This is a genomic window from Flavobacterium sp. HTF (genome assembly GCF_003105115.1).
In the GTDB taxonomy this organism is placed as follows: domain Bacteria; phylum Bacteroidota; class Bacteroidia; order Flavobacteriales; family Flavobacteriaceae; genus Flavobacterium.
Genome location: NZ_QETH01000006.1, coordinates 57,672 through 115,342, shown reverse-complemented (window position 1 = coordinate 115,342; position 57,671 = coordinate 57,672). Strand labels below are relative to the sequence as shown.

Annotated in this window: 57 protein-coding genes; 16 read left to right on the top strand and 41 right to left on the bottom strand. The window is 34.8% G+C overall.

The window, feature by feature from the left end:
* Positions 1-124: 124 nt before the first annotated feature.
* From DCO46_RS03315 to rsfS, 13 genes are all read right to left on the bottom strand, one after another.
* A complete protein-coding gene (locus DCO46_RS03315) occupies positions 125-1,846 on the bottom strand; it encodes a hypothetical protein (RefSeq protein WP_116751152.1) in 1,722 nt (573 codons plus the stop codon).
* A gap of 12 nt (positions 1,847-1,858) precedes the next feature.
* On the bottom strand, positions 1,859-3,145 hold the full coding sequence (locus DCO46_RS03310) for an MFS transporter (RefSeq protein WP_116751151.1): 1,287 nt from the start codon (positions 3,143-3,145) through the stop codon (positions 1,859-1,861).
* Positions 3,145-4,203, bottom strand: a complete 1,059-nt coding sequence (locus DCO46_RS03305) for a glycoside hydrolase family 130 protein (RefSeq protein ID WP_116751150.1) — start codon at positions 4,201-4,203, stop codon at positions 3,145-3,147. Before DCO46_RS03305 ends, DCO46_RS03310 begins: the two co-directional genes overlap by 1 nt.
* A gap of 107 nt (positions 4,204-4,310) precedes the next feature.
* On the bottom strand, positions 4,311-5,861 hold the full coding sequence (locus tag DCO46_RS03300; RefSeq protein ID WP_116751149.1) for a RagB/SusD family nutrient uptake outer membrane protein: 1,551 nt from the start codon (positions 5,859-5,861) through the stop codon (positions 4,311-4,313).
* Between the two features lie 10 nt (positions 5,862-5,871).
* Entirely contained in the window at positions 5,872-8,955 is a 3,084-nt protein-coding gene (locus DCO46_RS03295) for a SusC/RagA family TonB-linked outer membrane protein (RefSeq protein WP_116751148.1), read from the bottom strand.
* Positions 8,956-9,160: 205 nt separating this feature from the next.
* Complete coding sequence (locus DCO46_RS03290; protein WP_243416242.1) at positions 9,161-13,396, bottom strand: two-component regulator propeller domain-containing protein; 4,236 nt, start codon at positions 13,394-13,396, stop codon at positions 9,161-9,163.
* 217 nt (positions 13,397-13,613) lie between these two features.
* A complete protein-coding gene (locus tag DCO46_RS03285) occupies positions 13,614-14,420 on the bottom strand; it encodes a superoxide dismutase (RefSeq protein ID WP_116751147.1) in 807 nt (268 codons plus the stop codon).
* Positions 14,421-14,428: 8 nt separating this feature from the next.
* Complete coding sequence (locus DCO46_RS03280) at positions 14,429-14,698, bottom strand: acyl-CoA-binding protein (RefSeq protein WP_116751146.1); 270 nt, start codon at positions 14,696-14,698, stop codon at positions 14,429-14,431.
* Positions 14,699-15,352 (bottom strand): phosphatidylserine decarboxylase family protein, encoded by a 654-nt coding sequence (locus tag DCO46_RS03275; RefSeq protein ID WP_116751145.1) that lies wholly within the window; start codon positions 15,350-15,352, stop codon positions 14,699-14,701.
* Positions 15,342-16,232, bottom strand: a complete 891-nt coding sequence (locus tag DCO46_RS03270) for a phosphatidate cytidylyltransferase (RefSeq protein WP_116751144.1) — start codon at positions 16,230-16,232, stop codon at positions 15,342-15,344. Before DCO46_RS03270 ends, DCO46_RS03275 begins: the two co-directional genes overlap by 11 nt.
* A 1-nt stretch (position 16,233) precedes the next feature.
* Positions 16,234-16,842 (bottom strand): lactate utilization protein B/C, encoded by a 609-nt coding sequence (locus tag DCO46_RS03265; RefSeq protein ID WP_116751143.1) that lies wholly within the window; start codon positions 16,840-16,842, stop codon positions 16,234-16,236.
* A 115-nt stretch (positions 16,843-16,957) separates the two neighbouring features.
* On the bottom strand, positions 16,958-18,883 hold the full coding sequence (ftsH, locus tag DCO46_RS03260) for an ATP-dependent zinc metalloprotease FtsH (protein WP_116751142.1): 1,926 nt from the start codon (positions 18,881-18,883) through the stop codon (positions 16,958-16,960).
* 15 nt (positions 18,884-18,898) lie between these two features.
* On the bottom strand, positions 18,899-19,270 hold the full coding sequence (rsfS, locus tag DCO46_RS03255; protein WP_007809313.1) for a ribosome silencing factor: 372 nt from the start codon (positions 19,268-19,270) through the stop codon (positions 18,899-18,901).
* Positions 19,271-19,363: 93 nt separating this feature from the next.
* Here rsfS and DCO46_RS03250 point away from each other — a divergent pair, with 93 nt between their 5' ends.
* On the top strand, positions 19,364-20,104 hold the full coding sequence (locus tag DCO46_RS03250) for a biotin--[acetyl-CoA-carboxylase] ligase (RefSeq protein WP_116751141.1): 741 nt from the start codon (positions 19,364-19,366) through the stop codon (positions 20,102-20,104).
* 149 nt (positions 20,105-20,253) lie between these two features.
* Here the strand turns inward: DCO46_RS03250 and DCO46_RS03245 are convergent, their stop codons facing one another.
* A complete protein-coding gene (locus tag DCO46_RS03245; RefSeq protein WP_116751140.1) occupies positions 20,254-20,646 on the bottom strand; it encodes an SRPBCC family protein in 393 nt (130 codons plus the stop codon).
* A 115-nt stretch (positions 20,647-20,761) separates the two neighbouring features.
* Positions 20,762-21,409, bottom strand: coding sequence for an orotate phosphoribosyltransferase (gene pyrE / locus DCO46_RS03240; RefSeq protein WP_116751139.1), 648 nt, complete (start codon positions 21,407-21,409; stop codon positions 20,762-20,764).
* Positions 21,410-21,416: 7 nt separating this feature from the next.
* On the opposite strand from pyrE, the gene DCO46_RS03235 reads away from it, so the two are divergent.
* The gene (locus DCO46_RS03235; RefSeq protein WP_116751138.1) at positions 21,417-22,025 is read left to right on the top strand and encodes an NUDIX hydrolase; all 609 of its coding nucleotides are present in this window, start codon (positions 21,417-21,419) and stop codon (positions 22,023-22,025) included.
* A 296-nt stretch (positions 22,026-22,321) separates the two neighbouring features.
* Here the strand turns inward: DCO46_RS03235 and DCO46_RS03225 are convergent, their stop codons facing one another.
* Both DCO46_RS03225 and DCO46_RS03220 read right to left on the bottom strand, forming a co-directional pair.
* Positions 22,322-22,816, bottom strand: coding sequence for a hypothetical protein (locus DCO46_RS03225; RefSeq protein WP_116751137.1), 495 nt, complete (start codon positions 22,814-22,816; stop codon positions 22,322-22,324).
* Between the two features lie 215 nt (positions 22,817-23,031).
* Entirely contained in the window at positions 23,032-24,759 is a 1,728-nt protein-coding gene (locus DCO46_RS03220; protein WP_116751136.1) for a M14 family metallopeptidase, read from the bottom strand.
* 270 nt (positions 24,760-25,029) lie between these two features.
* Between DCO46_RS03220 and DCO46_RS03210 the strand changes: the two genes are divergently transcribed.
* Both DCO46_RS03210 and DCO46_RS03205 read left to right on the top strand, forming a co-directional pair.
* On the top strand, positions 25,030-26,379 hold the full coding sequence (locus DCO46_RS03210; protein ID WP_116751134.1) for a DEAD/DEAH box helicase: 1,350 nt from the start codon (positions 25,030-25,032) through the stop codon (positions 26,377-26,379).
* A 223-nt stretch (positions 26,380-26,602) separates the two neighbouring features.
* Positions 26,603-27,049 (top strand): hypothetical protein, encoded by a 447-nt coding sequence (locus tag DCO46_RS03205; RefSeq protein WP_116751133.1) that lies wholly within the window; start codon positions 26,603-26,605, stop codon positions 27,047-27,049.
* A gap of 156 nt (positions 27,050-27,205) precedes the next feature.
* Here the strand turns inward: DCO46_RS03205 and DCO46_RS03200 are convergent, their stop codons facing one another.
* The 5 genes from DCO46_RS03200 to DCO46_RS03180 form a co-directional block, all read right to left on the bottom strand.
* On the bottom strand, positions 27,206-27,784 hold the full coding sequence (locus DCO46_RS03200) for a PhnA domain-containing protein (RefSeq protein WP_116751132.1): 579 nt from the start codon (positions 27,782-27,784) through the stop codon (positions 27,206-27,208).
* A gap of 71 nt (positions 27,785-27,855) precedes the next feature.
* Positions 27,856-28,467, bottom strand: a complete 612-nt coding sequence (locus DCO46_RS03195) for a zinc-ribbon domain-containing protein (RefSeq protein WP_116751131.1) — start codon at positions 28,465-28,467, stop codon at positions 27,856-27,858.
* 87 nt (positions 28,468-28,554) lie between these two features.
* Complete coding sequence (coaD, locus tag DCO46_RS03190) at positions 28,555-29,013, bottom strand: pantetheine-phosphate adenylyltransferase (RefSeq protein ID WP_116751130.1); 459 nt, start codon at positions 29,011-29,013, stop codon at positions 28,555-28,557.
* Positions 29,014-29,121: 108 nt separating this feature from the next.
* Positions 29,122-29,814: a DUF421 domain-containing protein gene (locus DCO46_RS03185; RefSeq protein ID WP_116751129.1), complete on the bottom strand. Its 693-nt coding sequence runs from the start codon at positions 29,812-29,814 to the stop codon at positions 29,122-29,124.
* A gap of 180 nt (positions 29,815-29,994) precedes the next feature.
* Positions 29,995-30,966, bottom strand: coding sequence for a D-alanine--D-alanine ligase (locus DCO46_RS03180; protein WP_116751128.1), 972 nt, complete (start codon positions 30,964-30,966; stop codon positions 29,995-29,997).
* A gap of 338 nt (positions 30,967-31,304) precedes the next feature.
* Here DCO46_RS03180 and DCO46_RS03175 point away from each other — a divergent pair, with 338 nt between their 5' ends.
* Positions 31,305-31,928 carry a PASTA domain-containing protein gene (locus DCO46_RS03175; protein ID WP_116751127.1) on the top strand — a complete coding sequence of 208 codons (624 nt, stop codon included), beginning with the start codon at positions 31,305-31,307 and terminating at the stop codon, positions 31,926-31,928.
* Complete coding sequence (locus tag DCO46_RS03170) at positions 31,918-32,958, top strand: RluA family pseudouridine synthase (protein WP_116751126.1); 1,041 nt, start codon at positions 31,918-31,920, stop codon at positions 32,956-32,958. Before DCO46_RS03175 ends, DCO46_RS03170 begins: the two co-directional genes overlap by 11 nt.
* 105 nt (positions 32,959-33,063) lie before the next feature.
* On the opposite strand, the gene DCO46_RS03165 is transcribed toward DCO46_RS03170, so the two are convergent.
* The 13 genes from DCO46_RS03165 to DCO46_RS03105 all read right to left on the bottom strand — a co-directional run bounded on the left by DCO46_RS03165 (position 33,064) and on the right by DCO46_RS03105 (position 43,208).
* Positions 33,064-34,305 carry an ATP-binding cassette domain-containing protein gene (locus DCO46_RS03165; protein WP_116751125.1) on the bottom strand — a complete coding sequence of 414 codons (1,242 nt, stop codon included), beginning with the start codon at positions 34,303-34,305 and terminating at the stop codon, positions 33,064-33,066.
* 10 nt (positions 34,306-34,315) lie between these two features.
* Positions 34,316-35,173: a sulfurtransferase gene (locus DCO46_RS03160; RefSeq protein ID WP_116751157.1), complete on the bottom strand. Its 858-nt coding sequence runs from the start codon at positions 35,171-35,173 to the stop codon at positions 34,316-34,318.
* Positions 35,174-35,183: 10 nt separating this feature from the next.
* Complete coding sequence (locus DCO46_RS03155; RefSeq protein WP_243416241.1) at positions 35,184-36,032, bottom strand: ThuA domain-containing protein; 849 nt, start codon at positions 36,030-36,032, stop codon at positions 35,184-35,186.
* A 19-nt stretch (positions 36,033-36,051) separates the two neighbouring features.
* Positions 36,052-36,441 (bottom strand): DUF1398 domain-containing protein, encoded by a 390-nt coding sequence (locus DCO46_RS03150; RefSeq protein WP_116751123.1) that lies wholly within the window; start codon positions 36,439-36,441, stop codon positions 36,052-36,054.
* Between the two features lie 122 nt (positions 36,442-36,563).
* Positions 36,564-37,556: an alpha/beta fold hydrolase gene (locus DCO46_RS03145; RefSeq protein WP_116751122.1), complete on the bottom strand. Its 993-nt coding sequence runs from the start codon at positions 37,554-37,556 to the stop codon at positions 36,564-36,566.
* Between the two features lie 143 nt (positions 37,557-37,699).
* Positions 37,700-38,536 carry a mechanosensitive ion channel family protein gene (locus tag DCO46_RS03140; protein ID WP_116751121.1) on the bottom strand — a complete coding sequence of 279 codons (837 nt, stop codon included), beginning with the start codon at positions 38,534-38,536 and terminating at the stop codon, positions 37,700-37,702.
* A 15-nt stretch (positions 38,537-38,551) separates the two neighbouring features.
* Complete coding sequence (locus DCO46_RS03135) at positions 38,552-38,956, bottom strand: hypothetical protein (RefSeq protein ID WP_116751120.1); 405 nt, start codon at positions 38,954-38,956, stop codon at positions 38,552-38,554.
* A gap of 11 nt (positions 38,957-38,967) precedes the next feature.
* Positions 38,968-39,405, bottom strand: coding sequence for an acyl-CoA thioesterase (locus tag DCO46_RS03130; RefSeq protein ID WP_116751119.1), 438 nt, complete (start codon positions 39,403-39,405; stop codon positions 38,968-38,970).
* A gap of 70 nt (positions 39,406-39,475) precedes the next feature.
* Entirely contained in the window at positions 39,476-39,850 is a 375-nt protein-coding gene (locus DCO46_RS03125; protein ID WP_116751118.1) for a hypothetical protein, read from the bottom strand.
* Positions 39,851-39,859: 9 nt separating this feature from the next.
* Complete coding sequence (locus DCO46_RS03120; protein ID WP_116751117.1) at positions 39,860-40,321, bottom strand: SRPBCC family protein; 462 nt, start codon at positions 40,319-40,321, stop codon at positions 39,860-39,862.
* 94 nt (positions 40,322-40,415) lie between these two features.
* Positions 40,416-41,444 carry a saccharopine dehydrogenase NADP-binding domain-containing protein gene (locus DCO46_RS03115; protein ID WP_116751116.1) on the bottom strand — a complete coding sequence of 343 codons (1,029 nt, stop codon included), beginning with the start codon at positions 41,442-41,444 and terminating at the stop codon, positions 40,416-40,418.
* Between the two features lie 42 nt (positions 41,445-41,486).
* Positions 41,487-42,746 (bottom strand): Na+/H+ antiporter, encoded by a 1,260-nt coding sequence (locus DCO46_RS03110; RefSeq protein ID WP_116751115.1) that lies wholly within the window; start codon positions 42,744-42,746, stop codon positions 41,487-41,489.
* Between the two features lie 75 nt (positions 42,747-42,821).
* Complete coding sequence (locus DCO46_RS03105) at positions 42,822-43,208, bottom strand: RDD family protein (RefSeq protein ID WP_116751114.1); 387 nt, start codon at positions 43,206-43,208, stop codon at positions 42,822-42,824.
* A 263-nt stretch (positions 43,209-43,471) separates the two neighbouring features.
* Here DCO46_RS03105 and dnaK point away from each other — a divergent pair, with 263 nt between their 5' ends.
* From dnaK to DCO46_RS03080, 5 genes are all read left to right on the top strand, one after another.
* A complete protein-coding gene (dnaK, locus tag DCO46_RS03100; RefSeq protein ID WP_116751113.1) occupies positions 43,472-45,355 on the top strand; it encodes a molecular chaperone DnaK in 1,884 nt (627 codons plus the stop codon).
* A gap of 201 nt (positions 45,356-45,556) precedes the next feature.
* On the top strand, positions 45,557-46,114 hold the full coding sequence (locus tag DCO46_RS03095; RefSeq protein WP_243416240.1) for a helix-turn-helix domain-containing protein: 558 nt from the start codon (positions 45,557-45,559) through the stop codon (positions 46,112-46,114).
* Entirely contained in the window at positions 46,111-47,361 is a 1,251-nt protein-coding gene (locus tag DCO46_RS03090) for a site-specific integrase (RefSeq protein WP_116751111.1), read from the top strand. The genes DCO46_RS03095 and DCO46_RS03090 overlap by 4 nt, the downstream gene beginning before the upstream one ends.
* Positions 47,362-47,366: 5 nt before the next feature.
* Entirely contained in the window at positions 47,367-48,116 is a 750-nt protein-coding gene (locus DCO46_RS03085) for a hypothetical protein (protein WP_116751110.1), read from the top strand.
* Positions 48,117-48,223: 107 nt separating this feature from the next.
* The gene (locus DCO46_RS03080; RefSeq protein WP_035688596.1) at positions 48,224-48,565 is read left to right on the top strand and encodes a helix-turn-helix domain-containing protein; all 342 of its coding nucleotides are present in this window, start codon (positions 48,224-48,226) and stop codon (positions 48,563-48,565) included.
* A gap of 346 nt (positions 48,566-48,911) precedes the next feature.
* On the opposite strand, the gene hemA is transcribed toward DCO46_RS03080, so the two are convergent.
* The 5 genes from hemA to DCO46_RS03055 form a co-directional block, all read right to left on the bottom strand.
* Positions 48,912-50,216, bottom strand: coding sequence for a glutamyl-tRNA reductase (gene hemA, locus DCO46_RS03075; protein WP_116751109.1), 1,305 nt, complete (start codon positions 50,214-50,216; stop codon positions 48,912-48,914).
* Positions 50,217-50,384: 168 nt separating this feature from the next.
* Positions 50,385-50,981 (bottom strand): hypothetical protein, encoded by a 597-nt coding sequence (locus tag DCO46_RS03070; protein ID WP_035688600.1) that lies wholly within the window; start codon positions 50,979-50,981, stop codon positions 50,385-50,387.
* A gap of 17 nt (positions 50,982-50,998) precedes the next feature.
* On the bottom strand, positions 50,999-51,433 hold the full coding sequence (locus DCO46_RS03065; protein ID WP_035688602.1) for a hypothetical protein: 435 nt from the start codon (positions 51,431-51,433) through the stop codon (positions 50,999-51,001).
* A gap of 133 nt (positions 51,434-51,566) precedes the next feature.
* The gene (locus DCO46_RS03060) at positions 51,567-52,406 is read right to left on the bottom strand and encodes a DUF5777 family beta-barrel protein (RefSeq protein ID WP_056251073.1); all 840 of its coding nucleotides are present in this window, start codon (positions 52,404-52,406) and stop codon (positions 51,567-51,569) included.
* 17 nt (positions 52,407-52,423) lie between these two features.
* Positions 52,424-52,822: an OB-fold protein gene (locus DCO46_RS03055; protein ID WP_056251076.1), complete on the bottom strand. Its 399-nt coding sequence runs from the start codon at positions 52,820-52,822 to the stop codon at positions 52,424-52,426.
* A gap of 166 nt (positions 52,823-52,988) precedes the next feature.
* On the opposite strand from DCO46_RS03055, the gene DCO46_RS03050 reads away from it, so the two are divergent.
* The 5 genes from DCO46_RS03050 to hemH all read left to right on the top strand — a co-directional run bounded on the left by DCO46_RS03050 (position 52,989) and on the right by hemH (position 56,597).
* Complete coding sequence (locus DCO46_RS03050; RefSeq protein ID WP_035688608.1) at positions 52,989-53,357, top strand: hypothetical protein; 369 nt, start codon at positions 52,989-52,991, stop codon at positions 53,355-53,357.
* Positions 53,358-53,372: 15 nt separating this feature from the next.
* Positions 53,373-53,912, top strand: coding sequence for a YceI family protein (locus DCO46_RS03045; protein WP_056191597.1), 540 nt, complete (start codon positions 53,373-53,375; stop codon positions 53,910-53,912).
* Between the two features lie 45 nt (positions 53,913-53,957).
* Positions 53,958-54,497, top strand: a complete 540-nt coding sequence (locus DCO46_RS03040; RefSeq protein ID WP_035688612.1) for a YceI family protein — start codon at positions 53,958-53,960, stop codon at positions 54,495-54,497.
* 95 nt (positions 54,498-54,592) lie between these two features.
* Positions 54,593-55,459, top strand: a complete 867-nt coding sequence (locus DCO46_RS03035) for a helix-turn-helix transcriptional regulator (RefSeq protein ID WP_116751108.1) — start codon at positions 54,593-54,595, stop codon at positions 55,457-55,459.
* 124 nt (positions 55,460-55,583) lie between these two features.
* Complete coding sequence (gene hemH / locus DCO46_RS03030) at positions 55,584-56,597, top strand: ferrochelatase (protein WP_035688616.1); 1,014 nt, start codon at positions 55,584-55,586, stop codon at positions 56,595-56,597.
* 285 nt (positions 56,598-56,882) lie between these two features.
* Here the strand turns inward: hemH and DCO46_RS03025 are convergent, their stop codons facing one another.
* The gene (locus DCO46_RS03025) at positions 56,883-57,437 is read right to left on the bottom strand and encodes a fasciclin domain-containing protein (protein ID WP_116751107.1); all 555 of its coding nucleotides are present in this window, start codon (positions 57,435-57,437) and stop codon (positions 56,883-56,885) included.
* Positions 57,438-57,671: the final 234 nt, after the last annotated feature.

Below are 57,671 nucleotides of genomic sequence, written 5' to 3'. Positions count from 1 at the left end.
AATAAATATATAATTCAGGGTATTAGACTTCATAATATTATTATCGATTATGATTGCGAAGATGGATTAAAATCCATCCCTACAATATGCTTTGTTTCTGCGGAACTTCATAGGACCCAATCTCTTACTTTTTTTGTTGATACTCATAATCTACTACAATATCATTAATTAGCATTTTTGAGCCTTCATAGCTTATTTTTCCTCCAGAAGGAACCTGAATAATTACAGCCGAACTTAATGCTTCGATATTTATTTTAGAAGATGAAGTAACATTTCGGGCTACAAAACTTCCTGCAACGGTATTGTATAAATCTGTTTTTTTGCCTTTTTCGGTTTTAATAGTAACCGTTTTACTGGTAGAATATGGATTATAATACAGATATGACGGATAAGCTTTATCTCTAAAAAAATCTGTTGCTAATAAGTTTAGCTGTAATATTCCGATAACATTGGTTTCACGGATAATACTACCAAAAATTCCTGCGTGACCGCTTCCGTAAACGCTGAATTGAGATTCTTTCGGATTTTCTCCAGCTACCCAAAGCGGGCCGTCGCCTTGTGCTACCGGACCTTTTAGATTTTCGTATTCTTTATAGCCGGACTTACGAATCATTCCTTCGTAACCAATTACTCCTTTTGTAACTTCAGCAAGTTCCGGAATTGTTTCATGTTCATTGGGCATATATTGCGGGTAGAAAAAACGAGAAGCATTGGCAGCGTTCAGCATCCATTTTCCAATTGCATTTGCATACGATTGATCGTATCTTACCATTGGCACTAATGGCCATGCAGCGTCATAAGTATTCATTAAAAAACCATAACCACCATGATCAACGGTACTGCCAAAAATACCTGAAATATCAATACCATTCCAGTTACCCACCAATGAACCCCAGCCTTCACGACAAATAGGTGTTCCGTCAAAAGTCCAGTCCAGCATCTTTCCGGTATCGTATTTTGTGTTTTCCTCGGCATTAATTCTCGCCGCCAAATAAGCTCCAAATGGCATTAATACTTCGTATGTGGGGTTTTTCGATTGCGATTCTAATGCGGCTAATGCACTTTGCGCTCCTTTTAAATATTTGGCATCTCCAAACTTTTTATAAGCCATATACAATACCCATGCGTGTCCGGCAGCCGCATCGGGCTGTGTACAAATATGGTTTGTCATTGGGGTCATTTTATTATAATCAAAATAAGAATAATTATAATTTCCATTCAGAATTACATCGGCTTCATAAAACTTGTCCGCTATAGTTCTGGCAATTTCTGAAAAGCCCGGCTCATTAGGATATTTGTCATAAACAGCAAAGAACAAAAGATTCGGATATACATCATACCACCAGTCACGACCATAACCACCGCCCAGCAAAGCAACTTCAGGACAGGTATTATTCATCATAATATTCCAGTTGGTTTCTTTGTTGAAATAGTTTTTCAACATTGCGACATAGTTCAGGTTTTGCTGATTGTTTTTATCAATCCCGACCAAAGTTGCGCCTAGTGTTGCACCCATTGTTGCCAAAGCTTCGTGAAACATCCCTTTGTTATGATCAGGGCCTTGTCTTACATCAGCTACAGCGGTATATAAACCAACCACTTTTTGCGGAAAATTCTTTTGGGTGTCATCTACCCAGACCATTGGCCAAAATTTGCCTTTGGCATTAAAGTCATAGACTGTTTTATCAAAATCTAAAGCCAGTTTTTTATAATCGATAATTTTTAATGGCTGCGGTAGATTGGGCATTTGATCTACACGAGGTATTTTTTGCTGTTTTATTTGTGCGGATGCTGTCAGGCTTAACACGAGCAAACACGAAATTGAAATTTTTACAAATGTATTCATTATCATTATTTTTTAAAGCAGATTTACTGCTGTTGCTTCTAATACTTTAGAATCTGTTTCTTCTTCCGGAGAAAGTTCTAATCCTTTTTTGATGATTTTTTTACTGATAAAAATTGAGCATAATTGTAGTAAAGCGATGATTCCGATGGCATATCTCAAAGCAAAATCTTCAGAAACTGCATAATATAAAGTCAGGAATGTTCCGGCACCCAAAAGTCTTCCAGCATATAAACCGGCTTCATGATTTAGGATATAGGTGAATTCACCTCTTTTTTCAATTTTAGATACTATATCAATTACTTTTAACTGAATAGGAAAGTAAGCTAAATCCATTAGAGGTTTTGCGATAAGTAATAGTAGCAAAAAGATTACTACTCCGGTTTTATCGAATAAAATTCCATTGATACAAGCTCCCAAAGCAAATAAAATTAGCCCAACAGAAAAAGTTTTGATTCTGTCTGAAGGCTTTGAAAACCGGCCAATAAAATAGATTATAATAGCTGCTAAAATTGCTCCTATAGATTGGGCTTGTCCTAATGCCCCTTCTTCGCCTAATATTTTAAAAATTAACATTGCCGGAGCAGTAACCAAAAATCCCTGCGCCAGACCTTTGAAGGTTGCCAATGATAATAGTTTGTACCATAAAGGATGAAACTTGAAAAATATATACTGTTTTTGAACAGGATTTTCGAATTTACCTCTGTAACAAACTATTGAAGCAATAATGGTAATCAAAAAAACAATAGCAGTAATGATTACATAAGCCTGGTGTTTTTGGTCTTCTCCTGTTTTAGACTGTATAAACCAGCCAATTGTTGCAGGAATTGCAATGGCAATTATCGTATATATAAAAGTCTCTAAACCATAATAATAATTTCGGTTATTATCATTTGTGATAGACAAGGCCAGATAATCTCTATTTGACCAATATAAACCAAATGAAAGTCCCATAGTGATACCGGCGATACCAATTCCAAGTAGGTCCAATGTTCTTAATGACATCATGATAATCATTGAAACACCGCTAAGCATCATTCCAATTGAATATAATTTTCGGATATTGAAGTACTTCAGCAGGAAACCATTTAATAAAAAGGTAAGCGGAATCCCGGTATAAATTGCCAATTGATAAATAACAACTTTAGAAGTGTCATTTGAATTTCGCATAATATACGCAGCAACAAAAATATCAATTACAGGTAATACCAATGCATAAACTAAGTTGGTAAAAATTAGTATTCGAAAATTATGGGTCTGGCTTTTAAAATGATCAATTTCTGATATAAGTTTTTTAAACATTAGTTATTTTTTAAAAGTAAAAGAATCTCCTTAATCGAAAATTGAGCACCACAAACAAACTCATCCGAAGCTCCGTAATAAATAGTAAGAGTATCTCCGTCCGGTTCCAGGATATGACCATTGGTAAACACTACGTTACCAAAAAATCCGCTTAATTCATATTGAGTTGTAGGTACCATAATTGGCTCCTCTGTTCTTGCAATAACTTTTGAAGGATCATTTAAATCCATTAAAAAAGCACCTAAACAATATTGATGATTTTCATTGGCTCCATGATAAATTTCCAGCCATCCCTGATCTGTTTTTATTGGAGCAGCTCCGGCCCCGACTCTTTTACTGTCCCAATTTCCTTTTCTGGTTCTAATGATACAATGGTGATTTCCCCAGTGAATTCCATCCGGAGATGAAGCAATCCAGATATAATTTCCGCCAATATCTACACTGCTAGGACGGTGTAAGGCATAAAATAATCCATTTATCTTTTCTTCAAAAATGGCACAATCCTTATTGTGCGCCGGTAATATCATACCGTGTTTTTTAAAGTTTTTCCAATCGGTAGTGGTACGTAAACCAACCCCAACACCATTATCAGATACTGAAGTAAAGGTTAGATAATAGGTTCCTTCGATCAAGGCAACACGACAATCCTCAATCCCGAAAGTTTCCAGAATACCTTCACCAACTAAAGACGGATAATTTTCCGGCTCATAAAACTGACGGCCATCATCACTGCATAATAATCTCAGATGTGATAATGTCGTTAAATAATCTGTTCCTTTATAATTGATAACACGGGCATCGTCTGCAATTAATTCGGGATCGTCTTTTGAGATTTCGATGATCTGAATTTCGCCTGTTTCTGTCAATATCGGAAAAGAAATTATATTATCCTTTTGTTCAGGCCTTTCGGCAACTCTCACGGCAAGCCATGTTTTATTTTGAAACTGAAATACACCCGGATTCAATAGACAGGTAATTTCTAATCCTTCTCTACTTGCAGGAATATCTGTAGGTGATAATAATGGATTTTCTGCAAAACGTTTTGCTATGTCTTTCATATTGTTTAGTTCGATGTTATGGTAAATGGAGACCTAACAGTCCCGATCCCGTCCCGAAACTTCGGGATAGGGACGGATAAAACCTGTTAGGTCTGAAGTTCTAAATATTAATATCCGGGATTTTGTGTCAAAAGCCCTGCGGAGGCATCTACTTCTGATTGCGGAATTGGATACAGCATATGTTTATCCAGGAAATTTTTTCCGTGTGCCTTCATGACTTCTTTTGCAATTCCCCATCTTTTCAGATCAGGCATTCTTTGATTTTCAAAACCAAGTTCAGCTCTTCTTTCAGAAATAAGCCAGGCTTTTACAACCGCTTTATCGCCAGAATTTGGCCTGTCTGGTAATGTTCCTGCCGGCGGGGGAGGACCAACAGTAGTAACCGGAATGGTTTTGCCCGGATCTGTTGGCGAAGCCGGATCCTGAACTCTGACCGTAACCGTTGTTACTGTATTTCTGGCTCTGGCTCTAATTTGGTTTATAATGTCAATAGCGCCTGAATAATTACCGGTTTGATTAAGGGCTTCTGCTTTCCAAAGTAAAACATCGGCATAACGAATAAACACTTTATTGTTTGGAGCATCATCATCGCCTTTATTGCCGCCATTTGTGGTTCCTAAAAGTTTATTAACCCATTGCTCTGTAGTATTTACGGTATATAATTTTCTAGGATCATTAGGCTCAAATGAAGCTAAGAAATCGGCACTTGGTGCAAAAAATCCCCAGCCAAGAGGAGCGCAAATTCCATTTCCTTTTCTTGGATCAGCTTGCTTAACGTGGTTGTAAGAGAAAATAACTTCGTTATCTGCATATTCAGTATTTACACTGAAATTATCAAAATAATTGGCATTTAAACTGTAAAAACCAGTTGTTTCCAGTTCTGAAACTAATGTTGTTACACTAGCCCAGTCTTTGTTATATAACGCCGTTTTGGCAAGAAGCGCAATAACCGCTCCTTTAGAAACCCTCCATTTATCTGTAGCCGATGAATATTTTGAATTGGGCAAAAGTGTTTTTGCTTTTTCTAAGTCGGTTTTAATTTGGGTCCACACGGCTTCTTTTGGTGCTCTTACGGCTTTATCAAAAGCTTCCTGATATGTTTTTATAGGAGCCAGAATTAAAGGCACATCACCAAAATTAGTTACTAATGAGAAATAATAATAGGAGCGTAAAAAATAAGCTTCACCTGTTAACTGATTTTTTCTTTGTGTAGTAATTCCGGTAAGCGATTCAATATCCGGGTTTAATAGAAAATTCAATGCGATGTTAGTTCTTTTTATCCCTTCATAATCGTATTTCCATAATCCGTTTGGTCCTCCATTGGTAGAAGTGAAAGTAAAATTATTGATTTCATCCATCCATGGCTGATCCCCGTCAGGCGACCATTTTTTTTCCATATCATCAGATGCCACATCATCTATTATAATGTCATTTTGAAATACCAAACCGGCATTCCAATCCCATTCTGCCAATTGATTTAATCTGTTGGATAACATATCGTAAGAAGAGGTTACAGAACTTTCTACAGACGTTAATGTTGGTTTAGAATTTGCCTGTTCCAGAGTTTGTGATCCGATAGGATCTGTGGTAAGTTCATCCTGACAGCTTGTTAATGCTAATAGCGAAATCATGATCGCTGTTATATAGATATTTTTCATGGTTCGTTTATTAAATTTTAAATTTTAAACCCATTAGTATTGAACTAGATTGCGGGTAAGTTCCCTGATCTATAAAAGAAGTTGATTCAGGATCTAAACCTGTATATTTCGTAAATGTTAATAGGTTTTGCCCTGATATATACAATCTTAAATAGGTGTCACCAATTATTTTAGGATCAAACGTGTATCCGATTTCAAGATTTTTTAATCGTAAATACGAGGCATCTTCAACAAAAACACTTGAAACCTGACTTCCTCCGTTATCATTTAGCGTATTGCGAGGAGTTGTATTGCTTGTGCCTTCACCATTCCACGCGTTCAATACTGCAGTTGTAGAATTGAAAGGACGGCTGTCATAATCTAAAATTTGTTTCAGGTCATTATAACGATCTACTCCTGAAACTCCCTGGAAAAGGAATGACATATCAAATCTTTTATATTCAGCATTAAATGAAAAACCATAGGTTATTTTTGGAATTGAACTTCCGATGAATGTTCTGTCATCAGCATTAATCTGTCCATCTCCATTTATATCTTTAAACTTGATATCACCCGGCTTTGCACCGTTTGTATTTGAGTATAGTGTTGATGTTATTTCTGCCTGATTTTGATAAATGCCATCAAACTTTAGCCCGTAATATGAACTTATAGGTTGCCCAACTACGGTTTTTGTATGCGTTTTATCATCATTAATTTCCGAAACATATTGCTGCAGCTGCTCAACATTATTTTTTAGGGTAGCAATGTTTCCGCTGATTCCGTATTTAAATTCATGGTCATTGTTTTGAAAATTAGCCCCAAATTCAAATCCTTTATTAGTTACAACACCGGCATTAACATACGTTTTGTTGATTTGACCAACAGTTGCAGATGGTAAGCCAACTGCTAATAAAATATCATTTGTCGTTTTATCAAAATAATCGACAGAGAAAGTCAGTTTATTATCTAATATACCTAAATCAAGACCAAAGTTGGTTTGCGTAGTCGTTTCCCATTTTAGGTCAGGATTACCGTAACGAACTACGTTTATGATTCCGCCAGTTTCGGTAACAAGAGTTTCATAAGCATTATTAGGGATTTCCTGATTTCCTGATTGTCCCCAGCTGGCTCTCCATTTTAGGTTAGAAACCCATTTTGCATTTTCCATGAATTTTTCTCTGGACATTACCCAGCCTCCCGAAACAGAAGGAAAATAACCCCATTTATTATTAGGCCCAAAACGGGACGAACCATCGGCTCTTATAGTACCTGAAGCAAAATATTTATTGTCGTATCCATAATTGGCAGAAGCGAAGAAGGAAATAAGGTTCCAGCTTTGTGCTGATCCTGAGCTGTTTTTACTGATATCGCTTCCGTAATCCAGATAACGAAAAGGATCAGTTGTATTGTTATAATTTATTCTGCTTCCGCCTACAGCAGATTGGTCGTAACTAACTGTTTCTTCTCCCAACAATGCATTAATACTGTGTTTTTCTGCAAGGGTTTTGGTATAATTTAACGTATTTGTAAAAGTAAAAGTCGTTGCTTCTCCTCTGTTTTCATTCAGATTCGAAGGTCTGTTTTGCCTGCCTTGACCCGGATATAATTCATTTGGGTCGTTGTCATTATCATCGCCAAAATTTTCTCCGAAAGCTTTATTGTGATCAAAGATGATTTCTGCTCCAAAATTACTTCTGTATTTCAATGATTTATCAGCAAGGAAAGCATATTCTCCATATACATTTCCAAAAGCTTTAAATGCTGATCTTACATCATCTGTAAAATGAACTATGGCAAGAGGGTTAGAGGTAAGTTCATAATTTTTATTCCACCCGTCATTAGGATTGTTGCTCACATAGAAGGGAAGGTCAGTATAAGGATCATTTGCTTTATATTTAGGATCATTTACATTTTTATAAACTCCTAAAACAGACGGGCGTAATAATGCATGTCTGATTACACCCGGAGCATCTCCGCTTGATGACATTTTATCCTGTTTGCTGCTTGTAATCTGAAAGTTTGTTCCAACTTTAAAACGATCTGTAACCTCAGTATTAATATTGGCTCTGAAATTAATACGCTTATAAGTATCCTTGTCACCAACGACAATACCATTTTGGCCAAAATAACCGCCAGATATCAGATACTGCGTTTTCTCAGAACCTCCGCTAAACGAAAGCTGTAAATTATCTGTTTTGCCTGAAGCAAATAGTTCTTTTAACCAATTGGTATCAGACAATGCTATTCCGTTGACTTTTCTGTTGGTTCTGTCAATGCTATATGGACTTACTGCATTAGCAGGATTATTGTTAGAGTTGTGCCAGGCCTGATCCATTACCGTTAGATATTGGTCTGCATTTAGCATTTTAGGCAGGTTCGTAGCATAACTGGTTCCGGAATAATATTCAACCTCAATATTCGATTTTCCTTTTACACCGCTTTTTGTTGTAAGGATAACAACACCTCCGGAAGATCTTGATCCGTAAATAGCCGTAGCGGCAGCATCTTTTAATACGGTCATCGATTTTACATCAGACATATTCAGGAAAGATATATCGCGTGTTGCAACACCATCTACAACATAAAGGACTTCATTGTTCCCTAGTGTGCCTTCACCTCTAATACGTATTTTAAGTCCGTCTCCGGGAGCGCCTGTATTGGCAGAAACCGAAACACCGGCCACTTGCCCCTGCAAAGCCTGGCCAACGTCGGATACTTTTGTCTTAGATAACTCAGCCATATCTACAGTGGCTACTGCACCTGTTATGGAAGATTTCTTTTCACTGGTATATCCTACAATAACAACTTCATTCAAAGTGTTTAAATTTGCTGTTAATGTTACATTTAAATCTGTTTTACCTGCAACAGCTATTTCCTGAGTTTGGTACCCTATGTAACTAAAAACAAGGATAGCATTTGGATCTACGTTTTTAATGATATAATTACCATCAAAATCGGTTGTGGCATAGTTAGAAGTTCCTTTTACATTGACGTTAGCTTGTGGCATTGGACCATCAACATCTGAAACTACACCTTTAACGGTTTGGGCATGCATAATGCTTCCAAACATAATTGTTCCAAACAGAAACAATTTGTAAATATGTTTTGTTATCATGATAAGGAAGTATTAATTGAACTACTGATTTGATTGTTTTTTTTCATGGTTTTTGAAAGTTAGATATGTGTAATAATTTTACGATAACGTTTGAATTAATTATCGTTTATAAAATTAGTTTGGGTATACAAGAAATCGTGTACACTATTTCTTCAAAAGTGTACACTGAAATTTATTCGCTGTAGATCAATCAGTTGTAGTGTTTTTAGCTCTTTGATTTGTGTTTGAGCTGATAATTTTTGGGAGTTAAGTCGTATAGTTTTTTAAACTCACGGTAAAAATAAGAGCGATTATTAAAGCCCGACTGATAACATACTTCAGAAACGGTGAGCTTATTTTTTCGTAACAATTCTGCTGCATATTTTAATCGGATGGTACGAATTAAATCTCCCGGCGAAAAACCAAAAAGTTGTTTTGTTTTTCTATACAATTGGGAGTTGCTAATGCCTAATTCTTTTTCGATAAATAAACTCTGCAGATTTTCATTATCAATGTTGTTCCGAATTAGTTCGATTACTTTTTTTATAAAATCTTTTTCCTCGCCATTTATATTAAGGTCCGATAGATTTTCAACAAGAGTATCTTGTTGGAAATATCTTGAGATCAATTCTTTTTCTTCCAGTAGTTTTTGTATTCTTATTAATAAATGATCCGGATAAAATGGCTTTGGGATATAAGAGTTTGCGCCGCTTTCTATTCCTTCGATTCTATGCACAACCGAATCTTTTGCGGTAAGCATTATAAAAGGGATATGGCAGGTTTTAAGATTGGTTTTAATTTTTTTGCAAAGTTCAACACCATCCATAAATGGCATCATTACATCGCTGATAATGATATCAGGTAGTGTATCTTCAAGTATTTTCATAGCTTCAAGCCCATTATAAACTTTAATGAGTTTGTATTTTTCGCTTAACAATTCGTCAAGAAGTCTATGAATTTCTTTTTCATCTTCAGCTATTAAGATTACTTTTCGATTATCGGCAAGGTCATCTAACGATAAAATTTTATCCGGTGTTTCTTCAGATTTAACCGGGTTTTCTTCGAGGATATTTTTTAAGTGATGCGAAATTAAAATAGGACTTATTGCGGTATCCAGCTCCTTTTCACTAAAAGCTTCTTTGTTGCAGGGCAGCAGTATTGTAAAAGTTGTTATTTTATTTAAAGTACTTGAAACCTGAATTTCACCTTTTAATACACCAACTAATTTTTTTACATATGCCAAACCAATACCGGTTCTAAACATATTGTTGTCTGTTTCTTTACTGGAATCTGCCAGGAAAAACTGATTGAATAAGGAGTCTAATTCTTCCTTTGGAATTCCTTTTCCTGTATTGGTGATCGTGATATTTAATTTTTGAGAATCGTTGTCCTCAATACATAATTTAAGGTCTATTTTTCCATTTATTGGAGTATACTTAAAAGCATTCGACATTAAATTAAAAACTATTTTTTCAATCTTATCCTTATCGAACCAGCCGGGAAGGGCAGGAGGTATGTCGAGTTTATATTCTATATTTTTATCTAATGCCCATTCATCAAATAATTCGGCAATTTGTTCAACCAAATTTACCAGGTCAAACTCTTTTACGGTAACTTCCAGATAATCATATTCGGCTTTTCTAAATTCAAGTAGCTGTTGTGTTAGAAACAGTAAACGGGAAGAATTTCGCTGAATCATTTGTATAAACTTCTGATTTCTTTCGTTGAGGTTTGCTGCTTCAGAAAGTTTCTGGATAGGGCCCACAATTAGCGTTAACGGAGTTTGAAACTCATGAGCAATATCGGTAAAAAAAGTAAGCCTGTTTTCATGAAGCTCCTGTTCTCTTTTTCTAAAGAGGATATTTTGATTCAGCGACTGACGTTTTTTATAATAACTATGTACAAACAATACAAAAGCCAAAAACAGCAAAGAATAAATTATAAGGGCAAGATTTGATTGCCAAAACACAGGCTTAATACAAATATCAATTGCATGAACCGGTTTGCTCCAGACACCGTCACTATTAGACCATTTTATCCATAAAGCATAATTTCCTTTAGGAACGTTCGTAAACGAAATAATTCTTCGGTTATTAATGGTATTCCAGCCTTTGTCAAAATTCATCAACTGATAGGCATACTGGCATTTTTCGGTATTTATATAGGTCAGTGCCGTTAGCTCAATATCAAAAAAGTTTTGATTATGCTTTAAAACAATCGAAGGATAACTAACCGAATTTGGCACTATTACCAGACTCTGATAATAAGGAATGGACTGATTTTGCCCGCTGATTTTATCAATAAACACATCTGGAATAACAGCAGATTCTTTTATTTTTTGGGGTAAAAAATAATTAAACCCTTTTATTCCTCCCATAAAGATAAATTCAGATTTCAGATCTTTATAAAATGCCCCATCTGCAAATTCATTATTTTGAAGGCCGTCGTTTTTGGTATAATTAGTAAATCTTAATTTATTGGGATTAAAGTTAGACAAACCAAAATTGGTGCTTAACCACAGCTTGTTCTTTTTATCAGAAACAATTCCGTGAATCGTGTTATTGGGAAGTCCCTGTTTTACCGTAAAATTTCTGAATACTGCTTTACCATCGCTTTTTATATTTTCTAATAAATTCAAACCAAAGCTTGTACCTATCCAAAGCCTGTTTTTATTATCATTTGCCAGACAGAGAATATCATTGTTTGAAAGACTTTTTGGATCATTCACGACATTTTTATAAATGGTAAACAGCTGTGTTCTTTTGTTAAATAAGTTCAACCCGCCCAATCGCGTTCCAATCCAAAGCTCATTATCGTTTTTTGGAATTATAGAAAAAATAATATTGCTGCTCAAAGCATTTTTTGTGTTACTGTAAGCAAGGTATTTTTTAAAATCAGTAACCAGTAATTTCTCTCCGGATCGTATAATTTTGCAGCGAATCATTCCGTCGCCATTGGTTCCAAGCCAAATAAAACCCTCTTTATCCTGATAAATAGAATAAATGGATTTAAAATAATCGCAATTTTCAGTGCCTTTAATTTCTGCCCAGCTAATTAATTTAGATTTTTTTAAATCAAAAACGGTAATGCCATTTCCGTCAGTGCCAATAAAAATTAAATCATTTTGTCCTTTGCAGAGAGAAAAAACAGCATTATTAATGAGACTGTTGCTTTCGTTAAAATTTTTATAGTTTATTGTTTCAGGGTTGTCATAAAAATTAGAAGTAAACCTGAATAGTCCTTTTCCTTTTGTACCAATCCAGAAAGAATTATTTTCTACATTCAAAAATGTCCTCACAATTGCGCCATCCAATTCAGGAACCTGAAGTTTAGAGATGAGATTAAACGGATTTTTGAAAGGGCTTATTTTAAAAATTCCATCACCATCTGTTCCCGCCCAAAGGATACTTTCATTTCCTCTAATTAGTGTTGTTACTTTATGATTGTCTAAATATTTTAACCAGTCATAGTTTTTAACAGTACCATCCTGATCAATAATAAAATACCCTGATTTGTCTGAAACAATAAGTCCTGCAGAAGTAGTGCCTATAATTTTTTCAATATTTTTTGAAGAAAATGCCGTAGCTTCATTATTGATTAAAGAGTAGAAGTTGCTGTTTCCGTTGAGGGATATTGTAAAAATTTTTTGTTTTGAAATTTCTTCAAACGACCGGATGTTACTGGAAATCAGTTTTACTTTTGATACTGTTTTTTTTCCATCATTTTCAGATTGAATGACTAAACTGTAAAGTTCATTATTTTCAAATAAAACCAGCAATTCACCTGTTTTAGCGAATTCCATTTTCTTTACAGCCTTATTTGGGATATTTTTTGATTTTAATAATTGAAAAGCAGTTCCGTCAAAGTAACCAATTCCCCAGTCTTTTGCAGCACAAAATACCTTTTTCGAAGAATCAAGTGCCAGATTAAACTCAGATTCCGATAAGGGCGGTATATTTTTCCTTGAAAAAAAATAACGCTCAAAATGCCCTGTTTTCTTATCATACCGATTTATTCCATGAATGGTTAAAATCCAGATTTTGCCTTTGTCATCTTCATCAATTTTGAGTATAACCTGATTGGTCAGGCTATTTTTTTTTTCTAATTCAGGTCTGAAGATTTTGAAATTACTTCCATCATATCGATTTAAACCATCCCATGTTCCAATCCAGAGTAAATTTTCAGAATCCTGAAAAATAGTATTGATAGAACTATTAGACAGACCTTCTGTATTATCCAATTGTTCAGATGAATATTTAATATCGGATGTTCGGGATGAATCTGAAAAAGATTCAAATTTTTCATTTTGAATATTCTTTTGAACAGAATTGCCTACTATTTCCGGTGCAGTATTATCAATAGAAGTCTGTTTATCTCTACTGTCACAAGCAAAGAATACCAACAATATACACGAAATGAGAATAAATTTAATTTTCAAAATAACTGCTTTACTATTTTTCAAAACAACATTAGAATTTATTACTAATTAATGGCGCAAAATGTGATTGTAATGTAATATTTTTATTACAATATATTGTAAATGAAGTGAATTTATATTTGCGATATGGAGGAAACTGAAATACAAAGCAAAAATATTTAAAAAAGATAAATTTTTGAAATGCCTTATGAAGGTAGGGAGAATAATTGATTTTTTATACTTTAAACAAAAAAGCTGATACTTAATTTGTATCAGCTTTTTGTATGATTTGTACTTTTTTGACTTTCTTCAAAGCCTCTATGTAATTTTCGTTTACTTTTTCCCAGTTAATGTGCTTGTAGAAAGCATCAATATAACTTCCTTTTCGGTTTTGGTAATCCAGGTAATACGCATGTTCCCAAAGGTCAATTCCCACGATTGGTGTCCCGGGAATCAATGCATTTTTCATCAAAGGATTATCCTGGTCTTCTGTAGTCGTAATTTGCAGTTTTCCGTATCTGTCAACAACAAGCCAAACCCAGCCAGAACCAAATTGTTTTTCGGCCTGCCCTTTGAATTGGTTGGTAAGGTTATTAAAAGAACCGAATTCTTTATTAATTGAGCCCACAAGCGTATCTTTTGGAGTTTGCTCTTTTGGGGTAAGAATATTAAAATAAAGCGTATGATTGTAATAACCACCTGCATTCTGACGAAGCTTTGCATTGCTTAGATCCATTTTTTTAAGAATGTCTTCAATGGACATATTTTCAAATTCAGTAGAAACAATTTCCTTATTCAGATTATTGGTATAAGACAAATAATGTTTGGAATAATGTGTTTCTAAAGTAAGAGACCGAATGTCGGGTGAGAGACCATCATAAGAAAATCCAAGTTTTGTCAAAGCAAAAGAACCTTGATCTGCTTTTACATCATCAGGAGAACCGATTGTTATTTTTTCTTCTTTTGTTGGTAAAGGAACTTCTACTACTTCAGTTAGCTTATTGTCATTACAAGAAAATAATGCTAATAATGAAGTTAAAATACTGAAACGAACAATGTTTTTCTTCATAATAAAAATTATTTTGTTGTTAGTGAATTAATGATTTCGATATAGTTTTCCTTCGCTTCCTCTCGCGATATATGGCTAATTTGCATCCAGGCATTTGTTTTGAAGGCATCACGCAAATCAAAATTTTCAGATTGATTATACACGGCTGTTCCAAAAGTTGCCTGTTTGTAATAAGCATAAAGCCTTAGCTGCACATCCTGCGGCAAAGAAGCCTGAGTCATTTTCATTGCAATTTCTACAGCTTCCGAGAAACGGGTATCTAAATCTTTTATGGTCATTTAAGCTTTTGTCGCAATAATGGTTTTTCCTCCAATTGCTTTTTGGTTTAATTCCACATTAATAGGTGTACCTAAAGGTAAAAATAAATCTACTCTTGAACCAAATTTTATAAAACCGGCATCAGTACCCTGAACAACCTGCATTCCTTCTTGTGCATAATTTACAATTCGGCGTGCCAAAGCACCGGCAATTTGTCTGTATAAAACCTGTCCGAAAGTTTCATTTTCGATCACTACAGTAGTTCTTTCGTTTTCTTCACTCGCTTTCGGGTGCCATGCAACTAAAAACTTTCCAGGGTGATATTTACTGAATTTTATAATACCGTCCATTGCGTAACGCGTAACGTGCACATTAATAGGCGACATAAAAATAGAAACCTGTAAACGTTTGTCTTTAAAGTATTCCCCTTCGTAAACCTCTTCAATTACCACCACTTTTCCATCTACCGGAGCAAGAATGTGATTGCTTTCTCTGATAGCAATTCTTTTAGGGTTTCTGAAAAATTGCAAAATAATAATCAAAATTACAACCGCTGCAATTTGAACAAGCATTCTAAGCCAAGAGATATCAATAAATCTATCAGCAATTAAAAGTACGGCTACAGTAAAAACAGTACCTAATAAAATTGACGGGCCACCTTCTTTATGAAACATAATATAAAATTTGATAAAATAAAAATATAATTGGTGCTACAAATATAACACTATCTAATCGATCTAGGATACCTCCGTGTCCGGGCATTATAGAACCGCTGTCTTTTACGCCCGCAATTCTTTTAAATTTTGATTCGATCAAATCCCCGATCGTCCCAAAGACACTTACAATTAAGGCAATAATTGTCCATATTAAAATAGACTTATTGCTAAAAGCAGGATTTGGCTGAATGTAGAATTTTGAAATCAAAAAACCAGCTAATGCAGCAAAAACAACTCCGCCTAAAAAACCTTCTATGGTTTTCTTAGGAGACACACGTTCAAACAACTTATGTTTTCCAATTGATTTTCCTACCAGGTAAGCAAACGTATCATTTGTCCAGATAAGGACAAATAAGCCAATAATAATCTTCGGATTATAATCACTGGTCCCAAAGGAAATTTTTACAATAAAAATAAAAGGAAGTGTAATGTACCCCAGTAAGTATAGATACTTTGAAGAAATACTGATCTGTTGTACAGAATCGTAAAACAAGAACAAAATACATTTTATTGCTATTACAATGGTAACGGCAAGAAGTACCATATTTAATTCCTGGATATTGGTAATTAAATCAAAATCTGATTTAAATAAATTATTAAGATATGCGGTAGTTTGTTTGTTGTAATGGCCAACTAATACAATTGCAGAATATAGTAAAGTACCGAATGCAATCGAAAAGATTTTATTCAGTTTTACCAGATTAGAAAATTCATAAATTGTTATGATTAGGAAAATACCAAAAAGAACAATAAAGCTTTCGGTAGAAAACAAAATAGAAGCTAATAACAAAGCGATATAAACAGCACCAGAAATGGTTCTCTTCAGTGTTTCATTCATCTTAAAGATCTTCTAAAAGCAATAAATATAAATTTTTCGCAACACTGCCGTATTGTGTAAAATCTTCTTCTTTTGCTTTTTCGAAATATTTTATTGTGGTGATATTGGTTGGATAGTCTCTTTCGTATTTATGCTTAATAGCACTAAGTCCGTCACTTTTCATAGAAAGAATCTGACTTGTAGTTGCTATTATGACAATATTGGCAGGCAATTCATTTGGTTTGTCCTGTCTGATTTGTTTAGATGAAAACAATATTGATCCTTCGTCAGCGATAAGATTTTCGCAGGTTGCCAGTAAAAATTTAGGGTTTCTTGGTGAAAAATAAAGCAGTTTATTTTCGTCTAATAAACTAAATAAACCCGGTTCATAACATAAAACTTCATTTTCAAACCAATCGTTTTCTTCCAGAATATTTTCAAACTGCTCTGCAACTTCCTGTTTGTTTTCACAATACAAAAATTTACCACCATTTTTTTTGAAATTAAAAATGAACCTCTCGTCAATCGATAAATGACTGTCTGGAGTTGTGGTATGTCCTCCATATTCGCTTACATGTTCTTCATCTGAAGCGGAGTCGCCGGAACCAAATATTTTTTTGAAAAAATTCATTTTTATATGAAATACTTTACATGTTAATTGAAAACGTTCAAAGATAAAAAAATCTTAATTCAAAAGGCTATTTTGAATTAAGATTTTAAAAAATATTGCATATTTATTGAATAATTTACGAAACGTATTCTTCTAAATTTTTATCAAAAGTACGTTTTCCGAAAATTGTCTCTAAGTCATCTTTAAAAATAACTTCTTTTTCTATCAGGATATCAGCCAGCTGATTTAGCTTGTCTTTATTCTCTTCAAGAATCTGAATAGCTCTTTGGTATTGTCCTTCAATTAATTCTGAAATTTCTGCATCGATAATTTTGGCAGTTTCATCAGAATAAGGTTTAGAGAAATTATATTCGCTTTGTCCGGTTGAATCATAATAGGTAACATTACCAATTTTATCATTCAGACCATAAATGGTTACCATTGCACGTGCCTGACGTGTTACTTTTTCCAAATCGCTTAGTGCACCAGTCGAAATTCTGTCAAAAGTTACTTTTTCAGCAGCTCTTCCGCCCATAGTAGCACACATTTCGTCTAACATCTGATCTGTTCTTACGATTTGTCTTTCTTCCGGTAAATACCATGCAGCTCCTAAACTTTGTCCACGAGGAACAATCGTTACCTTAATAAGTGGTGCAGCATGCTCTAACATCCAGCTTACGGTTGCGTGACCTGCTTCGTGAATCGCAATTGCTCTTTTTTCTTCCGGAGTGATGATTTTATTTTTCTTTTCAAGACCACCAATAATTCTGTCTACAGCATCAAGGAAATCCTGTCTGTCAACAGCAGATTTGTTGTTACGTGCAGCAATTAATGCCGCTTCATTACAAACATTTGCAATATCAGCACCTGAGAAACCAGGAGTTTGTTTTGCTAAGAAATCTAAATCAAGTCCTTCGACTTTTTTGATAGGAGCTAAGTGTACTTTAAAAATTTCTGCTCTTTCTCTAATGTCCGGTAAGTCAACAAAAATCTGTCTGTCAAAACGTCCTGCACGCATTAAAGCCTTGTCAAGAACATCGGCTCTGTTGGTTGCAGCCAGAACAATTACGTTAGAGTTTGTACCAAAACCATCCATTTCTGTTAGCAATTGGTTCAAAGTGTTTTCTCTTTCGTCATTTCCGCCTGACATGTTGCTTTTTCCTCTTGCTCTACCAACAGCGTCAATCTCGTCGATGAAGATAATGGCAGGAGATTTTTCTTTTGCCTGTTTGAATAAATCACGAACACGTGATGCACCAACACCTACAAACATCTCAACAAAATCAGAACCTGATAATGAGAAGAAAGGAACCTGAGCTTCACCGGCTACCGCTTTTGCAAGTAATGTTTTACCAGTTCCCGGAGGCCCTACAAGTAAAGCTCCTTTTGGAATTTTACCTCCAAGATTAGTATATTTTTCCGGATTTTTAAGGAATTCAACAATTTCCTGAATCTCTTCTTTTGCACCTTCTAAACCGGCAACATCTTTAAATGTTGTTTTGATATCTGTTTTTTCATCAAAAAGTTTCGCTTTAGATTTTCCAATATTGAAAATCTGTCCGCCACCGCCACCGGCTCCGCCAGACATTTTGCGCATAATGAAAATCCATACACCGATAATGATGATTATTGGAAGTAAACTAACTAAAATATCACTCCAGTTACTTGCTTCTTTAAAATCATAATCAACTAGTTTTTTTTCTGCCTTCGCTTTGTCAAGCTTTTCCTGAAAAGATTTTAGATCACCAAATTTGGTAGTATAATGAGGACCTTTGTTAGGTCTGTCAAACATATCTTTGGCTACTTTTTTATTTGCAGGGTCTTTTAATGCTGCATCAGAAAGGTAAATTTCAGCATCTTTATTATTAAATATAATAACATTTTTAATTTGCCCTTTGGCTAACATATTATCAATGTCAGACGATTTTAATTGAGCAGGTTCACTTAAGTTAGAACCTCCCGTAGCAAAACTTATAAATAAAAAAACCAGAAGTATTGCGGTATATATTAACCAGGGACTTATTTTAAATTTACTCGGATTTGGATTATTATCTTTAGCCATTAGAAAAATTTTTCTTTAGTATTTGTTTTCGATTGTAGTTATTTTGGCGTCACCCCAAAGGCTTTCGATATTATAGTATTCACGGATATGTTTCTGGAAAACATGTACTACGATATGCACATAATCCATCAGGACCCATTCGGCATTGTCGGTTCCTTCTACGTGCCACGGTTTGTCTTTTAGGTCTTTTGATACTGTTTTTTGAATTGAGTTTACAATGGCATTAACTTGAGTGTTAGAGCTTCCGTTGCAAATTACAAAATAGTCACAAACAGCCGTGTCTATTTCTCTTAAGTCAAGAATATCGATATCATTTCCTTTTACTTCTTCAATTCCTTTGATTATGTTCGCCAACAGAACATCATTATTAATAGTCTTTTTCGCCATGAATTATTTTATATGAATCTGTAAAGTTACCAAAATTTGTGATTATTTTTGAACCTTAACAAAATATTAAATTAAGTTATTTAAATTATTATAATGAAACTAATCAAACTCGATGCCATAGATTCTACAAATGACTTCTTAAAGGCGTTGGCAAGCAATGAAGAACTGGATAATTTTACAGTCATAACTGCTGAAAATCAGACAAAAGGAAAGGGGCAGATGGGAGCCAAATGGCAGTCTGAATCGGGTAAAAACTTAATTATGAGTGCCTTGGTAAAGGATTTCCTGTTTGATAACGAAAAGGTATTTGATCTCAATATTATCGTTTCACTTGCTGTAATCGAAACATTAAAATCATTAGATATTTCTGATTTAAGTATAAAATGGCCAAACGACATTATGTCATACAACAAAAAAATTGGTGGCATACTAATAGAAAACACTATTAAAAGTGATGGCAGAATTGTGTCAGTAGTCGGATTAGGGCTCAATGTTAACCAGACAAATTATGAAGAACTTCCAAATGCATCGTCCCTGGCCTTAATTTCAGGAAGAACTTTTGACAAGGATATTTTCCCTTCTTTAATCACTGAAAAAATCAAGGAAAAAATTGAACTTTGGGAAACCGAATCAGCGATTTTCTGGAACGAATATTTTAATCATTTATTCAGAAAAGGAGTTCCGATGCCTTTTAAAAATCTTCATTCCGAAGCTTCGGGGCAAAATTTTATGGGAATCATACAAGGCGTTTCTCCGGTCGGAAAAATCCAGATATTATTAGAAGATGATTCGGTTTCGGAATTTGATATAAAGGAGATTCAGATGCTTTATTAGAGTTGCTAAGGTTCTGAGATGCTAAGGCTCTAAGATTTTTTTGATACTCATCTCTTACAGCCAAAATTATTTTAATCCATTAATCTATGGCTAAATAAAAAAAGCCCGATCATTAAACCGGGCTTTTATTTATAATTGACAATTGCTAATTACAATTTCGTCATATTTGTTGCTAAAGTTTCAATAAACTTGCTGATTGGGCCTTTGATCATCATTGCCATCATAGCGTTGAATTCACCATCAAAAACCAGCTCAACAGCGCTTTCTGAATCAGAAACACTATCAATGTTAGAAACCAGCGTAAACGGAAGCTTATCACTTGCAGCACCCAGAACAATCTTGTTTGGAGCTACTTTTTCTTTCATTTTTAATTTGATTTCCGGCATACCTTTCAATCCAAAAATAAAAGCATCTTCGCCGATAACTTCAAATTTAGCAATATTGTCCGGCATTAATTTTTCAAAATTCTTAACATCAGTCAGCAAATCAAATAAATCCTGAGCTGATTTCTGAACAGTAACTTTTGGACTTTCTAAGTTCATATATTTTTTGTTTAATTAAATCTGGTTTATTTAACCGCAAAGGGCGCAAGGCTTTTTTGTGAATTTTGTATATAATTACGCAAAGTTTGCAAAGTGACACCGGAATAATCTAAAATTATTCTTCCTGTCCCCAGGTAGACGGAATTTCATTCCATTCCTGTAAAGCAGATTGTTGATCTTCAGTAATGTATTGTTTTTCTACCGCTAAGTTCAACAAGTTTTCATAATTGCTCAGGGTGTATAAATCGATATTGGCGTTTTTGAAGTTTTCTTCTGCTACATTAAAACCATAGGTAAAAATCGCTGCCATTCCTTTGATATTGGCACCTTCATTACGCAAAGCTTCAACAGCCATTAAGCTGCTGTTTCCTGTACTGATCAAATCCTCAACTACAACAACATTTTGTCCTTTTTGCAAAAAACCTTCTACCTGATTTTGTCTTCCGTGTTTTTTGGCTTCAGGGCGCACGTATACAAACGGCAATCCAAGGCTTTCGGCCACAAGAATACCAATTCCGATAGCACCTGTGGCAACACCGGCAATGACATCTGGTTTTCCAAATTGTTTTTCTATGTTTTTGGCAAACTCATCACGAACGTAATTTCTGATGGGTGGAAATGAAAGAATTAACCTATTATCGCAGTAAATAGGAGATTTCCATCCAGAAGCCCATGTAAAAGGATTTTCTGGATTCAATTTAATTGCATTTATTTGCAAAAGCAATTCGGCTGTTTTTTCGGCTGTATCTTTATTAAAAATCATACTACAAATGTATAAAGTTTTTGTAAACGACAAACCACTTTTTTTGACAAATGAAATCTCAAAGGAAACAGATTTTCAATTGTTCTTGCTTGAAAGTATTGATATCGAACAACTTATAGTAAAAATTTTTCAAAATAAAATTCAAAAAGCCTGTTTATACCATCCCGACGAAAGTGAAATAATGAAAACCCTAAAAGCCAAAATCCCGGTCAACAAAGCCGGAGGAGGATTGGTTTATAACAAAAAGGGCGAAGTTTTATTCATTTTCAGAAACGGAAAATGGGATCTTCCAAAAGGAGGAATCGAGAAAGGCGAGGAGATTGAAGACACTGCCATGCGTGAAGTTGAAGAGGAAACAGGTGTTGGTAAATTAAAAATTATCAGTAAATTAGAAAAGACATATCACGTTTTTAAACGCAACGGAAAATATAAACTCAAAATCACGCACTGGTTCGAAATGAAATCTGATTTTGAAGGAATTCCGCACGGACAGGCAGAAGAAGGCATCGAAAAAGTAGCGTGGCTTAACCCTGTTGAAATAAAAGAGGCCTTAAAAAATTCCTACGAAAACATCAAATTGTTGTTTGCAGAGGAAATAAAAGTCAAAGTAGATTAAAAAACTTTACGAACGTCTGGTTCAGTCCGAAAAAGATAAAGTGGAGTTTTTAGAGAAAATATTGAAGGATAAATAATTTATTCTTTTCACAAAAAAAAAGCCTGATAAAATTAATTTATCAGGCTTTTTTGTGCTGTTTGGTTTTATGTTTCGCTGGCGCGAGAAAACACGACGGCTTTTTTGTCATTTCGAGGAACGAGAAATCACCTTCGCTAGCGCGAGCGTCCCGCTCGTGACTATTATTCATTTTTATTTGGATTGCGTTCACGAGCGGAACGCTCGCGCTAGCATGGGGTTTAATTTTGCTGTAATTTCTTTATGTCTTTAGTTATTTCATCATTTATAATTACTTCGTCCTTGTATATTGTATCTTTATTGTTGTTTATTAGATATAATACTGTATAAGTACTATCAGCCTCAAAAGCATATTCAGCTAAAATTTTAGCTCCAAATTTATTGTTGGCTCTAAATGAAAAGGTTCCCTTGTATTTATTTTTATTTAATGATTGTAGAAATTCACTTTTTGATTTTAAAAGAGATACCATTTTTTCTGATTTTACGTCTTTTTGTTTGTTAAGATTTTGAATATCTTTTAAAATTATTTTGATTTCTTCTTTATTTGTCATGTATTCTAAAGAATCTAAATAGAAATAATTAAACTCATAACTGTTAGGGTCATTTAGTTGTATTTTGATCTTGCTTTCAATTTCATTTTGTAGTTTTTCTTGTTTGCTTTTTTTACAAGAAGTTGTTAAAAGCAAAATTCCTAAAAATAATAATATTTTTTTCATAATCATTGGGTTTTGTGTTTTTGAAGATTAATTAAAGAGCTTAATTCTTGTTAATTTTTTTGCAATTATAAACAAATTATTGAATAACTGGATTATACCTTACGGGAAAACACAATAAGACTTTGACAAAGTTTGTTCACAGCTTTGCGATCTTAGCGTTTTTTTTAAATCACTACAAATTCAAAAAACCTTAGCGCCATTCGGTTAAAAAAAACTTACAAAACCCGATAAACAGGATACTGCAAATGTGCCTTTTCATAATAAACAGAATGCTTATAAATCCATTCTAACTGCGCTTCCGGGTTTTTAGCAAATGCTGCATCGGTTTGTTTTTTGTTTTCTAATTCAGCTTTTAGAGCAGGATTCTCTTTTAATAATTTTGCAGCAGTATCTTCAAAAACATAATCAGAAAAATGTTCTTTTTGCTGTAAAATAGCATCGAAGAAATTCCAGTTAAAAAACGAATCAACGCCTTCCGGTTCAAAAGCTTCAAGAAGATATTTTACACCTTTTTGGTTGGTAGGAACCAGGTAATCTCCTTTCGCGAAAGCGATTTTGACTATTTTAGAAGTTATCGTTGTATTTCTGTGTGCATAATGCCCTTCGTACGCAGACGGAACGGTTTTAAAATCGGCAATTCTGTAGGTTTCCACTTCTATAATCGTATCGTTTTTTAGCTGAGAAAAACTGATATTATTGTTCTTTAAAAGGTCAATAATATTCCAATACCCACGCGGAATGATATAAGCCGTCGGGATCACAACTTCCTTAACCGACTTGAATTCTTTGATGTACGGAACGTCTTTTTTGTACGGTTTGGTTCGGTCATAATACAAACGATCTCCGGTGGTAGCGTCGCTTTTTTTGTAACCTGCCTCATAACCTAAAAAAGAAAATTTGGTGGTTTTGGTACTGTCCATTTCCCATTTCAGAGTGTAACTTTTCTTAGGCTGGTATTGTTCGAGGTTTTTTAGTCTCAAATCTTTGATTTTCTGGTAATTCGCATCCATAAAATCGATTGTAGATTTCATGTATTCGTAAGTAACTTTTACGCGTTCTGCGTACTTTTTCAGCATGTGTGTTTCGACCACAAAACCAATTGTATTAAACAAAGAAGTATAGCCCGTAGTATATCGCGGACTGTCAACAAACTGACCAAAACCTTTGTCTGGCGTATCTTTAAAAGAATCTACGTAGGGTGTTGTTTCGATTTTTTTGTTTTGCAGATCTTTTACCAAAGCCGGCATCATTTCCGTATTCATAAAATTGCCTAATACAGTCCCAAGTTTATTGTGCTGCGTCATGATGTAAGTCAGTTTGTATTGATAATCAGAACCATTACTAACATGATTATCGATAAAAACATCGGCATTTATTTTCTGGAAAATCTCTACAAAACTTTTTGTATTTCGGGTGTCTGATTTCATTAAATCACGATTCAGATCATAATTTCGGGCATTTCCCCTAAAACCATAAATTTCGGGCCCATCCTGATTGGCTCTTGTAGTCGAATTTCTGTTTAAAGCCCCACCAATATTATACACCGGAATCGTGACGATAACGGTGTTTTTTGGCGCTTTGATTTTTCCTAAAGCCAAATCCCTGAACAATTGCATGGTTGCGTCAATTCCGTCAGGTTCTCCAGCGTGAATTCCGTTATTGACCAACAGAACTGCTTTCTTTTTCTGGATTTCATTAAAATCAAATACTTTATCAGGATTAAAAGTAATCATGTGTAACGGATATCCGGAATCTGTCAAACCCATTTCAAGCATTTGTATCGCCGGAAAATCATGCGCCAGCATCGTATAATAATTAATGGTTTCCTGGTAATCTGCGGCCTGATTTCCATTTCCTTTTTCAAAAAAAGTATCGTATTTTTTATTGTTTTGGGCGAAAATTGCGATTGTGAAAAGTAAAATGGGAAATGTAAAAAGTTTCATGATTTTGGTTTTAATAGAAATTCAAATATAAAGGTTTTTATTTGTTTCGGGTTTGGGGTTGTGCTTTGTGTTTTTAACCGCAAAGCCGCAAAGGTTTACGCAAAGTTCGCAAAGATTTGTTTCATAAAGCTTTGCAAACTTTGTGTTTAATAAAACCTTGCTTGTAAAAAAACCTTTGCGCTCTTTGCGGTTTAAAAAAAGCATAGTGGTTAAAAATAACTTGAAACAAAAGAAAACTTAAAACCTGAAACTTTTAATTACTTTTGCAAAATGAATAAAAAACACCATTCCAACAATATACTTTCGAATTTAGGGATTCAGAGTTTAAACGAAATGCAGGAAGTTGCACAGGATGCAATTCTTAATGATAGTAATGTTTTATTGCTTTCTCCGACCGGATCGGGAAAAACGCTGGCTTTTTTACTGCCTGTTTTAGAATTACTTCAGCCGGAAATTCTTTCGGTGCAGTGTTTAATTTTGGTTCCTTCAAGAGAATTGGGTTTGCAGATTGAGCAGGTTTGGAAGAAAATGGGAACCGATTATAAAGTAAATATCTGCTATGGCGGACATTCTATTGATACAGAAATTAAAAATTTAAGCAATCCGCCGGCTGTCTTAATCGGAACGCCTGGAAGAATTGCAGACCATATAGAAAGAGGAACTTTTCGTCTGGATAAAATTCAGACTTTAATTTTAGACGAATTTGATAAGTCATTGCAATTGGGTTTCCATGAGCAAATGTCTTTTATCATCGGAAAACTTTCTAAACTAAATAAACGCATTCTGGTTTCGGCTACTTCAGATATTGAAATCCCGAAATATACCAGAGTTATTAATCCGACTGTTTTGGATTTTATTCCGGAAGAAGAAGAAAAGACAAACCTTTCCATGAAAATGGTAATTTCTCCATCAAAAGATAAATTGCAGAGTTTGTTTAATCTGATATGCTCCTTAAAATCGCAATCGGCAATTATTTTCTGTAACCATCGTGACGCAGCCGAACGTATAAGTGACACTTTAAACGAAAAAGGGATTTATTCTGTTTATTATCATGGCGGAATGGATCAGGATGAACGTGAACGTGCTTTGATTCAGTTTAGAAACGGAAGTGTCAGCTATCTGGTAACAACCGATCTGGCGGCGCGTGGTCTGGATATTCCGGAAATGAAACACGTAATTCATTATCATTTGCCTTTAAAAGAAGATGAATTTACGCATCGTAACGGGCGTACTGCACGTATGCAGGCATCGGGAACGGCATATCTGATCATCCACGAAAGTGAAAAACAACTGGATTATGTAGACTACGGAATGGAAGTTCTGGTTGTTGATAATGCCACAACATTGCCAAAACCACCCGAATATCAGACTATTTATATCAGCGGCGGAAAGAAAACGAAACTGAATAAATTTGATATTGTGGGTTTCTTTTCTCAAAAAGGAAAACTGGAGAAAGATGATCTGGGTCTGATTGAAGTAAAAGATTTTATTTCGTTTGCTGCAGTTCGCTTTAATAAAGTAAAAGATTTGCTGAAAAACATCAAAGACGAGAAAATGAAGGGCAAAAAGTTTAAAATTGAAGTGGCCAGAAAGGTTGTTAAGAAAGAAGAAGAAAGGTAAAACGACTCTATTTAAAGAAGTTTTTTGATTAAATTGATAAATCTTGAAGCGAAGAATTTATTCTAACTTATTTGTTATTAATAAGTTATGCTTCGTTGATTTGCTTATGTTGTAATTTTAACTAATATTCACAATTTAATGTTAAGAAAAAAATGGATTTAGATAGATTTTTTCATAATTTCGGCGCTTATAACATTAGTAAAAATTAACCCCAAATTCCACTATGAAAAAGATTATTACACTTGCCGTATTACTTTTTAGTTTTGTTTCGTTTGCACAAATCAAAGTTCTAGAAACTGTACCAGTTGAAAGATTAGGAAAAGTAAATAACAATTACATTCAAAAAATTGGAGACGAGTATACTGTTTATTACACTAGTATTCAAAACGATGACGATTCTTCATCTTTAAGAAAATTTTCATTCAGAAATTTAAATAATGACTATTCAAGTCTTTATACTATTATTATGAATGGTTTCACAGCAAGTCCATTATATGACATTAAATTAGAGTTACCAAATAACTACATCTGGTTGCACTACACAGGAAGCGCTCTTCCTGAGAAAGCTACAGTTCAGTTTATGGTTTCAAGCAAAGAAACAGCATCTGCAACAAGCAGTGTTTCTGAGCCATTCGTAAAAGATCAAATCAATAAATTATTCCAAAGATAATTTACAGGAGATATAGAATTAAAAAGGCTGTTCAGATTTTGAACAGCCTTTTTTTTTGTTTTAGTTTTTTTTATTGGTTTCAAGTTTCAAGTTTCAGGTATCAGGTTGAAAAACCTTTGTTCCTTTGCTACTCTGTCACTTTGAACCTCAAGAAAACTAAATTTTCTTCACGTATTGCGTAATAATAACAATCTGCTGACCATCTACTTTTCCTTCAATATATTCAGCGTTTTCGTGGTCAAGGCGAATGTTTCTCACGGCAGTTCCCTGTTTGGCAACCATACTTGATCCTTTTACTTTTAAATCTTTTATTAAAACTACAGAATCTCCGTGTTCCAGAATAACTCCGTTACTGTCGCGGTGAACCAATTTGTTTTCGTCATCTTCGCCTTCTCCGGTTGCCTGCGCCCATGCCAGCGTATCCTCATCCAGATACATCATATCAAGCAATTCCTGCGGCCAACCTGCAGCGCGCATTCTGCTTAGCATTCTCCAGGCTACAACTTGTACGGCAACATTTTCATTCCACATACTATCATTGAGACATCTCCAGTGATTTAAATCTACTTTGTCAGGATTTTCGATTTGATCAATACAGGTAGTGCAGGCCAATATACTTTCGTCAATTCCGCCTTTTTGAGTTGGCAAAACGCTGAAAACTTTTAGGTTTTCTGTTGCGCCACAAAGTTCACATTTCGATCCGCTGCGTTTGTTTAATTCTCTTTCTATGCTCATTTTTATTATCTTAAATTTCGGCGAAAGTACAGTTATTTACTACATTTCGCAAGTGTTTGAAGGCTAAATTGCTATTCGCGTTTCACTTCAAATATTTTCTGGTCTGTATAAAGCTTTAGGAGGTCTTTTTTAGCGATGCTTCTTTTGCTGTTGTAGTTTGTGTCAACATCAATTTTATACATTTCTGATTTGCTGTCAATTTCCATATCATTCAGAAAAAAATTCAGACTGTCTTTAGAAATCTGATCTATTTTCATTGTAGTATAAAAGCCATCTGTAGAATTTAATAAATAAACATCACCGACTTTTGGGCTTTTAATGAAGTTTTCGCTGTCAACATCCGTTTGATGTGAACTATAAAATCCCATAGCAGTAATAATAGCAATTATAAACAAACCTGAGAACATCCAGATAGGTGTTTTCACGGCATTTTTTTCTTTTTCTCTTTCCAGTTTTTGCTGAATTGAGGATGCTAATTCAGCTTGTTCAAATGTTTTTTTACAAGAATTACATTCGGTAAAAGTTAACTTTTTGACCGGAAAAAAGGGGATGAGATACAAGTGTGCATATTTTCCGTACACACTGTAAATCATGGACACGTTTGTGTTGCAGTTTGGACAATCAACATTGATTATCTGACCGTTTTTTAAACTGGTTGCTTTGGTTCCGTAATATAATAGCATTTTAAATTTTTTGAGTTAGTTACTACAAAAATAGAGCTATTCCTTACTTATCCAAATTTATCTTTTTAAGTTAATGTTTTATTAAAATTATTTCTTAACTCGTACAGCATCAGGAACGAGCATTTCGTATTCACCGCCATTTCTTAATACATCTCGAACAATACTGGAGCTAATAAACGAGGTACTTGCTGCGGTTAATAAAAACACTGTTTCTATCTTAGACAGTTTTCTGTTGGTGTGTGCAATTGCTTTTTCGAATTCGAAATCGGCAGGGTTGCGCAGTCCTCTTAAAATGAAATTTGCGTTTAATTTTTTGGCTAAATCAATCGTAAGTCCTTCATAAGTAATCACACTTATTTTAGGTTCATTTTTGAAGGTTTCTTCAATAAAACGTTTTCTTTCTTCGAGTGAAAACATGTATTTTTTTTCGGCATTTACGCCAATAGCAATAACAATTTCATCAAACAGAGAAATTCCTCTTTTGATTATATCTTCGTGACCAAGGGTAATGGGGTCAAAGGATCCCGGGAATATGGCTTTTCGCATTTCTTTAAGGTTCTAAGGTTCTGAGCTGCTAAGATTCTAAGTTTTCTTTTAAGTTACAAAGGAGCTAAGTTGTTAAGATTTTATTGTTTTATTTTTAGAATTGATTTTCTAGGTAATACGTACCGTATTTATGGATGCCACCCATTCTTCTTTTTTGCAGACACCGCATTTTGCTGTTCCGGCTTTTTGTTCTGTCGTATGACCACAGAAAGTGCAGGAATATATACCGTCATTTGGAATAATTGTGCTTTTTGTACCAAATAGCGCAGGTAAGATCGGAAGGCCATATCCAACATCTTTATCTTCATAATAGAAAATACTCACTTCGCCAGTGGTTTCTATAAAAGCATGCTTTACCTGACCTAAATGTTCAATTGATTTAATACGGAGCTCCGTAAAAAATTCGTCCTGAGCGAGACTTTCTTTTTTGAATGTCGATACCGAAAATTTACCGTCATTGATCAGGCATTCTGTTTTTCCTTCTATAAATTCTTCGAATCTTTTACTTTTTCCGGTAAGCCAGGTTACTGAACGGTATAAAATAATGATAACAGTAAAAACGACTGCGGCAGGAATAATTCCGACATCTTCATAAAACATAGGGTCTCCGGCTGCAGAGCCAAGAGCTATAATAATTACGGTTTCGAAAATAGATAACTGTTTTACGCCTCGTTTTCCTGCCATTTTTAGTGTCAGCAGTAAAATAATGAACATGACGGTAGAACGAAATATAACTTCCAAAAGGAAATTTCCAGGCAGATTATTAAAAAGTAATCTTTCCCATTCGAAGATTTGTTTCATTTTTTGAGGTGTTAAGATCTAAGAAACTAAGTTACTAAGTTTTTATAACAGATTTGTATTTTAATTTCCATGTTTCAGACCAAAATTATCCTGAAATTTTGATAATCCTGTTTGTTTGAATTTTTAATAAAAAAGGTGCTGAAATCTTAGAATCTCAGCACCTTAGTATCTTAGCACCTTTTACAACAGCGCTAACTCAATCGCATTTGTAAATAAATCTTCAAGAGAAATCCCTGCTGCTTTGGCCTGTTGCGGAATCAGGCTTTCGGTTGTTAGTCCCGGAATTGTGTTCATTTCCAGCATATATGGTTCGTTGTCTACGATAATGAATTCGCTTCTTGAGAAACCTTTCATTTTTAAAACTTCGTAAGCACGTTTTGCCGTATCTCCCACTTTTTTTGTCAGTTCGTCTGAGATTCTGGCAGGAGTGATTTCTTGTGATTTTCCTTCGTATTTGGCTTCATAATCAAAGAAATCATTATCAGAAACGATTTCCGTAATTGGTAAAACTATTACTTCTCCTTTGTAATTAATAACTCCGACAGAAACTTCAGTTCCATCAAGGAAGCTCTCAATGATGATTTCATTATCTTCTTTATAAGCTACTTCAATGGCAATTGGCAATTCTGCAGTAGTTTTTACTTTTGAAATCCCGAAGCTTGAACCTGCTTTGTTTGGTTTTACGAAACATGGCAAACCTACTTTTTTTACTATTTCGTCTGTATTGATAACATCACCTTTGTTCAGGTAATAAGAAATGGCTGTTTTTATTCCGTATGGTTTTAGAACAGACAATAAATCACGTTTGTTGAAAGTCAAAGCCGACTGATAATAATCACAAGAAGATTGCGGAATACCTAATAACTCAAAATAAGCCTGCATAAGGCCATCTTCTCCCGGAGTTCCGTGAATGGCATTAAAAACACAGTCAAAAGTGATTTTTTTTCCGTTTACCGTGACTGAAAAGTCATTTCGGTCAATAGGAAACTCAGCCTCATTTTCATCTACATAAACCCATTTCTCTTTAAAAATATGAATGCGGAATCCGTTGTATTTTGTTTTGTCAAGGTATTGGTGAACGACGTTTCCTGAGATGAGAGAAATTTTATATTCGCTTGAATATCCGCCCATGATGATGGCTATGTTTTTCATTATGTTTTTTAGTTTAAAGTTTTATTTTTTGTTTCAGGTTTAAAGTTTCAGGCTTCAGGTAAAAATAAACAATAATAATTTTTCTTTTTTATATTGAATTTTCTGTTTTTACGTTATTATCTTTAATTTTAAATTAATGCTGTTATAAAAACCTAAAGTCCTAGCCCTGATGGAAGCAGCATCCTTTTGTTTTTTTTCTTTAGAAAACAAAAGATACAGCGGACAGCAGGAAACAGCTCCTTATAAAATGAGTGTTAAACCTTATATTGTTTTAAACAAAATTATCATTTTTTTTGAAACGAAATAGGTTTATCTTTGCCACAACTAAAAATAAATTTATGAGTTTACGTAAGTATTTAACAAGCCGTGTATTTTTTTTGCAAGTATTAAGTGCTGCTGCTATTATAGCGGTTTTGGGTTATTTGTTTATGCATTGGTTGACTTTTACAACTGATCACGGACATGAAATTGCAGTTCCGGATTTATCTAAACTGACTGAAGAGCAAGTTGAAGAAAAACTGGACGAACTAGACCTGGATTATGTGCTTTTGGATAGTGTTGATTACCGAAGTGAATTTCCAAAATATAGTGTTGTAGAACAGGATCCGTTGCCTGGAACTAAGGTAAAAGAGGGTAGAAAAATATATATTAAAATTAATGCATCGGGATTTTCGTCTGTGAGAATTCCTGATTTAATTGAAAAAACATATCGTGAAGCAGTTCCGACCCTGAAAGCTTTAGGACTTGAACCGGGAACGATTACGTATATTCCGAATCTTGGAAAAGACATGGTTTTGGAAATGCGTTACAAAGGAAGAAATTTGAAAGTAGGAGACCGTGTGCTGAAAGCGTCTAAAATTGATTTGGTTTTAGGTGACGGAAAAGCAACATATGTAGATGATAGTCAGGCGACAGACAGTTTAGCAACGCCGGAGACAGAAACCCCAAAAGATGGACAATAATATTGAAAATTTAGATCTGGAAGACGAATTATTCGAACATTTTAGATTTGAAGTACCTAAAGGTCAGGCGCTTTTGCGTATTGACAAATATTTAATGAATTTGATTCAGAATGCTACGCGTAATAAGATTCAGAATGCAGCAACTGAAGGAAATATTTTTGTAAATGATATTCCCGTAAAATCAAATTATAAAGTAAAACCTTTTGATGTGGTGACAGTGATGTTATCGCATCCGCCATATGAAAACCATATTCTTCCGGAAAATCTTCCGTTGAATATTGTGTATGAAGATGATGCGCTTTTATTGATTAATAAAGAACCGGGAATGGTGGTTCATCCGGGTCACGGGAATTATACCGGAACTTTGGTAAATGCCCTGGCACATCATTTTGATAACCTGCCAATGAACAGCAGCGAACGTCCGGGCCTTGTGCACAGGATTGATAAAGATACTTCAGGATTGCTGATTATTGCCAAAACAGAAGCGGCAATGACACATTTGGCAAAACAGTTTGAAGCCAAAACTACAGAGCGTGAATATATTGCGCTGGTGTGGGGAAATGTGGCAGATGACGCCGGAACGATTGAAGGAAATCTGGCAAGACACTTAAAAGACCGTATGCAGATGGCTGTTTTTGCTGATCCTGAAATTGGGAAACCGGCAATTACGCATTATAAAGTTTTGGAGCGATTTGGTTATGTAACTTTGATTTCCTGTAGATTAGAGACAGGAAGAACGCACCAGATCCGTGCGCATATGAAACATATCGGACATCCGTTGTTTAATGACGAACGCTACGGAGGCCATTTGATTTTGAAAGGAACAACGTTTACAAAATACAAGCAGTTTATAGAAAACTGTTTTAAAGCATTGCCACGTCAGGCGCTACATGCTAAAACACTTGGTTTTGTGCATCCTGTCACGGGCGAAATGATGCGTTTTGATACAGAAATTCCGGATGATTTTAAGGATTGCCTGGAAAAATGGAGAAATTACTCAAAATCGCATAATACGGACGAGGAAGAATAATAATGAGATAATTTGTCAATTAGAAAATCAGATAATTTTTTATAAAACACAAATTCCACTAATTTACACAGATTAACTTTCGTGTAAATTAGTGGAATTTGTGTTTTAATTCAGTTCAGAATGATATTTTATTTTGCCGGTTGACCCGGTTGGGGCTGGGACAAGCTCAAATACCGAAGTAGGAGCGAGGCCTGATTCTATGCGGTGTGAAACGTAAATGATACTCACATTCGTTTCTTGTTTTATGGTATTGATCAGCTGGATTACCAATTCTACATTTTCGTCGTCGAGTCCTTCTACAGGCTCATCCAGAATTAATAAAGGCGGATGTTTTAAAACAGCACGAACAATTAAGGCTACTCTCTGCTGGCCAATAGAAAGATCTATAAAACGTTTTTTGCGTAAGTGAGCCATTTCTATTACTTCAAGCCATTGTGTTACAATTTGCTGCTGATGTGTTGTGGGTTCTGTATACAAACCAATAGAATCAAAAAATCCCGAGAGGATCATTTGCTCTAAAGTGTGGCTTTTTTGAAATAAATCGGTCATTGAGGTAGCGAAAATTCCAATTTGTTTTTTGATTTCCCAAACGCTTTCGCCGGTTCCTTTTTTTCTTCCAAATAAAAATAAATCCTGACCGAATCCCTTTGGGTTGTCGCCCGTTATCAAAGATAAAATAGTGCTTTTTCCGGAACCGTTCGGGCCGATTAACTGCCAGAATTCGCCTTGTTTTATAGTCCAGGAAATGTTGTCCAGAATTTTTCTTTCGTCATAACTCACAGCCACATTTTCCATTTTGATTAATACACTTTCGTGAAAGGAATGCTGTTCTGAAGCTTTCGGAATTTCGGATGTATTTAAGGTTTTAAAATGGCTTTCGGTTTTTGAAATTGGATGTAATGCAAACGAATTGTCTTTTATCTGCGCTTTATTCGGAACAAAATTAAGCACATCGGTAACGCGGTTTACTATTTGTATAATGGCAATATCAACAATTAAATCTTTTAAAGATTCCGCAAGAATTACCCTGGATGCCTGATCCAGATGGTCAAACGGATTATCAAAAATGATAAAATCGGGTTTTTGATTGATGCAGTATTTTAAAAACTCTTTTTTGCGTTCACCGGAAGAAAAAGTTCTCAATTGCCTGTGCGAATCCGGAGAAGCTTCTACGGAGTCATATTGGTATTCTTTTTCGATGAACTTCTCAATGGCTATATCTGAAAACAGAATTCCTTTTTGATTGTTAAAAACGGCTAATTCTTCTTTGGCGTTGCCTGTAAGTAAAGTGTCTATAAAAGCTTTTTTGTTTACCTGATTAGATAAAAGGATATCCCAATGCTGCATTTCTTTTGTATTATTTATTTTCTTTAAGAGCCATTTCACGATCGTTTCTTGACCACTCGCTCCATGATGCTACGTATAATTTCGGAATCGGAATTCCGGCATAATCCATCGCCAGTAAGGTATGGCAGGCCGTAACGCCCGAACCGCAATGAACAATCGTATTTTCAGGTTTTACATCGCCTAAAACCTCTTTGTATTTTTTGTTTAATATTTCTGGAGAATGATAAAAACCATCTTCGTTTAGGTTTTCACCAAAAGGAACATTGATTGCCCCGGGAATATGTCCGGCTATTAAATCAAGAGGTTCTGTGAGGCCGTCAAAACGATTTTTGTCCCTTACATCAATTACAATATTGTTGTCGCTGTTTCGGGCTTTTTCTACTTCTTCAATATCGGCTAAAAGTAATTTCCATTCCTGAACAGGATATTTTTCTGTTTTTTCAAAATGTTCTGTTTCTGAGCTTACAGGAAAACCAATTTTTACAGCCGCCTGCAAACCGCCATTCAAAACCTGCACTTTTTCGTGCCCAATTGCGCGCAGCATCCACCAGAATCGGGCAGCGGCGTTAGAACCGTTTTTGTCATCATAAACAATAACATGACTAGAAGGCGTAATTCCGAATTTTGAAAGTACTGCGGAAAACTTTTCAAAAGAGGGCAAAGGATGTCTTCCGCCTTTTGCAGGATCAGCTTCTACTGTTGCCAGATCTTTGTTTAGATCAACATATCCGGCACCTTTTAGATGTTCTTTTTTATAATTTTCTTCAGCATTTAATCCGGCACGTGCATCAATCAATATGAAATTTGATGATTCCTGTAATTTTATAAGTTCTTCCGGATTTATGATTGGGGAAAGTGTATTTGTCATTTTTGGGTAGTTATTTTTTTGAATTTCCAAGCCAGAGTAAACCATTTAGAATTAGTTTACTTTCTGTTTCATTTTCAAATGTATATGACAATGTTTTGTTGGTTCCATGTTCATAATCAATATCATTATGCCCCATATTGACATATAGCATTTTGTATTTTTTGTTTGTCCATACAACCGGATAATAGCCATTGTGCCAGATTTCATTCGGTTTTGGCCCGGTTCCCAATGGAAAGCTGGATTCATCAATTGCCAGTAAAATTTCGATATCCGGATTCTTTGTAAGGTCATTGCTCCATCTGTACCATTCATTTGGGGCTGATTTAAATTTTTCAGGAATGTTTTTAGTGACCGGATGTTGGTTTTCAATTCTCAAAATTGCTGATGTTGGCCTCCATGTATTGCTTCCATATTCGCCTGAGCCTAAAAACTGATTATGATACCAGTCCCAGTTTTGCGGATAATCGGAATCATTTAAAGCAAAAGCAGAAAAATGAAATCCCATAAAACCGCCGCCATTTTTCATATATTTTTCAAAAGCTTCTCTCTGGTCTGCATTTTCCGGTCTTGTGTCCAGGAACAAAACAACCTGATAATTCGCAAGAAATTTTGCATTTAGATTGTTCCAGTTACTTGTTGAATCGTATATAAAATGGTTTTCTTTGGCCATTTTTGGAAACCATTTATTCGCTTCATGAACGAAGCTTATGTGTGCCTGATCATTTTTTGCCGTATAAAAAGCAATTACTTTAAACTTAGCTTTATTATTTGACTTTTGGGAATATCCGGAAAAACAAACAAACACAAATACAAGCAATATACTTTTTAGGAAAACAGAACCATAGTTTTTTGGAATCATTACCATCAAATGATCTGAGTTAACCTGATATTTTTTCGATCAGAATTTCATTTCCTACCAAATCAAAATACGTACAGGTCATTTCGATAATATCAACACGCCATTTAGCAATTCCGCATTGAGCACAGTGACCACAAAAAGTCATATAATCTGTTTCGCCGCCCTGATGTTTAACCAGTAATTCTATAAAAAGCTCTTTGTTTGGAAAACTGGCAATTTTTAACTCAGCATATTTTTCATCGGCAGTTACACTGTAATTATTTACGCCATAATATTCAGTATGTCCGTCATTTACAAAGGTGTCATAACCTTTTACTCCCAGAATGATTAAGTCCTGGATATAATTTGGAAAATCGGCACCGCTTTTTACTTTAGCATGCGCTTCTTTTATTTGTTCTATTGTAAACATAAATATTTAGTTTTTAGATTATTGATTAGTTTGGTTTTTCACGAATTACACTAATTTCCATGAATTAACCTTTAGGGGTTATGCAAATAAAATTAGTTTTAATTTTTGGCCAACATAAAAAATTATTGTTTCAAAAATACGATTAATGGTTTTATAAATTGATCAAAAGATTCAATATGTGGCAAATGTCCCGTGTTGGGAACTTCAACTAATTTTGAGTTTGGGATTGCTTTTTGGGTTTTGTTTCCCAGTTCGGCATAATTTCCTATTGTTTTTTTGATTTCTTCAGAGACAAGCTGTTTTCCTATAGCTGTTTTATCTCTTGTTCCGATGATTAAAAGCGTTGGGCTTTTGATGTTTTTAAATTCGTATAAAACGGGTTGCGTAAAAATCATATCGTACATAAGAGCAGAATTCCAGGCGACTTTATTATAATCGGGAGCTGTTGTCCAGCCAGCGCCCAGTTCAGCCCATTTCTGAAAATCAGCATTCCATTTGCCATCATAATAATTTGCCATCTGATATTTTTTGATGGCTTCATAGTTTTGTTTTAACTCAGATTCATACCACCAGTCAACAGGTTTGTAAGGTACGACCAGTTTCCAGTCTTCGAGCCCTATTGGGTTTTCCAGAACTAATTTTTCTGTTGTTTCAGGATACATTAAGGCAAATCTTGTGGCTAGCATTCCGCCCATGGAATGTCCTAAAATAGTTGTTTTTTTGATGCCTAAATCATCAAGTAATTTTCTGGTATTTTCTGCTAATTGCTGAAATGTATATTGAAAGTTGTCCGGTTTTGAAGATTTTCCAAAACCAATCTGATCAGGAACAATTACGCGGAATCCTTCTTTTGTAAGGGCTTTTATTGTACTTTCCCAGTAAGCACCATTAAAATTTTTTCCATGAAACAAGACAATATTTTTGTTATTGTAATTGTCGGGTTTTATATCCATATACGCCATTTTAAGCGACTGACGCTGATTATTCACTTCTAAAAAATGAACTGGAAAAGGATATTCATAATTGGTTAAAGTAATATCAAGTGCTTTTATATTTTCCTGCTGCGAAAAACCAAGAAAAGGCAGGAGGAGTATTAAGAATGTTATATTTTTCATCTGAGTATAGTTTTAAAACTGGAATTATAATAAAATTAAGCCTTCCCGTTTTAAAACCAAAAATTAAAATCTTAAAGTTATCAGAAAAATAAGCTATAACGGCTACGATATTCAAAGCAACTTTTGCCAATTTGTAGCCAATTTTATTTTTTCAGTGTAACAACTTGCTGTGGATAAGGAATGTCTATTCCGGCTTCATCAAAACGTTTTTTAATGCTTTGCAACAAATCGCAGTACAGTACGAAGCCGTCTGTAGAGTTTTTGGCCCACGCCCAGGTTTTTATGGTTACGCTTGAGGGTGCAAGTGCAACAACCCTTGCGGTTACCAAAGCTGTCTTTTTCTTTTTGTCTTCTGCAGTTCTGGTATCAATAAAAAGTGGATGTGCAGCAACTTCTTCTTTCAATATTTCCAAAGCTTTTTCGATATCAGATTCGTAACCAATACCAATTTCGATTATTTTGCAACACTTGGTATCGTTCATGTTGGTATTGACAATAATTTGGTTACTAATAACTGAATTCGGAATAATGATTCGGTTGTTTTCAGCATCTTTGAGAACGACTTGCCTTAGATTTATATCTTCAACAGTCCCCGCGAAATTATTGATTGTGATTTTGTCATTGATTTTGAAAGGTTTAAAAATCACCAGAAAAATACCGCTTACAATATTACTCAAAGCCTGTTGGGAGGCTAAACCGGCTACCAGTGAAATAACTCCGGCACCGGCCAGAAAAGAATGTCCTATAATTTTAAATTCAGGAATTTGAATTAACGCAAAAGCAAATCCTAAAATATAAATTACGGTGATAATTAAATGTTTCAGGAACTTAAACCCGGTGGTATCGTATTCTTTCTGATTTAGTTTTCTGTATAAAAAATAACGAAGTACTTTTTCTGTTATAGCGCCTAAAATTATAGTCGTAATTATGATTATCGCTATAAAAAATCCTATTTTGAAATCTTTTATGTAATCGATCATAGTCTGAGGATTTAATTAATTCAAAATAACACATTCTATTAACCAATTATCTTTTACTTTTTTCAGTTTAAAATCAATTGGCATTACAATATCCTGATTGGGTGTTACGATAATATTTGCTGTAGAATCTGTTATTTCTTTTTCAAAATAAATGGCACCTTTTTCTTTATCCTTAAATCTCGCTTTTTGATCATCCGGAATACTTTTTTCCATTTTTTTGAGCGTTTCTATAATTATGAGATTCTTTTGATTTGGAATCAAAAATTCTTTTGCTGATTCAAAATCAAAACGGTTTGTGGCATATAAATACGCTTCAACAGTTTGTTTTGGAGATTTGTTTTCCTGCTGCGGTTTCTCTTCAGGAGATTTACAGCCCGTAAGGAATATCAGAACTACGAAAAAAGAGATTAGATGCCTCATTTATTTAAATTTTACAGTCCCACAAAATCATCGCTTTTTGGAAAAATACTTAATGCTTCAATTGCGATTTCAGGAGTTGGAGAAGCCAGTTTTCTAAGTTTTGTATCCATCCAGGCGCCATCAACGGTAATTACGGCACAAAGCGTATCATCTTCTTTTCTGAATTCGTGAATAATAGACCAACGCGAAGCATCGGCTTTCATTTTTGAAGTTTTGGTATGGATGAAAATTTTATCTGAAAGTTTTAATTCTTTTCTGAAAATACATTCTTCTCTAAATAACACAGGACCAAAACCTTGTGTCTGCATTACTTTTAAGGTTAAACCCAACTGCTCTAATATTTCGATACGATGTTGTGCCCCAAAATCATAATAAGCACTGTGACGAACGTGAAAATTTGGGTCAAGATCTGACCAGCGAAAAGATAATTCTTTTGTAAATGAAGCCATTTTTGTAATTGTAATTTAATGAGAAATCGAAATTACGAATAAAAAACAAATCGGCGATTAGTATAAATCGTTATTTGGCAGATTCTCTATATTGATTTACATGTTGCGGAAATTCTTCTTCATAAAATGGATAAGGAATTCCAATTATATTAATTTCAAATTGCTCTGAATCCATTCCTGTAATATAACATCCAATTCCTTTTATTTCTACTTCTTTAGAATTGTATACTTTTAATGTTGGAATAGTTTGGGTTGAAATAAATTTAGCTTTTGAATCTTCTTCAGTTTTGATTGAATTTATTTTGCAATAATTGCTAAAAAAAATATAGTTTAAGTTTATATCGGTAAAATTGATTTTTCCAAAAACAACTCCCATAGGAGCATCGGATTTTTCAAGATCAGAAATTCCAATTTTTTTATTGTCCAGAAAAACAGTATAGCTCATAAAAAATGTTTAAAATGTCATTTTAGATAATTCAACTTCAAGCTTATCGAAGTTTTCTTCATTTTTATCTACAACGTAAGGTTTCAGTTTTTGGCATTCTTCTACGGTTTCAAAAAGCATTTTAAAAACAACTTTTGTGTGATTATCTGCCACTGATTCAAAAGTGGTTAAAATTTGAAAGTGAGGTTTTGAATGGCGTTTCCAGGCGATAAGATTTGGCTTGTCAATTTTTATGAATTCACATTCGTTGGCATAGTTACCAACATCCGGGCCATGCATAATAAATTTCCACTGACCGCCTTCGCAGAAATTAAATTCATGAAAAGTATTGGTAAAACCTTTTGGTCCCCACCAATTTTTTAAATGTTCAGGATCACTCCATGCTTTAAAAACCAGTTCCTGCGGAAAATCAAGAATTCGTGTCGTAACAATTTCTGATTCTGGTGTTGTTATAATGATTTCTGATTTCATTTTAATCTATTTAGTATTAAATATTTAGATCATTATATTTTTTCGGGATTATCCCATTCATGTTCAATTTTAATGTAATACGGATTTCATAGTTTTAATTTGTTTTAGATTCCTGGGTGTCACTTATTTCAATATCATCTTTGTTTAATGAATTTAAAAAATCTGCTGCATCAAATACTTCTCCCATTGTTATTACACCAATTTTATTTATGCGGCCTGTTAAAATTCTGTTGACAGCTTCTGCAATAAGTGGGGCGGTTACGGCATAAATATCTTGCCCCTGAGCTTTAATTGTTCTTTTTTTGTTTTCTTTTACTGCAATCACCTGCACACAAAATTGCTGAGAGGATCTGTTCTTTTCATCAACAGGAGTTGGTTCCGGAGTATCATCATTTCTAAGATCATTTAATGAGTTTTGACTTAGATACGTATTAATGGTATTGACATTTAAATGATTAGAAATAGTAATAATTTCAGAAAGAGGTAAACGAACAACTTCTTTAATGCCAATTGGTTTATTGAAATCCCATTCCTCAGAAGGAGCCGCTTCGAGTTCCTGCAAGCGATGATCTTTCAGAGTTAATCTTTTGTAATGATTTCGCTCGCCTGTTAATCTTGTTCCTTTTGTCGGATGCCAGGAATCAAGACCAATGTAAACGTTAATTTCATCAATCAAATCCCAGTCTTTTGTAATCGAAGTGCTCATTAAATCGGCTAAACCTCCATAAAATGCTGCAGCCGGAATAATTAATATTTTATCTTTTTTTGCCTGTTCTGAAAATTGCCCGATAATGTCCAAAACTGATTTTTGCTCGGCGCTTAAATCAATATAATGACTTCCTAATCGTAAAGCAGCTTCTATTACTGGCTGTGCAGTATCTAAATAAGGACCGGCGCAGTTGATAATAATTTTGGAACCAGAAAAAGCATTATCTAACTCTTTTGAGCTGTGAATGCCGGCTTCAATTATTTTTAAATCTGGATATTCCTGGTTCAGAATCATTAATTTTTTCAAATCTCTTCCCGAAAGAATAAGATTTGTATAACCTTGTCGATATAGTTCAGAGACAATAAATTTTCCTGTATGCCCGTATGCTCCATAAATTGCAATTGTATCCTTCATCTGTTTTGTTGGTTAAATTAATGTTCTTATAAAAGTATTCTTTTATTCGTTTTGTCTTAAATTTAATTTTTTAACTATCCACGGAAGTGTAAGCCCTTGTCCGATAAGTGTTAAAAGAACTACGGCAACAGAAATAAAAATAATAGCATTTCTTTGAGGAAAAGGAGTCCCGTCTTCCAGAAATTTAGGAAGACCAATGGCAATGGCAAGTGAAACAATACCGCGCATTCCCGACCAGCTCAAAATGATACTATTATTAAAATCTAAAAGAGCATGTTCACTGACTTTTCTTTTTCCTCTGGTATTCTGAAAAGCTTTTTGAAGGTTAATTTTCTGAAGAAATATTCTTCCCATTCTGATTAATAAAGCCACAATTGTAATAATGGCTGCATAGCCTATGTAAGGCAGTACCATATCATTATCAATATCTTTTAGGATATAGCGAAAGTTAAGACCGATTAAAATAAATATCAACCCGTTTAGAAGAAAAATAATTAAGTCCCAAAGCCCCTTTGAATTGTTTTTTAAATTTTCAGGAAAAATTTTGTTGCTGAATCTGGCAATACTTATTCCTAAAACAACAACAGCAATTACACCTGAAACATGCAGATGTTCTGCAACAAGATAAGCAACAAAAGGCATAAGCAGCGTAAAACTAATCGTCACGTTCATGTTTTTATGAACTTTGGTCAGTATAAAAGCCAATATTTTTGCCAGTACAAATCCAACTAGAAATCCTCCTCCCAGTAATACTATAAAATCCAGAGTTGCTTTCCATAGGACAAATGCAGAGCCCATAAGGGCAGCAACGGCAAAACGATAGGCAACAAGTGCAGAGGCATCGTTTATGAGGCTTTCACCTTCAAGGATTGTGATTGTTTTGTGTGATATTTTCAGACCTTTTGTAATACTGATTGCGGCCACGGCATCGGTAGCAGAAAGAATGGAACCAAGAACGAATGATAAAGACCAGCTCATTCCCGGAATGAGATAATGGGCTACAACTGCAATTCCTAAGGCAGTCATAAAAACTAAAGAGATTGCAAGAGTACCAATTGTATTGATGTTTATCTTAAAATCTTTGGGTGAAATATTAAAAGAAGCATCGTATAACAATGGCGGCAGGAATATTAGAAAAATAATTTCGGGATTAATCTCGATTTCATTCATTGTTGGAATAAAACCAATAGCAACGCCAACAATAACGAGAAGAATAGGATATGGAAGTTTTGATTTGTCTGCAAAGGCAGAAAGACCTATAACAATTGCTAATATGAAAATGATGATGGTGTAATTTTCCATTATTTTGATTTAGAAAAAGAGCGTCCGATTAAGCGCTTAGTTATATGATGAAAGAAAAGATTATGAAAAGATGTTTTAAATTTTGATCATTACCGTCCCACTTAAGATGTCATGGATAGCACGTTTTTTTGAACTCGAAAAAATGGTAATAAAAGAAAACCATCCAAATAATAATTTAAAGAAATATCGGATTATTGCTTGAAAAATATTGATTTTTTTGGTGTTATCCGAATCTTTTCTAACTCTGATGCCTTTCAGATTATTGCCAATCGTACCGCCAAAAGTTGTTGCAATGGGTTCGTATAAAAATAAAGATATCAGCAAAAAAGCTCTTAACCAGTCCGGAACATTTTGGAAACCGGAAAGGATGTCTGAGAAAATAATCATACAGGCTACTATTATAATAGAATCAATTAGAATTGATTGTATTCTTTCAGTCATTGGAGGGTAGTTTTCTTTCATGGATTTATTTTTTAACGAATGTAATTAATTTACCAGTATCTGTAATAATTATTTTATAATGAAACAAAGCCTACTAGTCCTGATAATGACAGTTATGTAAAGTTTATGCCATTCCTGTCAGGTTTTAAAAATGTCATGTTGTCAGATGATTTTTGAGGCCAGACAGTAAAACTGACAATTTACTTTGGTTTTTTATATTGGCACAAAGATTGACTTATGCCACCTGAGTTATAAAATTAAATCAAAAATTAAATATATAAAAAATGGGTAAAATAATCGGAATTGACTTAGGTACGACGAACTCTTGTGTTTCTGTAATGGAAGGTAACGAAGCAGTTGTTATCCCTAACGCAGAAGGAAAAAGAACTACACCATCTATCATCGCTTTTGTTGAAGGTGGAGAAATTAAAGTAGGTGATCCTGCAAAAAGACAAGCAGTAACGAATCCTACAAAAACGATTGCTTCTATTAAACGTTTTATGGGACATACTTTTGCTGAAACTCAGGAAGAGGCAAAAAGAGTTCCTTACAGTGTTGTAAAAGGTGACAACAATACGCCACGTGTGGATATTGACGGTCGTTTATACACTGCTCAGGAGTTGTCAGCTATGACACTTCAAAAAATGAAAAAAACTGCTGAAGACTATTTAGGTCAAACAGTAACTGAGGCAGTTATTACAGTTCCTGCTTACTTTAACGATGCACAACGTCAGGCTACAAAAGAAGCTGGTGAAATTGCTGGTCTTAAAGTTATGCGTATCATCAACGAGCCAACTGCTGCTGCACTTGCTTACGGATTAGATAAAAAAGGAACTGATCAAAAAATTGCTGTTTACGATTTAGGTGGAGGTACTTTTGATATCTCTGTTCTTGAATTAGGAGACGGTGTATTTGAAGTATTATCTACAAATGGTGATACTCACTTAGGTGGTGATGATTTTGACCAGGTTATTATTGACTGGTTAGCTGACGAATTCAAATCTGAAGAAGGTATTGATTTACGTTTAGATCCAATGTCATTACAACGTTTAAAAGAAGCTGCTGAGAAAGCTAAGATTGAATTATCATCTTCTGCTGAAACAGAAATCAACTTACCATACGTAACTGCTACTGCTTCTGGACCAAAACACTTAGTGAAAAAATTATCCAGAGCTAAATTTGAGCAATTATCTGATACTTTAGTAAAACGTTCTATGGAGCCAGTAGCTAAAGCATTAAAAGATGCAGGTTTATCTACATCTGATATCGACGAAGTAATCCTTGTAGGAGGTTCTACTCGTATGCCAAGAATCGCTGACGAAGTTGAAAAATTCTTCGGTAAAAAAGCATCTAAAGGTGTTAACCCTGATGAGGTTGTTGCTATTGGAGCAGCTATTCAAGGTGGAGTTTTATCTGGAGATGTAAAAGATGTATTGTTACTTGACGTAACACCTCTTTCTTTAGGTATCGAAACTATGGGTGGTGTATTGACTAAATTAATCGAGTCTAACACAACTATCCCAACTAAAAAATCTCAAGTATTCTCTACTGCTGCTGATTCTCAACCATCTGTTGAAATCCACGTATTACAAGGAGAAAGAGCTATGGCTGCTGATAACAAAACTATCGGTCGTTTCCACTTAGATGGTATTCCACCAGCACCAAGAGGAGTTCCTCAAATCGAAGTAACTTTCGATATCGATGCTAATGGTATCATCAAAGTTTCTGCAACTGATAAAGGAACTGGAAAATCTCACGATATCCGTATCGAAGCTTCTTCTGGATTAACAGCTGAAGAAATCGAAAAAATGAAAAAAGATGCTGAAGCTAATGCTGATGCTGATAAAATTGCAAAAGAAAGAGCTGAGAAATTGAACGAAGCTGACAGTACTATTTTCCAAACTGAAAGTCAATTGAAAGAATTGGGAAGTAAATTGACAGACGATCAAAAAACAGCTATCGAATTTGCTTTGACTGAATTAAGATTTGCTCACCAATCTCAGGATCTTGAAGCAATCCAAAAAGGATTAGACAATGTAAATGCAGCTTGGAAAACAGCTACAGAAGCAATGTACGCTCAAGGTGGTGAACAAGGTCAACAAGCTGCTCCACAACAAGAGCAATCTGGAGACAATGTTGAAGACGTTGAATTCGAAGAAGTCAAATAAGTACTGATTAACATCAGTTAATAACAAGTGTTAAACCGCTGTAAACGAAATGTTTACAGCGGTTTTTCTTTTTTATTCTTTTTCGTTTCTGCTGTTTTTTAATCATTTTTTGCCATATATTTGTATCATATTTGTACCGGCACTTAAAAGGAGACAAAGTGGCACTTATGTCTACTTATGGTACCTTAATGGGAGACAAAGATGATGAAAAGAATAAATAAACAATGTCTTAACTGCGGGGAGGATTTCCTGCCTAAAACCGTGGCTTCTCTTTACTGCTCACATAGATGCAGTAAAAAAGCATACAAACTCAAGATGAGGCGGCTTAAAATTGAAGACCAGGTCAAGGCGCTGGCAGATAAAATACCCCAGAGCAGGGCTTTTATTTCTGTACCTGAAGCTGGCATGCTTTTTGGCATTGCCAAAAGAACCCTCTACAGGCTTGTCGGCCAGGGAAAAATTCCGTCAGTTAATCTTGGAACCCGCCTTGTAAGGATAGACCGCAGCGTCATGGAAGGGATGTTCGGCCCTGAGCGCAGCTTTGTGCAGGCTGAAAGTGCACCGAAGAAAAAATTATACAGCCTTGAAAAAGAGGACTGCTATTGCATCGGTGAAATAGCTCAGAGATTTCAGATATCAGAAGGTTCTGTCTACAATCATATCAGGAAATATTCCATACCTACCAGGCAGATCGGAAAGCATGTATATGCCCCCAAAACGGAAATTGATAATTTGTATAACGGAAATGATTTTATATGAAACAATTAGCAAAAACCAAGGTGACCGTGCGTCTTCGAAAAGCAGAAAACCAAAAAGAATGGTATGTCTACATAGAAAGCTATCCTGTTGAGGTCTCTGGAAAGAAAACGCCCCAGAGAATCCGTGAATATTTAAACAGAACCGTAAAAACCGTGGAGTGGGACAAGAAAAGAACTGCCCGCACAGATGCAGAGGGTATAAAATCCTATAAACCCAGACGCAGCGATAACGGAATAATAATCTGCAGAAGCGAGAGCGACCGCGAGATAATGCTCTATGCTGACGCAGTGCGTAATATCCGGCAGAAAGAATACGATAATACAGATCTGTACAGTGATGCTGAGAACCTATTGGCTCAGCAGAAAGAAAAAGGAAAAGAGGATTTTATTAAATACATTGCCGCTGTGGCGGCTAAAAGACACGCCCGAAGTTCAAAATCCATTATGATCAATTGGCAGCGGACCAGAGAGTTTTTAAAAAGCTATTGCAAAGGCAGCCTGATGTTTTCGCAGATTGACAGCAGAATGGCGGAAGATTTTAAACTGTTTCTGCTGGCTGCGCCGCTCGGAGGAGGCAAAAAAGGAACCATTTCCCGCAACACTGCCGGAACGTATTTTTCCATATTTAAAGCCGCTTTGAAACAGGCTTTTATAGACGGATATCTGACTGTTGATCTGTCTTCAAAAATAAAAGGCATCCCGGAGCAGGAATCAAGACGCGAATATCTTACCATTGAAGAATTGAACAGGCTGGCCGAAACGCCATGTGAAAAAGACGTCCTTAAAAGGGCTGCGCTTTTCTCAGCTCTTACTGGTCTGAGGCATTCGGACATTCAGAAACTCCGCTGGAAAGAGATTAGTCTGGAAAACGGTATGGCTAAACTGCATTTCACGCAGAAAAAGACTAAGGGTGTCGAATACATGCCTATTTCCCCGCAGGCTTTAGATCTCTGCGGAGAGCCAAGGCTTCCCTGGCAGCTTGTTTTTGAGGATCTGCTGGACCCGTCGTGGATTTCAAGACCTCTGAAAAAATGGGTTGAATCTGCCGGCATTAAAAAAAATATTACATTCCACTGCTTCCGCCATACATTTGCTACACTGCAGCTGTCCAGCGGTACAGACATTTATACGGTCAGCAAAATGCTTGGGCATACGAACGTAAAAACTACTCAAATCTATGCCAAAGTAATAGATGAGAAGAAAAACAGAGCTTCCCAGGTAATACAATTGGAATCGTTAAAAAAATAAGCGCAATGAAAATAAAGTACTTTGAATATATCACAGTTTACCTGTCTGTTTTTTTAGTCTGCGTTTTTGTCGGTGTAATCGGAAGACTGGTGCTGCTGGAAAAAGGTGCGGATGAATATACGGCCGGCGTTTTCTTTTGGATCAGCACTGGATTTGGTGTTTTAATGTTTGCAATTCTAAGTTTATTTCTAAACGATTTGGCTGAGAGATTGGTGAATCGTTTTTTGAAGGCAAAAAAAAATGAATCGCCTGAAAGCCGCATTCCAGGTGAAGACTTTATAAAAATAGAAGAGGAGATGCAGGATGCTTTAATTAAGCCCGAAATGCCTGAAAATAAAAATGCAGCTATCGATATTCAGCAGTTAAGGGAGCGGCAGCAAAATACAATCAAAAATCAAAAACAGGCCAGAATTGATACTGCCATCCGTTATGCACAGCAGGAGTTCGCGCTGTATGCGTCGGATGATGATTTGAAACAATTGGGCAGCAATATAATCATATATGCTGAAGGCATAAATTTTGAAAAGATTAAACCGGTAAAAGTAAAAAATCTGTCCAATCTGGATCTGTATCATTTTGGCTGGAATATCTGGAATTGCTTTAAAGCCAGCAGACAGGACAGAGCCGCACAATTTTTAAAGCTGACTTTTGCCGATGCTTTAAAAGATGTTGAAGAGAAAAGCATTAAAACGCATCTCAAAGATGATGAACATAAAGGTCTTATAAAGATAATAGATGATTTTACAGATTTTTAAATGCCAATAGGTATAAAGCACTGTGTTTTTCAAGTGTTTTTGCTGTGAAGAAGGACACAGCAGAAACACTTTTTTCATTTGCATCATAACTGTTAAAAACGATAGCTATGGATACAAATGAAATCTCTTTTGAAAACCTGCCCAAAGCAGTAGCACACTTAGTGAAAGAAATTGCCGAGATTAAACTTCTGATTCAGAATGTACAGGTGTATGAATCGAAAGAAAAAAGTATTCCTATTGGTATTGAACAAGCAAGCCGGCTAATAGGCAAAGCAAAGCCTACAATTTACGCTCTTGTAAGGCAGAGAAAAATTCCGTGCTATAAATATGGTAAAAAGCTGTATTTTTTTGAAGAAGAACTTTTAGAATGGATTTCTAAAGGGAAAAAGAAAACAATACAGGAAATTGAATCAGAAGTATTGAAGTATAATGATAATCAAAAAAAATAGGGGGAATAACAGACCGCAAAAATACTTATGTCACTCTGGTAGATCATCAAAAAGCATTTAATACAAAGCGATATGTTATCTGTAAATGAATTTGAACAAAAAAATCCTGAAAAATCTAAATTTTTCAGGATTTTACTTTTTATAATGATCTCTACTGTACAAATTTCTATAAATTTTTACGGAAGATTTGAAAAGATTGGCTATTACTAATTTGGTTTGGATGTCCTGTTGGGATTGAACTTTTATACATCAATAGTTATTTACAGCAAGTTTCAGGATCAAATTTGCTAACTTATTTGGGTATTTCTAATACAGATCGAAAATTGTTTGCAAAACCTAATAACGTCTATGAAAGATTGATCTTATATGTTTTTTCAATTTGAGAAGAAGCGTGTTTTGGCGCGAGCTGTCCAATTTGAAATACTTTTTCAATAAAGTCAATACTTTCATCCACGCAAGTATTTTCATTTTTCAAGTGGCTTGCAAAGTGGTTTGTTATTTTTTGAATGATCCTGGCGCTGATTAAATCAACCTGAGCGACATCAAAATTGCTTGTTTTCTTTCTCTGAATAGCCAATTCGCTTGCCGCAATATCATTTAGTTTAGCTTTTAACGCATGGATAGTTGGCGCATATTTTCGAGTATTCATCCATGTATTGAATTCTAATTTCATATCCTCAATGATAGCTTCTGCAGCAGGAATATGTTGTTTTCTTCTCTCAAGCGTATCATCTGTAACCTGAGACAAATAATCGAGATGTATTAAAGTTATTCCTGGAATTTGCGCTACATCTGGATTTACATTTCGTGGAATGGATAAGTCCAAAATCAGTAATGGTTTCTTTCTGTTAAGTAGTGCTTTGTCTATAGTTGGATTTTGTGCACCTGTTGCAACTATGAGCACATCTGTCTGTTTTATTTCTTCTTGTAAGTTTAGAAAATCCTTTACAATAACGTTTAGTTTACCAGCTAATTCGATGGCCTTGTTCTTTGTTCTGTTTATAAGGGTGATATGGGTATTCTTTGTATGTTTTACTAAATTTTCACACGTATTTCTGCCAATTTTCCCTGTTCCGAATAGTAAGATATTTTTATTTCTAATATCTTCTACATTTCTGATAATATATTGAACAGCTGCAAATGAAGCAGATGTGGCACCGGATGAAATTTCAGTATCTGTTTTGACTTTTTTGCTAGCCTGTATAACCGCGTTTATTAAACGATCCAGGAATGTATTGATTAAGTCCTCGCGTTTGCTATTATTAAAAGCGATTTTAATTTGACTAATGATTTCAAAATCACCTAAAATCTGGCTATCCAACCCTGTTCCAACTCGAAACATATGGTTCACAGCTTCCTGATTCTTGTATATATAAGCAACTTGCTGAAATTCTTCTACGGAGCCCTTGCTGTTCTCACAAAGTAATTTGATTAATTCATATGGATGATTGGCAAAACCATATATTTCGGTTCTATTACAAGTAGAAGTGACAATTAATGATTCGATCCCTTCTGCCTTTGCCTGCAGCAAAAGATCAGATTGTGCTTTAGTATCCAAACTAAACTTCCCTCTAATTGCTGCATCTGCTTTTTTATAACTTAAGCCTAAAGCATAAAAGGTGGTATTTTTGGACATGTTATATTTTTCCATATTATGCTCTTTTTAAAGTTCAAAAAAATATTAGTAGGTTATTGTAAAACACGATGAAACTTCCTTTAATGCTAAAGAATAATGGATTCACACATAATTGCATTATAAGTTGCCGGCAGGATTTAAATATAAAACGCTACCTGAAAAACAGGTAGCGTTTAAGAGAAATTATTTTTGAACTATTGGAGTTCTAAGTGATTCTAAGACCGCAACAATATCTGTATAAAGCTCTGTATTTGAAGCTACACCATTTGCATTTGCAGCTGCTCCTACATATCCTTCAAATTTTGTATAATCCGCAGTACTTGATTTTGTCCCCATGCGAGGATTTTTCGCAGGATCGTGCGCAGCTACCATATTCAAACCAGAATAGGTATTTACGGCATTTGTACCACCAGTGTTAAACGAAAAGAAATCAGTCAGATTGTCCGATAGTTTAGCAATATTTGTAGACTGGGTAGTTCCTGTTTCGGCTAATACCGGGGCAAAATGCGCTTGTAGATTCCCCGCTGCATTCGACTGAACATCGGCAACAATTAATCCTATAGTTGAATTTACCACCTTGCGGAAACTCAAACGCCCCTGCTCGATCATTTGGCCAGCGTTATCTGGATCTGAAACCATTTTAGTTCCGCCTAATCTTTCGTAAATAGATGCCTTTACAGGAGGAGTTACCGGGGCGTCATCATCATTACTACTGCACGAAGCCAGGGTTGCAGAAGCTGCGAGTAATACACTAAGTGTAATTTTGGAATAAATTTTCATAATAAAAATATTAAAGGTTAATTAAAAAAACGGTTTAGTTTTTGAGACAATCTGTAGCTCAAACTATTTTGATTCACTGGACAAACTTCTTTGCCAGCCAAATTTTCTGGTAAAATATAACGCTGAGCATCATAATGTCCTATGGCTATCAACTGGTCAAATACTTTTTTAGAATTAGTGATCTTGTTGTTATGGAAGTAAACAACCACATTTCTTTTTACGATTATAGAATCAGAGGTTAATCCCTTGATAGATCTCAAATCTGAACATATTTGTTTGGCTTGCACCGAATCTATATTTGTTTTAAAATCAATTCGGCTTACCTGCAGATTTGGGCTTTCATAAACAGCAGGCTTAGCGGTAATAATGTGGAATAGAAAAATGGCAAAAAATAGTACCAAAATGATCAATCCCGTCCAAAGGCCTTTTTTAATAAATTTGTTAATTTTCATAAAGCTGATTTTTAAAATGATTTTAGGTTTTCTAGATCATATACGAACCCTTTTTTGGCTTGGTTTTATTTAAATCGATAAAATAGTAGTTTAGATTTATTTTAAATAACAACACACTGAATTACAGAGTATTTTAGAAAACTCTCGCCAAATTAAACCCAAAGAAAATATCGCCCTTGGTCCAGTCTCCCGTAGTTCTTCCAAGATATCCGGCTTCATCAATGGCTTGAGAACTGGTAAAATGCATTTGAAAAACGTGTCCGCCGGTTTCCAGGTCAAAACCAATGGATAATGGATTTTTATAAATAGAATTTGACGCCCTGTTTAAGTGTGCCGCATAATCCATATTCAATGACCAGCGTTTTGCAAACTTGTATCTACCACCAAAGCCAATGGCATATTGTGAATTGCTCTGTTCAGGGTCGAGCACAAAATTTTCATGGAAAAATGATGGAACTATTTCTAAAGATAATTTTTCAGAGAATTTTCTGGAAATTAAAAGCTGGGCTACATAGGTGAGCCTATTTTTAAATTCAAGTTTAGGATATAGACTTTCCTTTAGCGTGTTGTTGATAGACAAACTATTAAACCCTGCAATAGTCACCGGAAATCCGTCTTTTATTTGCGGCAATAACATATATTTTGTTGCAAAGTCATAAGCAAATTCACTTCTGGCGGCACTTATATTAATCCCCGGGGTCAATCCGTATATAAATTTTATTTGTGTGTTGGCGTTATCCAGTCCATAGAATCCCTCAAAGCCGTCTTTTATAGAACCAAACCGGTGTGCTACAACAAAATACAAATCTCCTTTTGCCGCCAGTTTGGTCGATTCGAGATTGACAATCTTCAGGGCTTTAAATGCAGATGCCACCTTTTCTTTTGTGATTGGCGCTTCAACTCCGGATAATAGGTCATCTTGCGAATAGGTTAGTAATGGAAATAAAAACAATAATAGAATGAGCTTTTTCATGTGGTTAATTTTAATTGTTATTTGTTTTGGTGTACAAGGGAGGATTGATCTATTTTAAATTCTTGTAAGAGCTCATCATATCCTAAAAACCGTCCTTTAATTTTTAGCATTCTGCCAATTGCAATGTCTTTGGGCAAACTGTCTTTGAAGGTTGCAAATATCTTTTCGTCAATAACGATTCCCTTACTCGCGGGTTCAACAGCTGTTACAATTGCAGTTACTTCAATTGTTTTGTCCTGGTATTTGACAGTAGCAAGGCTGTCATTGAAAGTAAATTCTTTTTCGAGTCCTTTAACCGTTACAGTATAATCTGCAGTTTCTGATTCGATATTCCTATGACCTTTGTAACTGTAGAGGTAAATTGAGATCCCGGTTATCAGGAAGAGGGGAATAATAATAAGTATTTTTTTTCTCATGGCTGGTTTTTAGTATTTGGATTATCTACGTTAAAAAATACCTATTGGATTTAAATGATCAAATATGACTGTTATTAAATCTGTATGATCCATTTCACCGTATATGATTTCAAAATGCTTTAAATATTAAAATCATTTAGCCTTTCTAAAACTAAAAACCAATCCCATGAATTTAAAAACTCGTTTGCTTATTCCATCATTTGCTTTACTACTAGTAAGTTGTACAGATGATAATCCCAGTACTTTAATTGACACTCCACCAATTACCGGCGTTGCCACATACAATCAGAATGTGAAATCCATCATTGATAATAATTGTGTTGTCTGCCATGCAGCTGTTCCCAAAAATGGGGCACCTATGTCCCTGGTTACTTATGACCAGGTTAAAAATGCGGTCTTAAATCGCGGGCTGCTCAACCGGATTTCTTTAGAAAATGGAAATAGTTCATTAATGCCACAGGGAGGGCCAAGATTGCCTCAAACCACAATTGATGTTATTAAAAAATGGGAACAAGATGGATTATTAGAGCAATAATCCATAGTAAAAAACATGAAAAAAATCATAGTAATGCCAATGATATTGGCTTCGTTCCTTGTTTTTTCGCAGGAAAAAATATTAACTAAATCATCAACAATCACTTTTGAAGCTTCGGTCCCGTCTTTTCAGCCGGTTTTAGGAACCAATACCAATGTAACTTTTGTTTTAAATCCGGCAACAGGTGAAATTGCATCCTTAGCCCTGATAAAAGGATTTCAGTTTGAAATGCCTTTGATGGAAGAACATTTCAATGAAAATTACATGGAGAGCGATAAATATCCAAAAGCTATTTTTAGAGGAAAAATAGAAAAGTTTGATTCGAATAATTTAACTGAAGATTATAAAGATTACCTAATAAAAGGAAACTTAGAACTTCATGGGAAATCAAGAGATATAAATGCGAGCGCAAAGATCACCAGGACAGGTTCCAGAATTACCATCATTTCAGATTTTGCTGTTAATGCCAGTGATTTTGGCATTCCAATTCCATCGCTTATCAAGTATAAACTTGATGATAGAGTAAAGGTTCAAATTATTGCTGTTTTAAAATAAGCAAAAAATTGATTTTTAAACTAACATAATAATATAAAGAAAACCATGAAAAAAATTATACTCGTTTCCATGCTTTATGCTTGCGCTATTGGTCTGGCGCAAGAAAAAATGATCAGTAAAACAGGTAAAATAACTTTTGAAGCATCTGTTGCTTCTTTTGAAGAGGTTAAAGCTACAAATAACAATGTAACCTTTGTATTGAATACTACAACAGGAGAAATTGCAAGTTTAGCATTGATGAAAGGATTTCAATTTAAAGTTGCGTTAATGGAAGAGCATTTCAATGAAAATTATATGGAGAGCGATCAATACCCTAAAGCTATATTTAAAGGGAAAATAGAAGATTTTGATTTAAACAGTCTTACCAATTCCGCTAAAGATTTTACTATAAAAGGGAAGTTAGAGCTTCATGGAAAATCAAAGGATATAATAACCAAAGCAAGGATAATGATGTCCGGATCTGGAATTAGTATTGTATCTAATTTTGCCGTAAATGCCAGTGATTTTAACATCGTCATACCAACTCTCGTGAAAAGCAAAGTTTCTAATAAAATAAATATTCTAGTTGTTGCGGTTTTGAAATGACAGATCAAAAAAGTAAGATTTATAACTTTAAGAGAAGTATACTAAACCATTAAAAAGATTTAATTTTGAAAAACCAATTATTCGCTATTTCAAAAATGGAGGAAGAAATAAAAGTTGAAAACGACTTTGCACTTATCCGTTTTCAGAATGACGGTCCAGAACCTTTTTTTACACACCGTCAACTAACCACTGATTTCATACAGTTTCATTTCGTACTTAAAGGTAACGCCAAATTTTCATGTAATAATGGTAATTATGATTTAGCACTACAAGAAGAAAAATCCTTTCTTTTATACAATCCACAAAAAGAGCTACCATTTCATTTAGAGCTTTCACCAAATTCGTGGATGATTTCTGTTATTATTTCAATTAGGAAATTTCATGCATTGTTTTCTGTTGAAGCAGATTATATTACTTTTTTAAGTCCTGATAACAAGTATAAAAATTATTATAATGAAGGTTGTATAAGTCCTTCAATGGCAGTTGTTTTAAGCCAGTTGTTCCATTATAACCTTCATCCATCCATAAAAAATCTTTATTGTAAAGGTAAAGGATACGAATTACTTAGTTTATCTTTTAACAGGAGCGAAGATCCAAATGCGCATCATTGTCCGTTTTTAATTGATGAAGGTAATGTATTTAAAATAAAAAAAGCCAAAGAAATTATCATCGCCAATATGGCTGAACCGCCTGGTTTACAAGAATTAGCCGATGAAATTGGTCTGAATCTGAAGAAACTCAAAATGGGTTTCAAACAAATTTATGGCGATACGGTTTACGGTTTTCTTTTTGACTATAAAATGGATTTCGCCAGAAAGTTGCTTGACAGCGGTTCTTACAATGTAAACGAAGTGGGGTTGAAAATAGGTTACAGTACAGGAAGCCATTTCATTGCAGGATTCAAGAAAAAGTTTGCAACAACTCCAAAAAAATATCTGATGTCGATTAATACGAATGTTTAGTTTTGTTGGCTATGAGCCTGGTGATAATGAACGGGCGAAGCAATCCACGAATTTTAATCTACTCAATCTGCAAAATCTGCGCGACAATTTTAACATCTATTCTATAGAACAAAGCAAAAAGTAAATGAAAGGCGTATTATTAGTAAACTTAGGATCTCCGGAAAGTCCAACTACAAAAGATGTAAAACCATATTTAGACGAGTTTTTAATGGACAAACACGTGATCGATGTTCCGTATTTGTTGCGAGCTTTTTTAGTTCGTGGCATTATCCTGAGAAAAAGACCGGAAGAATCTGCACATGCTTATACTAAAATTTGGTGGGAAGAAGGTTCTCCGTTAGTGGTGCTATCTGAAAGAATGCAGAAAAAAGTACAGTCTTTAGTAAATGTTCCGGTTTCGTTAGCAATGCGCTATGGAAGCATGACAATTGAAAAAGGGCTACAGGAATTACATGATAAAGGAGTCACAGAAGTATTACTTTTTCCTTTATATCCGCAATATGCAATGGCTTCAACATTGACAATTTTGGTTAAAGCGGAAGAAATTCGTAAAAAGAAATTTCCACAAATGACTTTTACCGATGTTCCTGCGTTTTACAACAAACCGGATTACATCAAGAATCTGGCTGATTCTATCCAGAAACATCTAGTTGGATTCGACTACGATCATCTGTTATTCTCGTATCACGGAATTCCGGAGCGTCACATTCGCAAAACCGATGTAACCAAATCACATTGTAAAATTGACGGCTCTTGCTGTAACACACCTTCGCCGGCACACGATTTCTGCTATCGTCATCAATGTTATGAAACCACAAAACAAGTGGTGAAATTATTAGGACTTCCAGCTGATAAATACAGTTTAACTTTTCAATCGCGTTTAGCGGGAGACAAATGGTTAGAACCTTATACCGATGTTGAAGTTGATAAAATGCCAGCAAAAGGGATCAAGAAATTGGCAGTTGTAACTCCGGCTTTCGTTTCAGATTGTTTAGAAACGTTGGAAGAAATCGCAATGCGAGCCAAAGAAGATTTTGAAGCAAAAGGAGGAGAGAATTTCTTAGCGATTCCGTGTTTGAATGATGATGATGAATGGTGTCAGACCGTGAGTAATTGGATTAATGACTGGGCTAGATAAATCTAAAATAAGAGCATAGAATATTACATTTACTATTTCTAGTTAGATTATCTAATCTTTTGGTTAAATCCCCCAACTTTTGCACCTGATCCGATAGTCGTTGCAGGTTATGGTTCTGTATCAAAAAAGACATCAGCTCCCTATATTTAAAGTATTGAGCTGCCAATAAAATGTTAAGCAGTATCTCATATATAATCTGCTATTACTATTGTTCAGGATAGTAATTATAGAAAAAGCCCTGAAATTTCAGGGCTTTTTCTATAATTGTATTTTATTCTCGGAAAATTACATTTTCGGAAGCAGTACTGTATCCACTACATGTATAACACCATTGGATTGATTTACATCTGAGATTGTAACTTTAGCCTTATTGCCGCTCTCGTCACTGATGTACAAATCTTTTCCATCCATCCAGGCAGTTAAAGTTTCGCCGCTCACTGTTTTTAAAGTGGCTTTTCCTTTACCGGCTTTTATTGCTTTTGCAATATCAGAACTATTCATTTTACCGGATACTACATGATAGGTCAATATAGTTTGCAATGTTTTAATATTCTCAGGTTTCAATAATGTTTCAACAGTTCCGGCCGGTAATTTACTAAAAGCTTCATTTGTCGGTGCAAAAACAGTAAATGGACCTTTACCTTGCAGGGTTTCAACTAATCCTGCTGCTTTTACTGCTGCTACCAAGGTGGTATGATCCTTTGAGTTTACCGCATTTTCTATAATATTTTTATTAGGATACATAGCCGCTCCACCAACCATTACTGTTTTTTGTGCAAATGATGTAAATCCAAATCCTAATGCCAGGATTGCTGCTGCTAAAAATTTTCCAGTTTTCATAATTATTTTTTTTAAGTTATAAAGTCATTTACGCTTTAATATTCTTTTTGGTTTTAAAATAAGCCAAGAAATAAACTAAAAGAAAACCGGACTAACTATAAGGTATTATGGATGAGTATTTTAAGGGAATATTTTTTGATAACTTACTATGGTCAAAATAATTTCGCTGTTATCTTCACAATCAAAGCAGCCTGAAAAGATGAAATGGAAGGCTAAAATTTCTTTTTCTTTAGT

Bases quoted from the DNA above. Each gene is read 5' to 3' on its own strand.
- DCO46_RS03315 (WP_116751152.1), bottom strand. From the start codon at position 1,846: ATGAATACATTTGTAAAAATTTCAATTTCGTGTTTGCTCGTGTTAAGC.
- DCO46_RS03310 (WP_116751151.1), bottom strand. From the start codon at position 3,145: ATGTTTAAAAAACTTATATCAGAAATTGATCATTTTAAAAGCCAGACC.
- DCO46_RS03305 (WP_116751150.1), bottom strand. From the start codon at position 4,203: ATGAAAGACATAGCAAAACGTTTTGCAGAAAATCCATTATTATCACCT.
- DCO46_RS03300 (WP_116751149.1), bottom strand. From the start codon at position 5,861: ATGAAAAATATCTATATAACAGCGATCATGATTTCGCTATTAGCATTA.
- DCO46_RS03295 (WP_116751148.1), bottom strand. From the start codon at position 8,955: ATGATAACAAAACATATTTACAAATTGTTTCTGTTTGGAACAATTATG.
- DCO46_RS03285 (WP_116751147.1), bottom strand. From the start codon at position 14,420: ATGAAGAAAAACATTGTTCGTTTCAGTATTTTAACTTCATTATTAGCA.
- DCO46_RS03280 (WP_116751146.1), bottom strand. From the start codon at position 14,698: ATGACCATAAAAGATTTAGATACCCGTTTCTCGGAAGCTGTAGAAATT.
- DCO46_RS03275 (WP_116751145.1), bottom strand. From the start codon at position 15,352: ATGTTTCATAAAGAAGGTGGCCCGTCAATTTTATTAGGTACTGTTTTT.
- DCO46_RS03270 (WP_116751144.1), bottom strand. From the start codon at position 16,232: ATGAATGAAACACTGAAGAGAACCATTTCTGGTGCTGTTTATATCGCT.
- DCO46_RS03265 (WP_116751143.1), bottom strand. From the start codon at position 16,842: ATGAATTTTTTCAAAAAAATATTTGGTTCCGGCGACTCCGCTTCAGAT.
- ftsH (WP_116751142.1), bottom strand. From the start codon at position 18,883: ATGGCTAAAGATAATAATCCAAATCCGAGTAAATTTAAAATAAGTCCC.
- rsfS (WP_007809313.1), bottom strand. From the start codon at position 19,270: ATGGCGAAAAAGACTATTAATAATGATGTTCTGTTGGCGAACATAATC.
- DCO46_RS03250 (WP_116751141.1), top strand. From the start codon at position 19,364: ATGAAACTAATCAAACTCGATGCCATAGATTCTACAAATGACTTCTTA.
- DCO46_RS03245 (WP_116751140.1), bottom strand. From the start codon at position 20,646: ATGAACTTAGAAAGTCCAAAAGTTACTGTTCAGAAATCAGCTCAGGAT.
- pyrE (WP_116751139.1), bottom strand. From the start codon at position 21,409: ATGATTTTTAATAAAGATACAGCCGAAAAAACAGCCGAATTGCTTTTG.
- DCO46_RS03235 (WP_116751138.1), top strand. From the start codon at position 21,417: ATGTATAAAGTTTTTGTAAACGACAAACCACTTTTTTTGACAAATGAA.
- DCO46_RS03225 (WP_116751137.1), bottom strand. From the start codon at position 22,816: ATGAAAAAAATATTATTATTTTTAGGAATTTTGCTTTTAACAACTTCT.
- DCO46_RS03220 (WP_116751136.1), bottom strand. From the start codon at position 24,759: ATGAAACTTTTTACATTTCCCATTTTACTTTTCACAATCGCAATTTTC.
- DCO46_RS03210 (WP_116751134.1), top strand. From the start codon at position 25,030: ATGAATAAAAAACACCATTCCAACAATATACTTTCGAATTTAGGGATT.
- DCO46_RS03205 (WP_116751133.1), top strand. From the start codon at position 26,603: ATGAAAAAGATTATTACACTTGCCGTATTACTTTTTAGTTTTGTTTCG.
- DCO46_RS03200 (WP_116751132.1), bottom strand. From the start codon at position 27,784: ATGAGCATAGAAAGAGAATTAAACAAACGCAGCGGATCGAAATGTGAA.
- DCO46_RS03195 (WP_116751131.1), bottom strand. From the start codon at position 28,467: ATGCTATTATATTACGGAACCAAAGCAACCAGTTTAAAAAACGGTCAG.
- coaD (WP_116751130.1), bottom strand. From the start codon at position 29,013: ATGCGAAAAGCCATATTCCCGGGATCCTTTGACCCCATTACCCTTGGT.
- DCO46_RS03185 (WP_116751129.1), bottom strand. From the start codon at position 29,814: ATGAAACAAATCTTCGAATGGGAAAGATTACTTTTTAATAATCTGCCT.
- DCO46_RS03180 (WP_116751128.1), bottom strand. From the start codon at position 30,966: ATGAAAAACATAGCCATCATCATGGGCGGATATTCAAGCGAATATAAA.
- DCO46_RS03175 (WP_116751127.1), top strand. From the start codon at position 31,305: ATGAGTTTACGTAAGTATTTAACAAGCCGTGTATTTTTTTTGCAAGTA.
- DCO46_RS03170 (WP_116751126.1), top strand. From the start codon at position 31,918: ATGGACAATAATATTGAAAATTTAGATCTGGAAGACGAATTATTCGAA.
- DCO46_RS03165 (WP_116751125.1), bottom strand. From the start codon at position 34,305: ATGCAGCATTGGGATATCCTTTTATCTAATCAGGTAAACAAAAAAGCT.
- DCO46_RS03160 (WP_116751157.1), bottom strand. From the start codon at position 35,173: ATGACAAATACACTTTCCCCAATCATAAATCCGGAAGAACTTATAAAA.
- DCO46_RS03155 (WP_243416241.1), bottom strand. From the start codon at position 36,032: ATGATTCCAAAAAACTATGGTTCTGTTTTCCTAAAAAGTATATTGCTT.
- DCO46_RS03150 (WP_116751123.1), bottom strand. From the start codon at position 36,441: ATGTTTACAATAGAACAAATAAAAGAAGCGCATGCTAAAGTAAAAAGC.
- DCO46_RS03145 (WP_116751122.1), bottom strand. From the start codon at position 37,556: ATGAAAAATATAACATTCTTAATACTCCTCCTGCCTTTTCTTGGTTTT.
- DCO46_RS03140 (WP_116751121.1), bottom strand. From the start codon at position 38,536: ATGATCGATTACATAAAAGATTTCAAAATAGGATTTTTTATAGCGATA.
- DCO46_RS03135 (WP_116751120.1), bottom strand. From the start codon at position 38,956: ATGAGGCATCTAATCTCTTTTTTCGTAGTTCTGATATTCCTTACGGGC.
- DCO46_RS03130 (WP_116751119.1), bottom strand. From the start codon at position 39,405: ATGGCTTCATTTACAAAAGAATTATCTTTTCGCTGGTCAGATCTTGAC.
- DCO46_RS03125 (WP_116751118.1), bottom strand. From the start codon at position 39,850: ATGAGCTATACTGTTTTTCTGGACAATAAAAAAATTGGAATTTCTGAT.
- DCO46_RS03120 (WP_116751117.1), bottom strand. From the start codon at position 40,321: ATGAAATCAGAAATCATTATAACAACACCAGAATCAGAAATTGTTACG.
- DCO46_RS03115 (WP_116751116.1), bottom strand. From the start codon at position 41,444: ATGAAGGATACAATTGCAATTTATGGAGCATACGGGCATACAGGAAAA.
- DCO46_RS03110 (WP_116751115.1), bottom strand. From the start codon at position 42,746: ATGGAAAATTACACCATCATCATTTTCATATTAGCAATTGTTATAGGT.
- DCO46_RS03105 (WP_116751114.1), bottom strand. From the start codon at position 43,208: ATGAAAGAAAACTACCCTCCAATGACTGAAAGAATACAATCAATTCTA.
- dnaK (WP_116751113.1), top strand. From the start codon at position 43,472: ATGGGTAAAATAATCGGAATTGACTTAGGTACGACGAACTCTTGTGTT.
- DCO46_RS03095 (WP_243416240.1), top strand. From the start codon at position 45,557: ATGATGAAAAGAATAAATAAACAATGTCTTAACTGCGGGGAGGATTTC.
- DCO46_RS03090 (WP_116751111.1), top strand. From the start codon at position 46,111: ATGAAACAATTAGCAAAAACCAAGGTGACCGTGCGTCTTCGAAAAGCA.
- DCO46_RS03085 (WP_116751110.1), top strand. From the start codon at position 47,367: ATGAAAATAAAGTACTTTGAATATATCACAGTTTACCTGTCTGTTTTT.
- DCO46_RS03080 (WP_035688596.1), top strand. From the start codon at position 48,224: ATGGATACAAATGAAATCTCTTTTGAAAACCTGCCCAAAGCAGTAGCA.
- hemA (WP_116751109.1), bottom strand. From the start codon at position 50,216: ATGGAAAAATATAACATGTCCAAAAATACCACCTTTTATGCTTTAGGC.
- DCO46_RS03070 (WP_035688600.1), bottom strand. From the start codon at position 50,981: ATGAAAATTTATTCCAAAATTACACTTAGTGTATTACTCGCAGCTTCT.
- DCO46_RS03065 (WP_035688602.1), bottom strand. From the start codon at position 51,433: ATGAAAATTAACAAATTTATTAAAAAAGGCCTTTGGACGGGATTGATC.
- DCO46_RS03060 (WP_056251073.1), bottom strand. From the start codon at position 52,406: ATGAAAAAGCTCATTCTATTATTGTTTTTATTTCCATTACTAACCTAT.
- DCO46_RS03055 (WP_056251076.1), bottom strand. From the start codon at position 52,822: ATGAGAAAAAAAATACTTATTATTATTCCCCTCTTCCTGATAACCGGG.
- DCO46_RS03050 (WP_035688608.1), top strand. From the start codon at position 52,989: ATGAATTTAAAAACTCGTTTGCTTATTCCATCATTTGCTTTACTACTA.
- DCO46_RS03045 (WP_056191597.1), top strand. From the start codon at position 53,373: ATGAAAAAAATCATAGTAATGCCAATGATATTGGCTTCGTTCCTTGTT.
- DCO46_RS03040 (WP_035688612.1), top strand. From the start codon at position 53,958: ATGAAAAAAATTATACTCGTTTCCATGCTTTATGCTTGCGCTATTGGT.
- DCO46_RS03035 (WP_116751108.1), top strand. From the start codon at position 54,593: ATGGAGGAAGAAATAAAAGTTGAAAACGACTTTGCACTTATCCGTTTT.
- hemH (WP_035688616.1), top strand. From the start codon at position 55,584: ATGAAAGGCGTATTATTAGTAAACTTAGGATCTCCGGAAAGTCCAACT.
- DCO46_RS03025 (WP_116751107.1), bottom strand. From the start codon at position 57,437: ATGAAAACTGGAAAATTTTTAGCAGCAGCAATCCTGGCATTAGGATTT.